Here is a 56,577-nt window from a genome sequence, read left to right as displayed (position 1 = left end):
ACCAGCCCACACCGGGGCCCGCCGGAGCCGTCCCGGCGGACTGGCAGCGCCACCTGCACTGAGGGGTCCTTGCCATATGCCCGCCCGGGTCGCGTGGTCTGGCACCGCACCTCGTGGCGTTGCCGAAAAGCCCTGGTAGCTCCGCTACGAGGACTCTGCGGCGCCTTGCGATGCACGGCACCGGACCACGCGACCTCATCGGACGCTCATATGGCAAGGACCCCTGAGGCGGGCCCGCACCGTGCCCGCTGCCCGCCGCCGCCCCGGGCCGTGGACTCACCGCCCCGGGGCGCCCCGCCGACTGCCCGTCAGCCCCGGCTCCCGGCAGCGCAGCGCCGGAGCCGGGACGCGGGCGTGCTCGCCACGGCCCGGTCATCGCCGCGCCCCGCTTCCGCTCACCCGTGAGGCGGTGGCTGCCGGACGGAGTCCGCGAGCCGGGCGGCGAACTGGGCGACGAGGTGGCGGAGAGCGTCCGGCCGCTCGACGACGAACGGCCGGTCGAACGAGGCGAGCAGGGCGGGCACCCAGTCGAGCCGTTCCGCACGCAGTTCGACGCGGGACCACGGCCCGGACGCCGTGTCCGTGCCGCTCACCGGCGGCAGCTCCGTCACGAGCGCGAGGCCGGCGGGAAGCCGTGCGTGGACCTGCTCGACCGTCCCCTGCACCCGTACGGTCACCTCGTGCCGGTAGGGGGCCGTGGCGAACCCCGACAGGAGGTGTTCCGCCGGATCACACCGGGCAGGCGGGACGAACGAGCCGGCAAGGAGCGTTGCGACGGCGATGCGGTCCAGTCGCAGCGTGCGGTCCCCACCGGCCGCGGGGTCCACACCCGTGACGTACCACCTGCCCCGGTGGGCGACGAGGCCGTGCGGGTGCAGGGTGCGTGCGCTGTGCCGCCCGCCGCCGGCGGTGTACTCGACCGAGACGGGCCGGTGGTGTCGCACCGCGTCAGCGACCGTCAGCAGGACCGCGGTGTCCGGGGCAGCCGACCCACCCGGTGGGGCGGTGAAGGCGAGGGAGTCGAGCACGGCGTCGAGCCTGCGGCGGAGCCGTTCGGGCAGGACCCGACGGATCTTGGCCGCTGCCGTCTCGCCCGCCGTGCCCGCGGACGTCGTGGCGCCCGTCCGCTGACCGGCCAGCAGACCCAGCAGCACGGCCAGCGCCTCGTCGTCGCTGAGCATGAGCGGCGGCATGCGGTACCCGGGGGAGAGCCGGTAACCGCCGTAGCGGCCGCGCACCGACTCCACGGGTATGTCCAGGTCGAGCAGGTGGTCGACGTACCGCCGCACCGTGCGCTCGTCGACGTGGAGCCGGCCGGCGAGTTCCGCCGCGGTCCGGACGCCGCCCGACTGCAGGAGTTCCAGCAGGGCGAGTACGCGAGCGAGAGGACGGGCCATGCCCACGAGTCTGCCGCACATACCGGGCGGGTTCTGTCCGGTTTCGGTCATAGCGTGCGGACACCAGCACCGATCGACCCCGGGAGAACTCGTGGACTTCGTCTCCATCCGCATCATCACCGACGACGTGGCCCGCCTCGTCGCCTTCTACGAACGCGCCACAGGACTGCCGGCGAGCTGGTCCACCGAGGACTTCGCCGAGCTCAGGACCCCCTCGGCCACGCTGGCGATAGCCGGCACGCGTACCGTGCCGCTGTTCTCCCCGGGCGCCGCCCACCCGGCCGACAACCGCAGCGTCATCCTCGAGTTCCTCGTCGACGACGTGGACAGCGTGTACCGCAACCTGTCCGGCTTCGTGGCCGACTTCGTCAACGAACCCACGACGATGCCCTGGGGCAACCGCTCGCTGCTGATGCGCGATCCCGACGGCACCCTGGTCAACTTCTTCACCCCCGTCACCCCGGCCGCGCGAGAGAAGTTCGCCCGCTGAGAAGGGCGGCCACCCGGCGGCCGCGGGGCGCCGGCAGCGGAGCCCGCGGGGCCGCCGGGACGGGCTCGAACAGGTGCCCCGCCGTCGGCGACGGTCCCCGGCGGCCATGCCCACCGCCCGGCACCAGCAGGCGACGCCCGGTCGGGGAAGGCTAGTTCCCGGGGACCACCCGGTACTGGTTGGTGTCGTTGTTGCCCGACTTCTTCATCACCTTGCCGCCGGTGGCGTTCACCGCCCACCACTTGGCACCGAAGGCCTGGGAGCCCTCGCCCTTCGCGTCGCCGGCCTTCGCGTCTCCCGAGAAGTAGTACAGCGGGTGCCCCTTGTAGGTCGCCTGCTTCTTCCCGTCCTGGCGGGTGGTGGTGTCCAGCAGGTTCGCCCTGGCGCCGCTTCCCGCGGAGGGCTTGCCGTTGACCAGGGCCGGCGGCCAGGTCTTGGCGCACTCCCCGGTGCACGTGGACTTCGTCGACTTGTCCGCGTCGAAGAGGTAGAGCGTCCGTCCCCTGTCGCCGACGAGAACCTTGCCCAGTCCGTCGACGTCCGAGGTCATGACCTTGGACGTCATGGCCGAAGCGCCGGCCGGCGCCCCTGCGACCTGCGCCTGTCCGGCGACCGAGGCCGACGCGTCCGCGCGGTGACCACCGCCCTCGCCCTGCGCACAGCCACCGACCCCGGCGACCACGAGCGCCGTCGCGAGGGCGGCACCGGAACGCACGATCTTCTCTCTCCGCATGAGGTCTCCTCCGTGGGGCGCCGGCCGTCGCAGCTCACCGGGAGCCAGGTGACCGTCGGCTCCAGCGGACCCCGGACGGGGGGCGTGGACCAGGTGGGCGAGGCAACCGGGTGACGCGAGGCCCGGGCCGGAGGCTGCCCGACCCGGGCCGGTGCTGAGGGCGCGGTCGGCTCGCGAGGAGGGGGCCGAGGAAGCCTTGCGCACTGCCGCTGACGGAGCTCCGGACGGGCGCCGGATCTCCGCTGGGGCCGGCCCGTGCGCGGAGTACCCGGAGGCCGGGCCGGGCGGCAGGCCGAGGGCTGGGGGAGGGCGTGCCGTCTGCGGTAGGTTCGGCGCGCAGGAGTTGAGGGCAGCCGTCGGGAGGGTGCTGTGGGCGTGCTCACGGGCAAGGTCGCCGTGGTCACCGGTGGGTCACGGGGAATCGGCCGGGCCGTCGTGGAACGGCTGGCCCGGGACGGCGCCGAGGTGGTGTTCTCCTATGCGCGCAACGCCGAGGCAGCGGAGGACGTCGAGCGGGTCGTCCGGAGCGCCGGCGGCAGCGCGCACGGCGTGCGACTCGACTTCGCCGAACCTGCCTCGGCCGAGCAGCTGACGGCGGACGCCGTCCGCCGCCTGGGCGGCCTGGACATCCTCGTCAACAACGCCGCGGCGAGTTTCACGCCCGTCCCCCTCGCCGAGACCGACGAGGCGCTGTTCGACCGCGTGATGACGGTCAACGCCAAAACCACCTTCCTGACCATGCGCTACGCGGCCCGGCACATGCGCGAGGACGGGCGCATCGTCAACATCTCCACCCTCAACACCGCGCACCCCGTGCCGGGCATCTCCCCTTACGTGGCCAGCAAGGGGGCCGTGGAGCAGCTGACCGCCGTGGCCGCGCAGGAGCTCGGGCCGCGCGGGATCACCGTGAACACGGTGTCGCCCGGCGCCACCGACACCGACCTGCTGCGCGAGGCCAACCCCGGTGGGGACTTCCAGCGCGTCACCCGGGTCACCCCTCTGGGCCGCCTCGGCCTGCCCACCGACATCGCCGACGTCGTCGCCTTCCTCGCCGGTCCGGACGGCCGCTGGCTCACCGGCCAGAACCTCCGAGCGACCGGCGGCCTCCTGTGAGGGACGGGTTCAGCCCGGCGTGCCGGTGCCGGTCACGGGGCGGTCCGCGGGGGAAGCGCAAGCTGCGGCGACTGCCAGAGTGTCCTCGAACATGCGGTAACGCGTGATGAGTCCGTCACGCGTCCCGATGTCGAAGGCGAAGTCGGTCTCTATCTCGCGGCCGGTGGCAAGGACCGTGGTGCGCAGGCTGCCGAGGACGACACACCGGTCACCGTCACCGAGCACGGTGGCGATGTCCAACGCCTCGGCGCGCGTCAGCGCTGCGAGTTGAGCGTAGAACTCGGCGACACCGGCACGACCGGTCCGGCGGCCGATCCACGGCACGACGGAAGTGTCGCCGGGGATGAACCAGTCCACGTCCTCGTCGAAGTGTTCTGCCAGCTCGTGTGGTGCGGCTCCGGCAAGGAGCTTTTCGAACAGCGCGGTAGCCGCCTCGCGGGCGGTGGTGGTCGACATGACCGGTCCAACCCGCGGGTACGGCCAGTTGTTCCCCACGCCCTCCTCACCACCGCCGGCGCAGCGGCCCTGGCCGTCCGACGGCGAACCTGACCGCCCGGCCGGTCCAGGGCCGTATCCGGCGGACGACCTCTGTGCAGCTTCGGTTTCTGAGGCCGAGGAGGGGTCCAGGGGGGACCGGACCGGAGCTGCACTCGGGGGCAGGCGCAAGGGGCGGAGGCGGTCCTACCGGTCCGCGGGCAAGGAAGGCTGCGGGAGGCGGCGGACGAAGTCCAGCAGCAGGGTGCAGAACGCAGCGGGCTGTTCCAGCGGCGCGAGGTGACCGGCGCCGGGGACAAGGACGGTCCGACCCGCGCCTAGGTCGTGGGCCAGGCCCTCGCCGCTCTCGTGGAAGTCGGGCATGTCGTGCTCGCCGACGCCGACCAGAGCGGGCACGCCCCTGAGTGTGCGCAGCGCCGCCGGGCCCGTGCCGAGGGGATCCGCCGCCTGCGGTGGTTCGCCGTGGGCGAGCTGTTCGGTCAACTGGCGACGGAGCATGCGGGCGGCGTGGGTGCGCACCTTCTCGGCCGCCCCGGCAGAGGTCCACGCCTCGACCCCGGCCTGCACCGCGGCGCCCAGGTCTCCGGCGGCCAGCGCCGTCCGTTCGGCCTGCCAGGCGGCGTCCAGATACGGGGAGGCGGGCTGGCCGTGGGGCCGGTACCCGATCAGTACCAGGCCCTCCACCCGCTCGGGGGCCGTGACGGCGGCCTGGAGCGCCACGAGTGCGCCCAGCGAGTTCCCGGCGAGCACGAAGCGGCCGGCTCCGAGGTGGTCGAGCGTGTCGAGCACGTCCGACCAGGGGGCCACCTCACGGCCGTCGGGCACATGCGCGTCGCCGTGGCCGGGCAGGTCCAGGGCGATGGCTCGCACACCCGCCTCGGCGAGCAGCGGGAGGTGGGCGTCCCACATGGACCGGTCGGTGGGCCGGGCGTGCAGCAGGACCAGGGGTCGTCCCCGGCCGGCCTCGGTGGAGGGAAGCAGCATGGTGTGATGTGCCTTCTTCGGTGAGCGGGAGGGAGAGAGCCGACCGGCCTGGCGGGCAGCGGCCGGCCCCGCCGGGCAGGTGGCGGTCGGGGCGGCGGTCATGATCGGACGTCTTCTTCCGCGGCGGGGCTGCCCTGGACGGTGGGAGCCGAGTCCTGCTCGGCCGGCGGGCGGAGCAGGACCAGGGCATCGGCGCTCGTGCTGCCGGGTTCCGCGCTGTAGACGGACAGGTGCTGGCCCGGGGCGCTGGTGACGGCCAGCGCCTCGAAGTGCAGCCGCACCTCACCCACGCGGGAGTGGCGGAAGCGCTTGTCCTCCTGCGTGCGGGGACGGACCTCGTAATGTGCCCACAGGCCGGCGAAGGCAGGGCTGCGCACGCTGAGTTCGCCGACGATCCGCTCGATCCGCTCGTCCTCGGGGAACTGTGAGGAGGACGCCCGCAGGTTGCCCACCGCGGTGTGCGCCGCCTTGTCCCAGTCGACGTAGAAGTCCCGTGCGAACGGGTCGAGGAAGATCATGCGCAGCAGGTTGTCGTACCGGGCGAACCCGCGGTACAGCTCCCGTGCCATCGCATTGGCCGCCAGCACGTCCTGCGCCGCGCCGACCACGAAGGCCGGCACCTCGCGCAGACCGTCCATCAGCCGCACCAGTTCCGGGGCGACGGTCGGCGCTGCGGCCGCCGTGGCGAAGACGGGCAGGCCGATCCGGAACAGGTGACCGGTCGCGGCGCCGTCCAGCCGCAGTGCGGCAGCGATCGCCCGGAGCACCTGCTCGGAGGGGTTCCGCTCCCGCCCCTGTTCCAGGCGGATGTAGTAGTCCGTGCTCACCCCGGCCAGCAGCGCCACCTCGTCCCGCCGCAGCCCCGGCACCCGCCGGTCCCCGCCGTCGAACAGTCCGACGTCCCGTGGTGTGATCACCGCGCGGCGCGCACGCAGGTAGTCACCGAGCTCGTTGTTGCTTCCCATGTCCGCCACGCTAGATCCCTCCACGCGGCGGGGCGTGGTGGTGGTGCACCCACCCAGGGCTGCGACCACCCGGTACCCCGGCCCGGAAGTCGCCCGCCGGGCGTCCGCAGACGCCCTCCGCCCGGCCGCTGCCCGGAGGTCGCAGAGCGGTGCCGGGCAGGCGATGAGTCAACTCGCCCTTCTCCTCTGCGTGTTGGAGAAGTTTCCCCGCGACCCGTTGTGGCGTACGCCTTCCCGGGGGAAACTGTCGGTTCCAGCAGTGAAACGCCGGTTGATCTACGAAATCCGAAGCAAAAACAGGCTTAGGGGGGCGAGAAGGGCGGTGAACCGCAGGAATGAGAGGCGAAAACCCGAAGCGGATTCCGCCCTCCCCCCAAGTGCCGGCCATGCCCTCTGCGACGGCTCGGGCCGCCATCTGACCCCCAGGCGCGGCACCCGGCGCGTCCCCGGGGCTCCGGCAGGACCGGCCGGCAGGGGCCGGTCGCACGTATGCCCGTCAGCCGGAAACCGTCCGCGAGTCCCTGAGGAGTCTCCGTGCCCCGTACGAGTCCCCTGCGCGCCCTGCGCAGACTGGCCGCCCTCCACCACGCCGCCGAACGACTGCGCCTACCGGTGGCCGAAGTGCGCGGTGTGCAGGCGGCCGGGCCAGGACGCCGTGCCCTGTTCAAGGGGGTTGCGGCGGGCGTCGCGACCGGCGTGGCGGGACTCGCCCTCGCCCCGCCCGCAACTGCGGACACCGGCCCGGAGACGGCATCCCGGACAGCCGCCTCGCGGGCCAAGGGTGCTCCGCGGATCGCCGTCGTCGGTGCCGGCATATCGGGCCTCACCGCAGCCCTCACGCTCCGGGACGCGGGCCTGGCCTGCACGGTCTACGAGGCCAACCCGGACCGCGTGGGCGGCCGGATGTGGACCCAGCGGGACCACTGGACGTACGGCCAGACCTCCGAGATCGGCGGTGAGCTGATCGACACCGACCACAAGAAGATCCTGCAGCTCTGCCGCCGTTTCCACCTGCCCGTCGAGGACTTCCTGGGCGGCGGCCCCGAAGGCGCCGAAGAAGTCCTCTGGTTCGACGGTGCCTACCGTTCCCGGGACCGGGCCGACGAGGAGTTCGCCGCCGTCCGCCAGGCGCTCCGCCGCGACCTGCGGAACGCGGAGGGGGTCAAGTGGAACAGCGCCACGCCGGCCGGCACGGCCCTGGACACCATGTCGGTCCACGAGTGGATCGCCTCGCGGGTGCCCGGCGGCCACTCCTCACTGCTCGGCCGCTGGCTCGACGTGGCCTACACCGTCGAGTACGGAGCGGACACCACCGACCAGTCCGCCCTCTCCCTCGTCCTGCTGCTCGGCTACCAGGAGGACCCCGACCACCTCAGCGTCTGGGGCTCCTCGGACGAGCGGTACCACATCGTCGGCGGCAACGACCGGCTCCCGCATGCCATCGCCGACTGGCTGCCCGAGGGGACGGTCCGCCACGGCTTCTCCCTGAACGCCGTACGCGCCAACGCCGACGGCACCCAGACCCTCAGCTTCACCGAGGCCGGCGCCGCCCGCACCGTCACCGCGGACCACACGATCCTCTGCGTCCCCCTCGGAGTCCTCCAACGACTGGACCTCTCCCAGGCCGCCTTCGACCCGCGCATGACCAGCCTGCTGCGCCACGCACGCATGGGGCACTGCACGAAACTCAACATGCAGTTCAGCGCCCGCCCGTGGCGTGGCCGCGGTCCCTGGCCGGGCACCAGCGCCGGTGAGTGCTTCACCGACTCCCCGGTCCAGCAGACCTGGGACACCACCAAGGTGCAGCCAGGTACGGGCGGCATCCTCATCCAGTACGGCGGCGGCACCCGGGCCGGGTCCCTCACGCCGGCCGGCGCGTTCGCCACCGAGTCCGACCCGTACGTCCGGGAGCTGGCGACCACGTACCTGCGCGACATCGACGCCTTCTTCCCCGGCACCTCCGAGGTGTGGAGCGGGCGGGCCCAACTGTCCGCCTGGCACCGCAATCCCTACTCCCACGGTGCCTACTCCTACTGGCCGGTCGGCTACCTGCACCGTTTCGCGGGGTACGAGGGTACGCCGCAGGGCAACATCCACCTCGGCGGCGAGCACTGCTCCTACGACTTCCAGGGCTTCATGGAGGGCGGCGCCACCGAAGGGGCGCGTGCGGCCCGGGAGGTGGTCGAGAAGCTGGCGGTCTAGAGACCTCCTCACCGGCAGTCCGCCGGCCGGCGCCGCGGAAGGACGGGGGCCGCCGGGGCCGGGCGGGTGCGTCGCGCGGCCAGGGCCGCGCGCAGCCTCGGCAGCAGGCCGAGACGGCCGCGCAGGATGCGGTCGGTCCGGCGGTGGGCGCGCAGCGCGCGGAGGGTCTCCACGTCGTGGCGGCCGGGGGCCGGCGGCGGGGCCTCCTGGCGTTGGGCGGCGCGCATCAGGTCCAGGGCGTACTGCTGGTGAAGGGTCATGCCGTCCACCGTGCGCGGTCGCCGGGGGCGGCGTCGCGCCGATTGACGGCCGGCGTCAATCGGGCGCGGCGGCGGCACCGGCGACCTGCATAGTGGGGGCATGAGCGTGCACATCGACATCACCGGGCTGCCACCGGAGCGGATCCGCTTCGAGCTGTCCCCGCTGGCCGAGATGGGGGCCGCCCTGCACGTGCTCTCCGAGCCCGGGCACCATCCCGGTCAGCACGGCTGGGCCACTGCCACCCGGGCCGCGCTCAAGCCGGACCTGGCCGACCGGCTGCTGGAGGTCGACTTCCTGTGGACCTCCACGTTCTCCGACCTGTTCATGCCCGGCGCCGGTCTGGCGGGGGGCGCGGAGCCGCCCGGCGCGACGCTGGCGGAGGAGCTGGACCTCCTGGACCGGCTGGACGATGCCATGTTCACCGCCGTCGCCCTGGAGTTCACCTGTAGTTCCGACTACGACACCAGCGTCGGGTCGCCCCTCACGGACCGCCGCATGCGGGAGCGGTCCCTGGAACTGGCCGCGGCGCGCGGCCCGCGCCAGCTGGACTTCACCCGGCGGCTGCTGAACGACCCGCCGGCAGTACGGGCCTGGGTGCGGCGCCTGCTGGAGGACTGCGACGAGGTGTTCTTCGGCGACGTGTGGCAGCGGATGCGGGTACAGCTCGCTGCGGACGCACGGCACAAGGCCGAGCTGCTGCAGCACAGGGGGCTCGCGGCAGCGCTCGCGGACGTCTCCGAGGCGGTCGCGCTCTCCTCCGACGGGACCTCGATCGTGGTCGACAAGCTCGCCCACGGCACCGCCGACGCCCTGGACGCGGCGCACGGGGTGGGGCTGTCCCTGATGCCGTCGGCGTTCAACTGGCCGCATGTGCTGGTGCTGCACCGGCCGCGGTGGCGGCCGGTGATCCAGTACCCGGCCACCGGACCGGGACCGCACGAGCGGCCCTCCCTGGAGCTGGTGGCGCAGCGTCTGGAGGCGCTGGCACATCCGGTACGCATGCGCCTGTGCCGGGCCGTCGCCCGGACGGCGTTCACCACCGGCGAGCTGGCGGGCATGCACGACCTCACCGCGCCGGAGGTCTCCCGGCACCTGGCGGTCCTCAAGCGGGCGCAGCTGCTGACCACCCGCCGCCGTGGCCGGTACGTGCTGTACCAGCTCGACCCCCTCGTGGTCGCCCGGCTGGGCAGCGACTTCCTGGAGGGCATCCTGCGCTGAGCCGCCTCCCGGCCCAGCGGTCCTGGGGAAGACGCGTCCGCTGCGCGGCGGGTACCGAGGCAGCGACCACCCGGCGGCGTTGCTGCCCGGGGGAGGAGACCTGGTGCCGGAGGCCCCTGCCGGTCCCGGCTCACACCGCCCGCTGTGCCGCCACCCTGAACCGCAGCCCCGCCCGCACAAGACGGTCCCGCAGGGCCGGCCCCATGGCGACGGCCGGGGTGAGCTGGCCTGCCCGGGCGGGGAGTTCGTCGAAGGCGAGGCTGAGGGCGGACTCGGCGAGGATCTTGGCCGTCTCGTCGTAGCCGGGATCGCCACCGCAGACCTCGGTGCAGACGCGACGGCCCCCGCCCTCACCGACGAACCGGACGCTGAACCAGCTGCGGGCCCGGCGCTCGGCGGACGGACCCTCGCCCGGGGCGAGGCGCCCCGACATCCAGCGGCGGACGGCGGGGAGCTGGGCGGCAGCCGCCACTCCGGCCACGCCGAGGACCGAGCCGAGGGCGACCGGCAGCCGGCGGACCGCGGCGTAGTGGCGGTAGCGGAAGTCGGGGCCGTAGGAGTCGAGGGCAGCGGCGGAGCGTGCCACCACCTGCGGGTCGAGAGTGGGCAGCGGCAGAGCCCAGGCGCCGACCTCGGGGGCGAACCTCGCGCCGGTCGGGGTGGAGATGCGGCGGCCCGACGGCCTGGGTTCGACGGCGCGGCGCTCGCGCGCGGCCCGGACCATCTGAGGCCCGCGGGAGAGCGCGGTGAGGGTGGAGGCGAGGGTGCCGCCGGAGAAGGCGGCGTTGGTGCGTACGAACCCGTCGATGCGCAGTGGTGAGCCTTCCGGCAGCTGCTCGACGGTGAACTGGACGCCGAGGTCGTGCGGCACGGAGTCGAACCCGCAGGCGTGCACCAGTCGGGCCCCGGTCTCCAGGGCCCGGGCGTGGTGCCGGACGTAGGCGGTGTCGACGAACTCCGGCTCACCCGCGAGGTCGAGGTAGTCGGTCCCGGCCTCGGCGCAGGCGGCGACCAGGCCGAGGCCGTGGTGGACGTAGGGGCCGACCGTCGTGGCCAGGACCCGGGTGGAGCGTGCCAGTTCGCGCAGGGAGGCGGGGTCGTGCACGTCGGCGTGGAGCAGGGGCACCCCGGCGGCGGACGGGACGGTCCGGGCGAGCCGGGCGCGCAGCTCACGCAGGCCCGCCGGGTTGCGCCCGGCCAGCGCCCAGCGGCAGCCCTCGGGGGCATGCCGGGCCAGGTAGCCGGCGGTCAGGGCGCCGGCGAAACCCGTGGCGCCGACGAGGACGACGTCGTGTGCGCGGTCCATGGTCTCGCACTCTCCTCAAGTCGTGGTTACCCAACGGTAAGGACTGGGTGGCGGCGCGCCAAGCCAGGCGTGCGCGGCCCCCGCAGCCGAGCTGCGGTGCTCGGACCCGGCCGGCCGCGGGCGGAGCCGTGCCGATCACGGACAGCGCCGCGCACTCGCGTTCCCACCGGTGGATGGTGCGGGCACGCCCGCACGGGGACGTCCGGGCCGCCGCTCACGGTGGTGGAGTACGGCGGGGTGGCGGCGGTCGAGCGTCGGCCGCACCGTGGGGAGCACCAGGAGTGCGCGTCCCTGTGTTGCGGAGGTCGTGTGAAGGCTGACCCGTGCGTGGCCCAAGCCCTTGTGCGTGACGCTCATGCGCTTAGGGTCTGCGGAACCCCTCGTTCACAAGTTGTACAACGGAGTGCCATGCCCCTCTCGAAAAGAGTGATCGCACCCATCGTCGCGGGCGGCCTCATCCTCGGGTTCACCGCCGCATCGGAGCAGACAGTGGTAGGGAAGCCGGGCTCAGCCGCGGATACCGCACCGTCCGCCGCCGGGGCGGCGAACGGGACGACGGCCGCCGACCTGCCCTCCACTTCTTGTAGTGGCCCTGGTGGTGCGTCCGGCGACCAGGGGTGGACCGCCACGAGCACCCGCATCGCCCCCTCCGGCAGCTACCACCCCTACGTGGCCAACGGCTACCTCGGAGCCCGCGTCCCGCCGAACGGCAGCGGCTACACCGCCACCGGCGAGAAGACCGGCTGGCCGCTGTTCACCCCGCGCTACGACGGCTCGTTCGTCTCCGGTCTCTACGCGCACAACCGGCACACGACCGAGGACCGCCAGGTCGCCGCCGCCATACCCGGCTGGAGCGGCCTGGAGGTGGCCACCGGCGGCGCGCACCCGCAGACCTTCTCCTCCGCCACCGCCGCCGGCCAGGTGTCCCACTACCGGCAGACCCTCCACCTGCGCTGCGGCCTGGTCCGCACCTCGCTGACCTGGACGGCCGCCGACGGCAGGCGCACGGACCTCACCTACGACGTGATCGCCGACCGCACCCACCCGCACGCGGCCGCCGTCCACCTGCGGCTCACCCCGCACTGGAGCGGCCGGGCGACCGTCACCGACGTCATCGACGGTCGCGGCGCCCGCCGCATCGAGCAGACCGGGGGCGGCGCCCGCCCCGAGGCGGCACCCGGAACCGGGCCGGCCATGGACGTCACCTTCCGCGCCGACGGCACCGGGACGACCGGCGCCGTGTCCTCCACCCTCCAGCCCACCTCCCAGCTGACGGCTTTGCCTTCACTACGTGAACAACGCGGAGAGCCTGCACGCAAACTGACGAACCGCCAGGCGCTGTCCTTCCCCGTACACGGCGGGGGCTCCTACGAACTGACCAAGTACGTCGGGGTGGACACCTCCCTGACCTCCCACGACCCGCGCGCCGCCGCGTCCGCCGCCGCCCGCGGCGCCGCCGCCGTCGGCTGGCAGCGGATGCTGAACCGGCACGCCGCCGCCTGGAACGCCCTGTGGCGCTCCGACATCGAGGTGGCCGGACACCGCGACCTGCAGGCATGGGTGCGCTCGGCCCAGTACGGCCTGCTGGCCAACACCCGGCGCGGCGCCGCCAACAGCATCTCGCCGGTCGGCCTGACCAGTGACAACTACGCCGGTGAGGTCTTCTGGGACGCCGAGACGTGGATGTACCCGGCGCTGCTGGCGGCCCACCCCGACCTGGCGCGCACCGTCGTGGACTACCGCTACCGGACCCGCCGCGCCGCCCACGCCAACGCCCGTCGGCTCGGTTACGACGGTCTGTTCTACCCGTGGACCAGCGGCAGTGACGGCGACCTGAACAGCGAGTGCCACTCCTGGGACCCGCCGCACTGCCGCACCCAGAACCACCTCATGGGCGACATATCGCTGGCCGCCTGGCAGTACTACCTCGCCACCGGCGACACCACCTGGCTGCGTGACCGCGGCTGGCCCGTCATGAAGGGCATCGCGCAGTTCTGGGCCTCCCGCGTCACGCGCGACGACGACGGCCACTACTCGATCCGCGACGTCGCCGGTCCGGACGAGTACAGCAACGGCGTCGACGACGGCGTCTTCACCAACGCCGGAGCCGCCACCGCCCTGCGCGACGCCGTGCGCGCCGCCCACGTCCTCCACCGCCCGGTCCCCGCCCGGTGGACGACCGTCGCGGACCGGTTGCGCATCCCCTACGACGCGAAGAGCCACGTCTACCAGCAGTACGACGGCTACCAGGGCTCCACCATCAAGCAGGCCGACACCGTACTGCTGATGTACCCCCTGAACTGGCCCATGACCGAGCAGGCCGAGAAGGCGACGCTGGACTACTACGCGGCACACACCGACCCCGACGGACCCGCCATGACCGACTCGGTGCACGCCGTCGACGCCGCTGCCCTCGGCGAACCGGGCTGTGCCACCTACACCTACCTGCGGCGCGCCATCGAACCCTTCGTCCGCGGCCCGTTCCACGAGTTCTCCGAGGCGCGTGGTGACAAGGCAGGAGCCGACGACCCGCTCGCCGGCTCCCCGGCCCAGGACTTCCTCACCGGCAAGGGCGGCTTCCTGCAGATCTTCACAGGCGGCCTGACCGGTCTGCGCATGCAGCCGGACGGGGTCCACCTGGACCCGATGCTGCCGCCGCAGCTCGCCGACGGCGTGACCCTGCACGACCTGCGCTGGCACGGACGGACCTACGACATCGCGCTCGGCGCACACCACACCACCGTCCGGCTGACCTCGGGCGCCCCGATGCGGATCAGCACCCCCCACGGTGCCCGCACGGTGAGCCGAGGACACCCGGCCACCCTGGAGACCCGCCGCCCCGACCTCGCACCCACCACCGACGCGGCGCGCTGCCGGACCACGACGGCGACCTCCCAGGAACCGGGCAGCTACGCGACCGCCGCCGTCGACGGCAACACGGCGACCGCCTGGGTACCGAGCCCCGCCCCCCACCGCGACTCCACCGCGGCCCTCACCGTCGACCTGGGCCGGGCGCAGCGCGTCCGCAGCGTCACCCCCCACTGGAGCGGGCCGGCACCGGCCTCCCACACCACGCAGGTCTCCGCCGACGGACACCACTGGCGCACCGTCACCGGAAAGGGCGGAGGCGGTCCGCACTCCGTGCGCTACGTCCGGGTACGGCTGCACGAACCCGGCCCGGCCAGGGGCAGCGGCAAGAAGGCGAAGGACGGCGGGAAGCCCACCGGTATCGCTGAACTGACGGTGCGCGGCACCTGACGCACCCGGGCGACCCACTGCCGCACCGGCCGGAGTCCTCCTCGGCGGAGGCTCCGGCCGGCGGCGCGTGTCCGGCAGGTGTCAGGGGGCTCCCGCGGGCTACGTCCTGGACGCGCCGGCGTGGGACGGCGGTGACCGCACGCCCGCCTTGACGAGGACGCGGCCGAGCCGACCGATGGGGGAACTGACCTCTGGGCGGCCCGGAGCGGTCATGGAGCGGGGACGGGGCCCCCGGGCCGGAACCGCTCCACTCCCACGATGTGCCGCACCTTCACCGGACGCACGATCACCGCGACCCGCTGCTCCTCGGGCATCAGCCACTCGAAGCGCTCGCTGCCCAGGTACTTGCGGGCCAGCCGGTCCATCCGCTCATGCGCCTCCGCCCCCTCGACGAAGCGGGCCGCCACGCCGCTGATCTGCACGCGGTCGAAGGGATCGGCGGTGTCGGCGTGCGACAGGTAGACGCGGGGGTCACGGCGCAGGTTCTCCTCCTTCACCCGGCCCACCGAGGTGTTGAACGTCAGCTCCCCCTCTCCCTCCAGGTCCACCCACATCGGACTGACCTGCGGCGCCCCGTCGGGAAAGACGGTGCCGACGTACCAGATGTTGGGGGCTTGGAGCCGCGCACGGACGGCCTGGTCGAAGGTCGCAGTCATCCCGGGAGGCTATCAACCATGATCAGGCTGCTGACCGGCCGTCCCGGACGGCCTCGGGACCGGGCACGTTCCGAGAGCAACGGTCCGGCGCCACCCGCAGTCCCGGTGTCAGCCCTGGTCAGGGCCCCGGCACCCGGCCGGACCGACCGCGACCCCCGTGGGAGCAGCCACCCGGCCGCGGAAGCGGGCCGGCCGCAGAGCCCTGCGCCGAGTGACCGTCCGCGCGCAGGGCCGGCGGGAGCCACCGGTTCTGCGCCCGTAAGGGGTCCTTGCATATGAGCGTCCGATGAGGTCGCGTGGTCTGGTGCCGTGCATCGCAAGGCGCCGGGGAGTCCTCGTAGCGGAGCTACCAGGGCTTTTCGGCAACGCCGCGAGGTGCGGTGCCGGACCACGCGGCCCGGGCGGGCATATTGCAAGGACCCCTAAGCGGGTGGCGGTACGGCCGGCGGCCTGTTCCCCGGAATCAGCCGGTGGTGCCGACGGCCTGGCCGTAGCGGAAGCGGCCGGTGGGGTCCCAGTCGTGCTTGACGGTCAGCAGGCGCTGGTAGTTGCCGTCGTAGTAGGCGTGCTGCCAGTCACGCAGTTCGGGGTCGGGGAAGTTGACGTAGGCGGTGTCGGTGGCGAGGTCCCGGCGCAGGGTGTGGTGCATGGCGCGCAGCCGGGCCAGGAGGCGGTCGACCGTCTCGGACGGGGTGTCGGGTGCCCAGCGGCTGCCGATGTCGATGACGAAGGTGGCGTCGCGGTGCGGGTAGGCCGTCTCGTGGGGGCCAGGGCCGTTGGCGGTGCCGCCCATGGCGAACAGGGTGACGTACCCGGCGGCCTCGGTCGCCGGCCAGGTGCGGATCCACTCGGTGACGGCCTGGACGGTGTGCGGCTGCAGCACACGGGTGGGCACCAGCGACTTGGAGGCACTGGCCGCCGGGGCGCCGGGATCGTCCATGAGGTGGTCCTGGGCGTCCCAGAAGTGCCGTTCCTCGACGAAGGCCGTGGCGGGACGCAGGGCCAGCAGCGGTGCGAGCTCGCGGCGCAGGCCGTCCTCGTCGCCCAGGCGCTGGCCCAGCAGCCACATGCCGCCGGCCCGCCCCTGGCTTGCGGTGGTGAAGCTGATGCGCACGTCGAAGTCGTTGCGCTCGTCGTCGGCCAGGATGTGCTGGACCGCCGCCATGACCTCCGTGCTGCGCTCCAGAGGAAAGGTCAGGTCGAACACGGTGGCCCGCTGCCGGGAGACGTCGACGGCGTGGAAGACGAAGCCGGTGTTGATGCCGAAGTTGCCGCCGGCCCCGCCCCGGCAGGCCCAGAACAGGTCCGCGTTCTCCTGCTCGCTGGCGCGCACCACGGACCCGTCAGCCACCACCAACCGGGTTTCGGTGAGGTTGTCGCAGGTCAGGCCCCACTTTCGGTCGTTGAAGCCGATCCCGCCGCCCAGACACAGGCCGGCCACCCCCACCCCCGGGCAGCGTCCGCCGGGGAAGTACAGGTTCGCCGCCCGGGTGGCGTATACGTCGGAGTTGGTGGCGCCGCCGCCCACCACCAGCCGGCTGCCGCGCGGAGCGACGCGGTTCATGCGGCGCAGACTGATCAGCAGGCCCGTGGTGGTGGAGTAGCCGGCGTAGTTGTGACCACCCGAACGCGGCGCGAACGGCAGCCGGTGGCTGGTGGCCCAGCGCAGTGCGGCCTGCACGTCCGCCTCGGTCGCACAGACCGCGATCCCGGCCGGCTGCACGGAGGCGTAGCGGCGGTTGTCGGGCAGGCCCAGCTGTACATAAGCGGCGTCCCCCGGGCGGTGGAGTCGCCCCCCGGGACTCAGCGACCGCGCCAGGTCCCGCCACGCCGACTCCGGCAGCCCGCGATCCGGCCCGGTCCGCGGTCCCGACGCGGCGGCGACGCCGGCCGACAGCGACGACACTCCGGCCGCAGCCGCTACCCGGGCTCCCCGCGACAGGACGCTGCGACGACTGACGTTCATACGACTCTCCCACGACAAGGCGGTCGGACGGCTGCCGCACGCCGGGCGCGGACCCCGACGCAGCAGGGCACCGTGTCGGCGGCGTCTCCTCTCGCCGCTCATCGTGCAGACCTCCCGCAAGGACGACCGCCGCCACGCTGGGCAACGGTCAGGTCGCACTCGTTCGCTCCGTGGACGGACCGGTCGAGCGCCACCTCCGGGGCCGGAGCCCGCTGCCGGTGTCGGGTCGGAGCCCGGACGGCGGTGGGCTCGGTAAGCCGCCGCCGAACTCGGTGAGGACGACGCCCGCGACCCGGCGGCCGGCGAAGCCGGACCACACCCCGGCCGGGGCCGGCACCGGGACGGCCGTCCTGGTCGATGCCGGCCGTGCCGGTGCTCCCGATCCGCGGCGCGCACTGGGGGAGGGGAGCGTCGGGCCGCCGGCAGGGGCTTGACCCGCCTCGTCCGGCAAGGCGGCCCCCGGCGTCAGGCCCGCGCTCCGCGCTCACGCGATGCCGCCGCCTGTGCGGCCTGTGCGCGCACCCACGCCGGATCCGGATTGACGTGGGGCCGTCCTGCCACCACGACGGTCGGCACGGTCTCGTTGCCGTCGTTGACCGCTCTCACGGCAGCGGCTGCCGCCGGGTCGCGCCAGATGTCGACCCAGTGCACCTGGCGCGCCTCGCGGCCCAGGCGCATCCGCAGTCGCAGGCAGTACTTGCAGCCCGCCCGCCAGTACACGATCGGCCGGCCGTCGAGCGCACTGCGGCGCTGTGCCTCCACCGCACCGGTCGACCGCGGGAACACCCACGGCGTGTGCAGCCACGCGAGCAGGAGGAACAACAGCAGCAACGGTACGGCGACTTGCAAAGCCCCCCGCGCGAAGAGCGGACCGGCACCGAGCAGCCCGCAGACCACGAGAACCACCGGCAGACTCCCACCACGTGTCATGGTGCCGCAGGCTATAGGGGGCGCCCGTGCCCCGGACAGACCGGGGTCCCGCCCGGCTTCCGCACCCCGGCCCGTGGTGCCGCTGCCGGCCGGCCCCGGCCCGAGGAGGGTGGCCCGGCCTGCGGCGGGTGCCCCGGCCGGTCGGCGCGCACCGGCCGCGACTCACTCGGCGAGGGCGGCGGCGAGTTCGCGTGGCCGGGCGGCGAAGGGACTGTGGCTGCCGGGAAGGGTGCGCACGGTGAACGGGTGGGCGGGGAAGGCCTGGTCGGCTTCCGCAACCATCAGGTCCTGCACGGCCGGTGGCAGCGCCCGGTCCTCGGCACAGCGCAGGAAGGTCCTGGGGACACGCCCCCACCGCGCTCCGGTCAGGGCGACCGGCGTCGTCGGGATCGCGAGCGGCAGGTCGGGGCTCAGAGCCGAGCGCCAGCGGTCGAACCGGTCCAGGGGCGTGTCGTGGTAGTGGGTCTGCCGCAGTTCCTCGACGTAGGCGGGATCAGCCGAGAGCGGGTTGATGCGCACCGCGCCGAGCGCTCCGGGATCGCCGAGGGCGAGGTGCCGCCCCAGCGCGGAGGCGTTCTCGGGCGCGCCGAGGTAGTCGGAGAACCGGGGCCGGCCGCCGGGCACGAACGCGGACAGGTAGACGACCCGGTCGACGAGCTCGGGCGCCCGCTCCACGGCCAGGGACGCGGGGCCACCACCCGCGCTGTGTGCGACGAGCACGACGGTGCGGTGGTGGCGCACCCGACGCAGCGTGGTCAGGATGCTCTGGACGCAGTCGTCAAACGTCAAGGTGGCGAGCTGCGACTTCTCGGTCAACAGGCCGGGCTGGCCGGGCTGGAGGTATCCGGTGGGCAGCGGCGCGTCAAAACCGTGCCCCGGCAGGTCGACGGCCACGCTCATGGCGCCGAGTCCGGCCAGCGCGCGCTGAGTCGGGGCCCACTGCCCCGAGCTGTGCCAGGCGCCGTGCACGAGGACGAAAACGGTGCTGTCCGCGGAGAGGTCTGTCATGCCTCCATCCCAGAGGACAGCGACAACAGCATCCAGTCGAAGATATGCCAAACTGCCTGGCGATACCCCTGAGATATCGCCAGGAGGCGACCGGCCATGGAAGCGCGGCACCTGCGGTATGCGGTTGCTCTCGCCGAACACGAGCACTTCGGCCGGGCGGCCGGTGCGTTGGGGATCGCGCAGCCTCCCCTCTCCAAGCAGATCGCGGACCTCGAACGCGAGGTGGGCACCCGGCTTTTCGACCGGACGCGTCAAGGGGTCTTCCCCACGGCCGCGGGTGAGGCCTTCCTCGCCCGGGCGCGCCGGGCGCTCGCCGAGATCACCGCGGCCACGGTCGACGCGGGCCGGGCCGCCCGGGGACAGACCGGCCGACTACGGCTGGGCTTCATCGCCTCGGCGCTGCTGGACCCGCTGCCGGCCGTCCTGGCCCGGTACGGCCGTGAACGGCCCGACGTACGGCTGGAACTGCACGAGATGGCGACCAGTCGCAGTACCGCCGCTCTGGTCTCCGGGGAACTCGACGCGACCATCACCCTCGGTCCGCCACGAGGTGCAGGCGCCGAGCACTTGGTGTCCGTCCCCATCGGACACGACCACCTGATCGCCGTCGTGAGCGCCGTGCACCCCTACGCGGGCCGGCCCGCGGTGAGTGTGGACCAGTTGCGACGGCAGCCGCTCATCGTGGCGTCGGGCGAGGACGAACCGGCGATCGCGGCCGGACTGCGCACCCTGTTCGGCAGGGACTCCGCCGCTCTCGACGGTGCGGCCATCGCCAGGGACGTCCACACCATCATCGGCCTCGCCGCCTGTGGTGTGGGCGTCGGCCTGGGACCCTCCCGGATGCTGGCCGCCCCGCGCCCGGGCACCCGGTTCTGCGAGGTGACCCCGCGCACGCCCCTGCCCGACCTGGTGCTGTCCTTCACCGCCCGGGAAGACCGCTCCCCGGTGCTGGACGCCTTCCTCGAGACCGTCCGCAAGAACTGCCCGGACGTGGGTGCCGCACTCGACCACCGGCTCCGTCCGCACTGAGGCACGCTCCGGACGGACGCCGTCCGTGGCATTTCCATGAGGGGCCTGCCCACGCTCGTGCGGGTGCGGGAGGACGGGGCCGGTCAGCCGCCGTAGGGGTTCCCCTGCGGAGCACCGCCGTACGGGGCCTGCGGCTGCTGCGGTGCGTACGGTCCCGGCTGTCCCGGCTGCTGCGGTGCGTACGGTCCGGGCTGTCCCGGCTGCTGCTGGGCCGGGTAGCCGTAGCCGGGCTGGGGCTGCTGCTGAGCCGGGTAGCCGTAGCCGGCCTGGGGCTGCGGCTGCTGCGGGGCGTACTGCCCCGGCGCCGGTTGACCCTGCGGCTGCTGCTGGGCCGGATATCCGTAGCCGGGCTGCGGCTGCGCCGGGTAGCCCTGCGGTGGCAGCGCCTGCTGGCCGCCTCCCTGGAGCGGAGCGCCTGTCAGGATCGACACCAGCTGCTCCATCTCGTCCCGCCATACGCGTTGGACGTTCAGGCGGGTGGGCTTCTGCTTGTCGGGCAGCATCAGGTGGAAGACGCTCCACACCGGGTTGGGCCGCACGTCGCTGACCATCGCCGCGGCCTGGGCGCGGGGGAAGGCGTAGGCGATCTCGTGAGGCCGCTGCGTGACCAGGTTCATCCGGTGCAGCACCAGCGCCTGCTCGGTGACCGTCACGAAGTAGTACTTGACCGCCAGTTGGCCGATGAGCCCGAAGACGCCCCGGGTCAGCCACGGAGTGGGACCCGTGACCGCGGCGACCGTGGCGAGCGCACGGTCGCCGGGCGCGGCCTGCGCCACCGCCTGGGAGACCTGTTCCTTCATGGTCGCCTTCAGAATTGCCACTGGCCGATCCCCTCGTCGTGTCCTCGGCTGGACGTGCCGTCGGTGGTGCGTCAGCGTACCGGTCCGGTCCGGCCGACCAGGTCCCGGCATCGTTCCGTGCCTGCGGTGCACCTGTTGAGTACCTCTGCACACCTCTGAGCACGTCCTGCGTGGGTTGTCCCCTGCTCCGATCGGTACCGGAAGCAGGCGATGCGGCCGGGCGGCGTGCGGCGGCCTCGGCGCACACCGTCGGTTCCTGCCACCACCACAGGTGCACAGGCCGGGCAGCACCTGCGGCCCGTCGCAGCGCGCGGCGCCGCTCAGCCCCGACTCTCGGGCCGACGCGCCGAGTGCCTCGTTCTCGGGCGCGGGTCTCAGGCCGGCCGGCCGGTCGTGCGCTCCGGGTGACCAGTCGCCGCGTTCTGCGCCACACCGGTGCGCCGAAAGGCCCGCGTCCCCCGGCCCACGTGTGAGGGCGGGCACGGGGCCCGCGTCACACCGGAAGCCTGGTAGTAGGCCGCACCGGCATGCCCGAGCACCAGCGGCGGATCCGTTCCGGCACTGCTCCTACGCGCCTTCGTAGGTCACAGGTTGGCGCCGGTGGGGAGCCGGTTCCCAGGGTGGTGGACGTACCGGGGAGCCGAGCGCCGGACCGGGCGGGAGTCCTTCCGCCCGAGCCTGACACCGGCCCCGCGACGCGCCGCCCGCGTCGAGCGCACATCCGGAGTTTCAGGGTTCGGGAGCGTGTGCCGCCGACAGCCTGTCGGCCTCCCCACGATGTCCCCCGTATTGGAGAGGTACGCCATGACTGCCACCACCACCGCCACCCGTTTCCGCAAGTACACCGTCGCCGGTATCGCCACCGCGGGTGCCGCCGCTGCCGCCGCGACTCTGGCCCCGACTCCGGCGCATGCTGCTCCGGTGCATGAGGCCAAGCCCGCGGCTGTCTCCGTCGCCCACGGCAAGAAGGCGGATGCGAAGGACGCGCAGGCCAAGGAGGCGGCGAAGGTCGCCAAGCTGGTCGAGCAGGGCAAGAAGAAGCACGGCGACAACCTGGACGGCTGGATCCGCACCGCGCTGGACGTGATGCACTACGAGCACATCCCCGGCAGCTACCACGGGATCCACAAGAACATCATCCGTGAGTCCGGCGGCAACCCGACCGCGCAGAACAACTGGGACGTCAACGCGCAGAAGGGCGTGCCGTCCAAGGGCCTGCTCCAGGTCATCCAGCCCACCTTCGACACCTACCACGTCAAGGGCACGAAGGACTCGCTGACCGACCCGGTCGCCAACATCGTCGCGGCCACCAACTACGCGGCCGACCGGTACGGCTCGATGGACAACGTCAACTCCGCCTACTGACCGGCGCGGATGACCCACAGCCCACCCCGGGCTCTGGGGACAGCCGCTCCCGGTCGGGGGCGGCGGAGCTCAGGGGGAACCGGTGAGGCCGGGCAGGAACACCTGCCCGGCCTCACCGGTGTGCGTCCACCGTCCCGGTCGGCCGGCGAAGGGGCAACGACTGGCGCTTTCCGTGACATCTCCCGGAAACCGTGTGCGGACCGTTGTCAGCGCGTCAGTCGGCTCTTACCCTCGTGCAGTCCGATGCATGAACACCTTTCACGTACGTGATCGGAGCTGTTCCATGGCCGGGAGAGTCCGTAACCGCTCCAGTGCCCTCGTGGCAACACTCGTCGCTCTCGTCCTCACCGGTACCACCACTGCCTCTACGGCCGCGTCGGCCAACGGGTACAACCACCGGCGACAGGCACCCGTGGCGGCCCCCGCGACGGTGGTGATCGACGGAGCCCGGATGCGCGAGAACCGTATCCGCCTCGACCGTGGCGACCGGGCGCTGCGTGCGCAGGTCCGCTCGCTGACGCGGCAGGCCGACTCCTGGCTCACCGAAGGGCCGTGGACGGTCACCGACAAACCGCAGCCCGCGCCCGGCGGCGATCCGCACGACTACCTGAGCCAGGCGCCCTACTGGTGGCCCTCGCAGCCGAAGACCGCCGACAACCCCTGGGGCTGCCCCTACGTGCAGCGCGACGGCGAGCGCAACCCCGAGGTGGACACCGGCACCGACCGGCCCGACCTCGGCCGTGTCTTCAACTCCAGCACCACCCTGGCGCTCGCCTGGTACTACACGGGCAAGGCGAAGTACGCCGAGCACGCGGCCGACATCCTGCGGACCTGGTTCCTGGACCCGGCGACGCGCATGAATCCCAACCTGAACCACGGCCAGTTCATCCCGTGCAAGTACGACGGCAGATCCATCGGCATCATCGACTTCTCGCAGCAGTACAGCTCGGTGCTGGACGCTGTGGCCATCCTCGACACCGGCGCCCCTGGCTGGGGCAGGAGCGATCACGACACGATGCTCTCGTGGAACAAGGACTTCCTGGACTGGCTCGTCGACTCGGACTTCGGCAAGGAGGAGGCCGCGGCCGACAACAACCACGGCACGTTCATGGACCTGCAGATCGCCTCGCTGGCCCTCGCCACCGGCGACCGCGCTCTCGCCCGCCGCACCGTGCTCGGGGTACGCGCCGGCCGCATCGACGCGCAGATAGCGGGGGACGGCAGCCAGCCGCAGGAACTGGCCCGCACACGCAGTTTCCACTACTCGACGTTCGACCTCGTCGCCTACACACGCCTGGCCGCCGTGGGCCGCCACGTCGGTGTGGACCTCTGGCGCTACCGGGGCCCGGACGGCCAGAGCCTCTTCAAGGCCGTCGACTTCCTGCTCCCCGCGGCCACCGGCGCGGAACCCTGGCCCTACCCGGAACTCGAGTTCACCCGGTACGCGGCGAGCGACATCGTGCATGCGGCCGCGGACGCAGGCGACCGCGCGGCCGAGACCGCCCTGTCGAAGCTGCAGACCCCGCCCGACGGTGACCTCTGGCAGCTGCGCCCCGCGGCGGAGCAACTCGACTCCATAGCGGGCTGACCACGGGGCCAGAGACGCCCTCGGTCACCGGCCACGCTGGTCGCCGGCGTCGCGCCGGCATCAGCGGCCAGGCGTCACGCAGCCCTCCGTCGCCGGCTGCACCTGCGTCCGGGGCCCGCGCTGTCGGGGCCCCGGCCTTGTCAGCGGCGGGTCAGTGCTCGCGGCTCCGGCCGGCCTTCATCGTGGCGTGGAACATGTCGGTCGGGTCGTACTCCTCCTTGATGGCGGTGAGCCGCGCGTAGTGGTCGCGATAGCTGTCCCTGACGTGGTCCTGGCCTTCGCCGGTGCCCATGAAGTTGACGTATCCACCACCCATCGAACTCGGCCGGAGTGCGTTCCAGTAGTCCACGCACCACCGTTTGAGTGTTGCGGCGTTGGCCGGGTCGGGATCGATCCCGGCCACCACGCAGGACCACTTGGCGTCCCGGTAGGCCCATGCCGTGGCGTCGTGCTCCAGGCGGTGTGCCGCGCCGTCCACCGGATACAGGTGCATCGTCGACAGAGGCGTCGGGATCTCCGCTCCGAACCTCCGGTGGACGTCGATGGCCTCGTCGGTGATGCGGTCGAAGAAGGCGCCGCGCCAGTACCACTGTTGTCCGGGCGCCAGCAGCTCGTCGAACATGCCCTGCAGAACGGGGTACGGCATCGGCGTGGTGAAGTGGAAGGCCGGCGTGGCGACCTCGCGCACCGCGCTGACGGCGTCGTCGAGGTCGCTGAGGTCTCCGGTCCAGCACCAGACGACCCCGCACATCGCCTGGCCGTGGATCTCCTCGGGGAACGGCGGCGCCGGCGGGACGTTGAGGACCGCGAAGAACCCGTTCAGCTTCTCGCTCGCCGAGGGCATGAACTCGCGGTACCACCTGAGGACATCGGGTGTCTGCTCGACGGGCCACAGGGTCATGGCCACCCCCACCGTCTCCACCGGGTGCAGACGGAAGGTGAAGGAGGTGACGGCCCCGAAGTTCCCGCCGCCGCCTCGCAGGGCCCAGAACAGGTCGGGGTTCTCGCGTTCGTTCGCGGTGACGAAACTGCCGTCCGCGAGCACCACGTCCGCCTCCAGCAGGTTGTCGGAGGTCAGACCGTACCTACGGGTCAGGTGCCCGTGGCCGCCGCCCAGGGTGAGGCCCCCGACACCGGTCGTTGACTGGATGCCGGCCGGGGTGGCCAGGCCGTAGGCATGAGTCGCGTGGTCGAGGTCGCCGAGCAGGCTGCCACCGCCCACCATGGCGGTCCGGCTCGCGGGGTCCACATGGACGAAGCGCATGGGCGCCATGTCGATGACCACGGCGTCGTCCGCCACGCTCAGGCCGGCGCCGCTGTGTCCGCCGCCGCGCACCGTGCTCCGCAAGCCGTGCTCGCGGACGAAGTCGACGGCCTCCATCACGTCCCCGGCATCCGAGCAGCGCAGGATCGCGGCGGGCCGCCGGTCGATCATCGCGTTGTACAGTGCCCGTTCCCGTGCGTAGTCCTCATCGCCCGGCCCGGTGACAGGGCCACGCAACTCCGTTCTCATCTCTTCGAGCGTCGTGCCGTCCATGACGTCCTCCATCGAGGGCGGGCCAGGCGGCCCCCGCTCCGGCGACCCGCTGCGAGCGTTGTCCGCCGATGCCCCATGCGTCCTCGAAGGCGGCGTACACCCCGGGACGCCGCAGCAACCGACCCTTCCATGCTCCCGCGGGCCCGGAAGGCTCGCAAACAGCCTGGAACCCACGGCTCGAAGGTGACCGACGGCCGGTCGGGCGGTGAGGGGCAGCCGTCCGACGGTCGGGTGCGGTTCGCCGACCACCGCCGAGGAGGCTGCGTCGACCGGGCACGACGGTGCCTTCCCCGCGCCATCGTGCCGTGCCCACCTGCCGCCTGCCCGTGCCTGGGCCTCCACACGAGCCGGAGGCATGTGCCGAAGTGCACTCGTGTGAGTGATGATCCATCTTCAGTTGACGGCTACCGTCACTCACACCACAGACACTTGCAAAGGGGAGGGGACATGGCGGAGAACTGGACACGGTTAGGGCTGTGCCGGCAGATGGACAACCCTGACGTGCTCTTCGTGCAGAGCAGCGAGCAGCATCGCGTCAAGACGATCTGCGCCGGGTGTCCGGTGCGCACCGAGTGTCTCGCCCACGCACTGGACGAGCGCATCGAGTGGGGCGTGTGGGGCGGCATGACCGAGCGGGAACGGCGGGCCCTGCTGCGTCGACGTCCCACCGTGACGTCCTGGAAGCGCCTGCTGGAGACGGCCCGCGCCGCGCAGTCGACCTCGCCGGTCCGAGCCGCGGGCTGAGCCGCTCGGCAGCGGTGCGCGGGCGGTCGACGGCAGCCGGGGAGCGCCAGGGCTCGCCACTCACCCCGCATCGTGGAGGAGACCGGCTCGGCACCGCTTCCGGTTCTGCGACACCGCCGAGATCGACGGCCCTGAAGGCCGTGCCCGAAGGCGGGGCTCGGGCACGGAGGTGCTCCCCGGGCGGTGAGGCGGGAAGACCGGTGTGGCTCTCAGCCGCTTCGGGCGCGCTCAGTGGCTGCGGATACGCCCTCGGTGGCCGCCCAGGCGGCCAGCAGCTGCAGTGCGTCGTGGGCCGGGGTGCGGGGGGCGGCTGAGTAGGCGGTCAGGGTCAGGCCCGGCTGTGCGGGAAACTGCATGGCGTCGAAGTCGAGAGTGACCTCGCCGACCGCCGGGTGGCGGAAGGACTTGCGGCCGGTGTGGTGCAGGCGCACGTTGTGCCTGGCCCACGCGGTGCGGAACTCCTCGCTACGGGTGACGAGCTCACCGATCAGCCCGGTCAGGTCACTGTCGCCGGGGCTCCGTCCGGCCTCGGTGCGCAGCAGGGCCACCGTGGTGTTCACGGACTCGTCCCAGTCGGGGAAGAAGTCGCGGCCGCGCGGGTCCAGGAACTAGAAGCGGGCGATGTTGACCGGGCACCGGGCCTCGCCGGCGAACACGGGCGCGTACAGAGCGCCGCCGAGGCGGTTGACGGCGAGGATGTCGAGGCGGCCGTTGCGAAGGAAGGCCGGGGAGCCGGTCATGGAGTCCAGCACGCGCAGGACGCTGTCCGGGAGCGGGCCGCGGACGCGTTTGGGGCGGCGGGCGGGACGCCTGGCGACCGCACGGGCCAGGTCGTACAGGTGCGCGCGCTCGGCATCGTCCAGTCGCAGCGCGTTCGCGAGGGAGTCGAGGACCTCCTCGGAGGCTCCGGCCAGGTTCCCGCGTTCCAGTCGGACGTAGTAGTCGACGCTGACCCCGGCCAGCAGTGCGACCTCCTCGCGACGCAGCCCGGGCACGCGCCGGTTGCCGCCGTACGCGGGCAGCCCGGCCTGTTGCGGGGTGATCTTCGCGCGGCGGGAGGCCAGGAACTCGCGGATGTCGCTCTCGGTACTCACGCGTTCCAGGCTAGGCCGGTCGGCCGGGGATGAGAGGGGCCCTGCCAGTACCTGTAACGACCGTACCTTCCCCCCGCGCCTGACCTGCGGTCTCCTGGACAACGGTGGGACTGCGCCCCTGCCGGACACCTCGCGCGGCGCGTGAGCCGGACTGCCGATCGAGGAGAACCTGCAGATACTGGCCCCACCGGAACGCACCCGTCCCACTGCAAGGAGTCACGACATGGTGAAGCAGTCCGCGCCTCAGGAGCTGGCCCGGATCGCACCCAAACTCGTCGAGGTCACCAACGAGGTGCTCTTCGCCGACGTGTGGGAGCGGGCCGAGCTGTCCCCACGGGACCGCAGCCTGGTCACGGTCAGCGTGCTCGCCGCGCTGTACCGCAGCGAGCAGCTCGACTACCACCTGGGCGTGGCGCTGGAGAACGGGCTCACCGTGGAAGAGCTGTCCGAAGCCATCACGCACCTGGCCTTCTACGCCGGCTGGCCCAACGCCATGTCGGCGATCACCCAGCTGCAGAAGATCGCCGACGAGCGCACGGCCTGACGGCTCAGCCGCCCCGCCCTCCCCCTCGTCCACCCCTCCACCGGATCAAGGAAAGCAGTCGTGGAACACGTCACCGAGACCCCTACCGTCAGGACCCCGGCCGAGCGCTTCACCGGCGACGTCTACCTCAACCTCATCGAGGCCCCCACCGAGCCCGCCCACCTGGCTGTGGGCCTGGTGCGCTTCACCCCCGGCGCCCGGACCAACTGGCACTCACACGCCAAGGGCCAGGTCCTGTACGTCACCGACGGCGTGGGCCTGGTCGGTACGCGAGACGGCGGTGTCGTGCGCATCACCGCCGGTGAGACCGTCAAGTGCCCGCCCGGGGAGGAGCACTGGCACGGCGCCACCGACACCACCCTCATGGCGCACCTCGCCGTGGTCGTCGGCGACGCGAAGGGCGACGGCACCACCTGGCTCGAGCCCGTCACCGACGAGCAGTACACCGGAGCTCTGGCCGCAGTCGGCCGCTGACGGCCTCGGGCGTCCGGGACGTCCTGTCCGCGGGCGGCGGCCCGCCCGCGGACAGGAACCGGGGGACTGCCGCCCCGCCTGCCTGTCAGGGCCGGAGACCGCACGCCGGTGCGGCGGGCAGGGCGGGGATCAGGAGTTCCGCCGCGGGGCTCGGCGTGACATTTGTACCCCCCAGGAGGTGATCCGGGGCCCTACAGGAGGGCTTCCGGCCTCCGTAGGCTCTGCCCCATGAGGAAATCACGCGAAATCGGACGAGACGACTCCTGGGAAGGTGCGGTCGTCGACCTGTCCCGCGGCCTGCTCGACGGCTCGAACATGTACCACTTCGCCGAGGTCCGGGTCGGCGAGGGCGAGCCCTTCAAGGTGCGGATCAGCCGCCGGCTCTGGAAAACGCTCGCGGTCGGTGATCGGCTCGTCAAGGAGCCGGGCTCCGACCCCGCAAAGGGGTAGTGCCCACGGTGGCCGCGGTCCGGGGCCGGGGCCCGCGCCGCCTCCCTGACGGGATAGGGCACTCTCACCCGCCGTCAGGTACCGGCCCAACGCGAGCCGTCGGGACCGGCCCGCTCTGCCGGTGCCGGGCTCACGGGGTCGTCAGCCCTCTTCCCGGAGCTCCGTAACGTGCCAGGTAGTGCCACACCTTCTTGACAGCCTGGGCGTCGTAGCGGTCGGCGCGCGCAACGTCCCCGATGATGCGGGGATCGAGGAGGCCGTCGACGGCGATCCGGGCACCCAGGTCGACGTACTCCTGGCCGCGGTAGCCGGGGTGGCGGCGCAGGTCCTCGACCGTGAGCCGGAAGCCGGTGTGCCACTCCACCGGACAGCCCAGACCCGAGGCCGCAGCCTCCACAGCCGTGCCGCGATAGCAGGGGTCCAGGACCAGCGCCTCCGCATGACAGGTCGGCCGCACCTGCCCGTGGACCTGCGCCTCGATGTAGTCGTCCAGGTCGTCCTGCCGATCGGCGAGGGCAAGCTCGACGAGCCCCGAACGCGCCTCGACACCGAAACGGGAAGGCTGAAGGACGCTGTCCGGGTAGCAGAACGTGGTCCGAGCCAGCGTCTCGGCAGCCAACCGGAAGTGGGCGGAGCCGAACCGAGGCGCTCCACCGGCCGGCTTGCGACGAAAGTTCAACGCCCCGTACACGGGACGCTCATGAGCGGGCGCCTCGTCGTACGCACCACCGAACATGCGGCTCTCCCAGCACCAGCGGTCGCCACCGGGGTACGCCGTCAGGCCGCCGTTGCTGGTCCCCGTGACGAACTGCGAGCGGTAGACGCCGTCCTCGGCCATCGCCTCCAGGATCGGCCTGCCGTGCAACAGCCGGTCCGGGTGGAAGTTGAGGGTCACCCGCAGCGTGCGGTCCACCGGCGGGCCCGTCGCCAGTTGCGCGACATGCTGCAGGGCCCGTTCCTGCCATGTCTCGGAGGCTGCGGAGCTCATCCGCACAGTGTTCCTCGAACTGGCCGACCCGTGCACGCGGATTGTCCACCGGCAGCCGGCGGGCCGTACGGGGGGCGGTTGTGACCGTCCGCGCTGACGGGAACTCACCGCCCCGAGGCCTCCATCCGCTGGTGGTGGCCGTCTGAGCGTTGCCCACGGCGGCCGGGCAAGGGGAGGGACGGCTCGGCCTCGGGTCCGCCGAAGCCGACGCAGTCGCCGGTGGCGATCGCTCACCGCCTGGTCACACCGCCTGGTCACTTCTGGATCGGCGGGCAGTAACCGGTCTCCTCGCCGATGGTGTTGATCTCGGCGTTCGACCGCGAATCGTCGGCGTAGTTGATCTGGTTCGTGCAGCTGACCCCGGCCTTCTTGGGAGTGCCGGAGGGCTTGTCCCCCTTCTCCGGCGCCGGGCAGTGGCCGGTCTGCGCACCGATGGAGTTGATGGCGGCGTTCGACCGTGGGTCACCGGTGTAGTCGATCTGGTCCGTGCAGCTCACGCCCTCCTTCTTGCCGGTGGCCGACGCCGAACCCGTGGCGGAGCCCTGGGAGGAGGTGCCGGACGGGGCCTGTGCGGTAGCGGGCGGGCTGCCGACGGAGGGCGAGGCGCTGTCGGCGCCGGCGCCGTCACAGCCCGTCAGCGCCAAGCCGGCAGCGACAGCGGTAAGGGCGAGCACCGATATCTTCCGAGCGCGCATGGTCTTCTCCTCAACGGTTGTTGCCCCTGGTGAGCAAGATCTTTGAGTGAAGACATCACGGCCCGCAGTGCTGCTGCAAGGTGAGCGGGGGACGCGGACACGCCTGTGACGAAACAGCTGACTGGTCGTGAACATGCACGTCGAACACCGACGGTGGGCCCGGGGAAGGGCCCACCGTCGGCCCCGCCCGTCACGTCGTCCGGCACGCCGTGACGGACACCCTCCGAAGGAGAGCCTGACGCCCGTCAGGGCGTACACGGACGCCGGCGACTCCCGCAGAGGTCCCGTCCTCCCGGCTTCGTCCCGCATGCGGCGTGCCGAGTGCGGCAGGGCGGGGCAGTGGCGAGGTCACCGTGCCGGCAGGTGGAGACGCAGACGTCTCCCGCACTACGCCTGAGGCCGGAGCGTCTGATGACCGCTGTCGAGGTCGAAGTCGCCGATGTACCACTTCCCGTTGACCTTGGCGGTCTTCACCTTGGCCGAGAAGTCCTTCGGGTTCACGCCGTGCGAGCGGGACAGCATGATCGCCCGCAGGGGCTTTCCGTCCACGATGATCTTGGCTGCCGGGACGACCGCCTCGTCGCCCTTGGGCGTGGGTGCCTCGACCTTCACCGCCGGTTTGCCGGAGGCGTTCTGCGGCGTGAAGGCCTTGCTGAGGGACTTCAGGCCGACGGCCATCTTCTTCGTCGTCGACGCATCGCACGTCTGGGGGGTGGCGGGCTTCGCCTTCGCCGGGGAGGAGTCGCCGTCCGTCGTCGCGGCGAGCCGGCACGCCTTCTCCGCGTCCTGCTCGATGACCGCGGTGACCCAGGTGCCGACCGTGGAGGACACGGTGGCCTGACTGCCCGCCGGTGCGCCGGTGCTGCTGCCCGAGGACGCCTCGGCCCTGTCCGACGCGCCGGCCGAGGGCGAGGAACTGCTGCTGTGCGAGGCGGCGGAGGACTGCGAACCACCCGAGCACGCCGACAGGAGCGGCGCCACCGCCAGCAACGTGGCCGCGGTCGTCCATCCCACGGCCCTCTTGCCGGACTCTGGTCGTGCCATGACTTACTGCTCCCTACGTGGTGCGGTCCTCGTCAGCTCGCTGCCCGTCAACCGGCCGGCGCAGGCCGGGGGCGAACGACTGCGCGAAACGCTACAACCTCGGCCGTAACGCATGCACACCCGGACCGCACCGGCGACCTCGTCGACCGCGCAGCGCTCAAGCGGTTCCGGCCCGCTGCCGGTGCTGACGGCTCCGGGCCGGGCAGCAGCATCCTCCGCCCTGTCCGGCCGGGTGCCGGCGTCCGGGCCGTGGCGTTCCCTGGCAGGCCGTCACCGACGGCCTTCGACCCGGCCCCCGGCCCCGCGACGCCGCTCCTCCGCCGCCCCGGGGGCCGCGGCTTGGTGAGGTTGGGGACGGCAGCTTCTGGCCGCCGCTCCAAAAGCCGGTCGGCAGTCGACGGCGGCCGCCTGAACACTCACGGGTGTCGACGTCACCGCAGGGACACCCCGCGTCCACGAGAACTTCGTCAAGCCTCCCCGGCGTGCGAGCGAAAAGTGAGAGGCTCCACGGGGCGGGTGCCCCCTTCCGGCGAAAGCCCTCCACACCGGGTAGCCCTCACAGGGCAGGACTCCAGGTAACCCGTTTCCGGCCGTACAGACCGCAGCGAGGAGTTCGTCCGGCCGGGGGAGCCGCACCACCACAGTCGCCGTCGCAGGAGGAACACGTGGCTCAACTGGTAAGAGTGCAGAACTTCAACGTCTCGAGTGACGGAATCGGCGCCGGTGAGGACCAGACCCTTGAGAGGCCGTTCGGCCATGTCGAGCCCGAGAAGCTGTTCGCCTGGGCGGGCGCCACGGCAAGCTGGCCCATGCGCACCGACGCGGGGGGAAGCCGGGGCCTGGACGACTACCTCACGCGGGACTACGCCCGCAACATCGGTGCTGAGATCATGGGCCGCAACAAGTTCGGGCCCCAGCGCGGGCCCTGGCAGGACCACGAGTGGCGCGGCTGGTGGGGTGAGGAGCCGCCGTTCCACACCCCGGTGTTCGTCATGACGCACCACCAGCGTCCGTCGTTCACGCTCTCGGACACCACGTTCCACTTCGTCGACGGCGACCCGGGCACGGTCCTCGAGCAGGCGCGGGAAGCGGCGCAGGGCAAGGACGTCCGACTCGGCGGCGGAGTCACCACCATCCGGGAGTTCCTCGACGCAGACCTCGTCGACACCATGCACGTGGCGGTCTCACCGATGAGGCTCGGGTCCGGACTACGACTCTGGGAGTCACCTGACGAGCTGCTTGACCGCTTCCACCTTGATGTCGTGCCCAGTCCGAGTGGCGTGACGCATCACCTGTTCTGGCGGAAGTGACCGGACCTCAGGGCCTGCGCCGGCCCCGGACGGCTGCTGTTCTGCCGTCCGGGCCGCCCGGAGCAGGCGGTGGGGCCCCGCCCCGGGCGGTCAGCCGACCGTGCGGGGCCCGCCGATCCGGACACGCGTGCGCGCAGCCCGTCCGCCAGGTCGTGGGGGCGGCCGGCGGGCCGGGCGCGACGCTCCCGCTCCGGCCGGCGGTGGTGCCGGTGGGCCGCAGGCCGGCTGCGCAAGGTCGCTAGCTGATCTGTTCGGCCAGGGCGAGGACGATGCCTGAGGGACCGCGGAGGTAGCACAGCCGGTAGATGTTCTCGTACTGCGCCACCTCGCCGAGGAGTTCGGCGCCGTGGGGACGCAGACGGGCGAGGGTGTCGTCGATGTCGTCGACGGCGAACATGACACGGTGCAGGCCCAGCGTGTTGGGCGGTGCCTTGAGCGGCCCGGAGCCGATCGCCGCGGGGGAGTGGTACTGCGCCAGCTCCAGCTTGCCGTGGCCGTCCGGCATCCGCATCATCGCGATCTCGCTGCGGATGCCGTCGAGTCCGACGGTGCGGTCCGCCCAGAGCCCCTCGATTTGCGCTGTGCCTTCGCGCTCCATGCCGAGTTCGGTGAAGAAGGCGACGGCGGCGTCCAGGTCTTCTACGACGATGCCGACGTTGTCCATCCGCAGAAGCGTCATGATCTTCTCCCTCGCTGTCGCGCGACCCCCTGTGGCCGCCCATGCACCCAGGACGGAGCCGGCGCCCCGCGCTCGACACCCGGGAGCGTGTCGGTTCCGGAAACCGCCGCCGACCCGCACAGCCCTGGGCCCCGGGGCCACCGAGAGCGCACCGGCCCGACGCCCGCACACAGCCATAGCAGTGGCCGACGCGTTGGCCGCGCGAGACACCCCGGAACGCCCGAAACCGCCGCTCCTTCCGGGCGACGAGGACCCCCTGCGGCTGCGGGTACGAACCGTCCTGCCGGTACGAGTGAGAAGTCCGTGTGACGTGCTCGCGGCCCAGCCGCCCGCGCACGGTCGTCCGGCGCGCCGAGGGCCCGGCGTTGTGCGGGACCTCACCGTGAGCGGGGGAGGGGCTACCTGCCGGCGTCCTCCCGGTACGGGGACGGGCCCCACCGGTGACGAGGAACAGGCTCACCTCCGGCGGCTGACGCGGGCCATGATGCGGGGCGTCAGCAACGTCTCCGGACGGCGGTTGAGCGACAGCACTGCGAAGAAGGCCTCGGAGACCACCGGATCGGTGTTCGCCGCGGCCAGTACCCGGGCCAGGTAGCGCTGCTGCATCCGGTCGAGCCGATTGGGTGCGGGGCCGTCGGTGCTCGGATACCGCGAGTCCTCTCCGGTGGCGATGGCCCAGGCCGCCCTGAGGCACTTCGCCACGGCCTTCTGCAGCTCAGCCGCCCGAGCCGCCGCCCCCTCCGGTTCCTGCGAGGAGATCCTTCTCGCGATCGTCTGCGCCTGCAGTGCCGCGACTGTCATCCCGTGCCCGTAGACCGGGTTGAAGCGGCACAGCGCATCACCCACCACGAGGAGACCACTCGGCCACCGCTCCGCACGCTCGAAATGCGTCCATTCGTTCGCGGTCGCCCGGAAAGCCACTGGGTCGGACAGAGGCTCGGTGCCGGTGAGGGCCTGCGCCAGCTCAGGAGAGCGCAAGGAGGCGGCGAAGGCGAGCCAGGCGTCCGCTTCGACCGGTGGTTGCTGGTCGCCCTGTCCGATGAGCGTGACCAGCCAGCGTTCGCCGTCGACCGGTACGAGCACCCCGCCGCGCGGCACGTCCGGGTTGCCCTGCACGTACACCGCCTTCCAACGATGCGCCCCGGCCGGTGGCCGCCGGTAGTAGCGGGAGGCGTAGCCGAGGTGCGCGTCGATCCGTTCCGTGACCGGCGCGCGGTAGCCAAGTTCGGACAGCCACTGCCCGGAACGGGAACCGCGGCCCGCGGCAACGACCACCAACCCGGCCCGTGCCGTGGACTCCTGACCGCCCTTGCCCCGCTCGCGCAGCCGAACGCCACCCACCCGTCCTGCGCTCCGCCCCGCCACAAGCCCGGTCACCTCGTGCCGGTCCGTCAACGTGATCGTGGGCCGGGCCAGGATCCTGCCCCGCAGCGTCGCCTCCAGCCGCTCGCGCGAGATCGACAGGTAGTGCGATCCCCGCACGCCGCTGAACCAGTCGGCAGCGGAGAGCCAGCGCATGTGCGCGGGGGCTTCGATGACGGTGCCGCCGGCTGCTTCGAGGTCGGCGACGACACCTGGCAGGAGGTGCTCCAGCGCCGTCAGGCCGCGTGACCACAGGACGTGCACATGCCTGGACTGGGGCACGCCTGCACGGAACGCGGGCGGTCCGTCCGGGCATGCGTCCCGCTCGACCACCGTCACACGGCTGAAGCGCTGCCCCAGCACGTGCGCGGTGAGCATGCCCGCCACCCCGGCCCCCACCACCACCGCATGACCCGTCTCCTCGGTCCTCAACGCGCCTCCCCGTTCACCGTCCGGGCGTGCAGGATGGCGCAGACGGCCGACGGCCACCAGGGCGCACGGGGCGGCGCACCGGGGGCCCGGGGCCGGGGCACCGCACCGAACACCTCCAGCGCGCGGCGCACTCCTGGCTGTCCACCGAACGGTGGACGCGAAGTTCAACCGGGTGCCTCTGTCCGGCGACCGGGCCGGTTGGCGAGGCTCTCGGTCATGAGAACGTTCACTGTGCGCATGGCGCGTTGGAGCGCTCGGCATCCCTGGCGGGCCGTCCTCGGCTGGCTCGTGTTCGTGGTGCTGTGCCTCGGGACCGGCAGCGCTGTCGGCACACACAGCGCCACGACGGCCGACTACCGGGTCGGCGAGGCCGGCAGGGCGGAAGCGATGGCCGCCGAGGGACACCTGCAACCCAGACCCACCGAACAGGTGCTGATCTCCGCCCGGTCGGGCCCGCTCGACCGCCCCACAGCCGAAGCAGCCGCTGAGGACCTGGCCGCCCGGATGGCGCGCCTGCCCGAGGTCGCGGGTGTGGCCGATCCGCTCCTGTCGAAGGACCGCAGGACGCTCATGGTCGAGGTGGCGCTGAACGGCGAGGAGCGGGAGGCGAAGGACAAGGTCGACGCGCTGCTCGCACAGACCGAGGCCGTGGGGAAGGCCCGTCCGGCACTGCTGCTGCGGGAGACCGGAAGTCCCTCCATCAGCAAGGGGGTCGACCAGCAGCGCGGCGAGGACCTGGCTCTCTCGGAGGAGATCACGCTCCCGGTCACCCTGGTCACCCTGCTGCTCGTGTTCGGCTCCGTGACCATGGCCGCCGTGCCGCTGCTGCTCGCCCTCTCCTCGATCGCGGCGGCCGTCGGACTCTCGATGGTGGCCTCACACCTCTCGCCCGACGCAGGGGTCGGCACGAACGTCATCCTGATGATCGGTCTCGCCGTGGGCGTCGACTACACGCTCTTCTACCTCAAACGGGAGCGCGAGGAGCGTGCCCGCTCGAACGGCCGGCTCGGGCCCGAAGCCCTCGTGGAACTGGCCGCGGCCACCTCGGGCCGGGCGGTCGTGGTCTCCGGAATCGCCGTCGCGGTCTCCACTGCGACCCTGTACCTCGCCTCCGACGTCATCTTCTCCTCGCTGGCCACCGGCACCATCATCGTCGTCCTGGTCGCGGTTGCCAGCTCCCTGACCGCCCTGCCCGCACTGCTCGTCAAGCTGGGGCATCGGAACGAACGTGCGGCGCAACGCCGTGCCGCCCGCGGGAAGCCGCCCCGCCGGACGCACCGTGATAGCGGCGGTCGCCTGTGGGCCGCGCTCCTGCGGCCGGCGAGCAGGCACCCCCTGGCCACGCTGTGCGTCTCGCTCCTCGGCCTCCTCGCCCTCGTCATCCCGCTCAGCGGCCTGAAGATCACGGAGATGAGCCGGGACACACACTCCCGCGACATCCCCGCCATGCGGGTCTACGACCGGCTCAACGAGGCCTTCCCGGAGCGCAGGGTCACCCATCAGGTCGTCGTACGCGCGGACGCCGCACGCTCCGGGCAGGTGGTGGCTGCCCTGCACGAGTTGGCCCGGCGCACCGGGGCCGACCCGCTCTTCTCCGGCGCCTCCCGCGTCCGGACGTCCGCCGACCACCGCATCGGTGTGCTGGAGCTGAAGGTGCCGTACCTCGGCAACTCCCCTCAGGCCTTCCAGTCCCTCGACCGCCTGCGCGAGCACTACCTGCCCGCAACCGTCGGACGCGTCGCAGGGGCGCAGGCCGCAGTGAGCGGGGACGTGGCCCGGTACGCCGACTACCCCGAGCACCAGAACCGTGAACTGCCCGTCGTGCTCGGGGCGCTGCTGCTCGTGACCTTCGCCATGACCACCTACGCGTTCCGCTCCGTTGCGCTCGGAGTGATCGGCGTCGTGCTGAACCTCCTGTCCGCCGCTGCCGCGCTGGGACTCCTCGTCCTGGTCTTCCAGGGCAGCTGGGCCGAGAAGCTCCTGGACTTCCACTCCACGGGGTCGATCGGGTCGCGCGTCCCGCTGTTCCTCTTCGTGATCCTCTTCGGACTCTCGATGGACTACCAGGTGTTCGTCGTGAGCCGGATCAGGGAGGCAGTGCTCGCGGGCGCATCCACCGCAGAGGCCGTGCTCAGCGGAGTCCGCAGGTCGGCGAGCGTGGTGACGAGCGCCGCAGTGGTGATGACGACCGTGTTCGTCAGCTTCGTCTTCCTCCACATCATCGAGATGAAGCAGATCGGGTTCGTCCTCGCGGCGGCCGTGCTGCTCGACGCCTTCGTCGTCCGGATCCTGGTCCTGCCGTCGGCGATGCTGCTGCTGGGTGAGGGGAGCTGGTGGCCCGGCGGAAGAGGACGGCGCCCCGCCGGGGTATCCGGCCGTACCCGCGACGAGCGACCCGTGGTCGACGTACGTTGATCGGCATGGCTGTTCTCGACGACACCTCCGCCGACGCCTTCTGGGCCACCTCGCTCCGCCGGTGGAACGCGGTGTGCTGGGTGCTGTTCGGTGCCATGGCCGTCGGGCTGGTGACAGCGGCGTCGCCGGAGGCGAGCAAGTACCAGGCGCTGGCGCTGCTCAGCTGCGTGGTGCTCTGCTACGCCGTACTGGAGCGCTTTCCCGGGAACGCCCTCGTACGTCCGCACCTCTACCTCTCGGTGCTCGTACTGGCCCTGGGCGGGCTGGCGTGGGTGGGCAGCAGTTACGCGGCGCTGTTCATGGTGACGCTGCCGCACTACTGGATGTTCGGACGCACCCCCCGGGCCTCGATGGGGTTCCTCGCGCTGGCCACCGTCGCCACCCTGGCCGGGAGCCTGGTGCGCCTGGGCTGGTCGGCGGAGTTCTACGGCGAGACGCTGGTGTCCACGCTGATCGTGGTCGCGGTGGGGGTGCTGATCGGCCTGTGGGCGCACTCGGTCGTCGCGCAGAGCAGTGAACGGGCCCGGTTGATAGCGGAACTGGAGCGGACGCAGACAGAACTCTCCGCTGCACACCAGCGACAGGGCGCGGCGGACGAGCGGGAACGCATGGCCCGCGACATCCACGACACCCTCGCCCAGGGCTTCGTGTCGATCATCGTGCTCGCGGAGGCGGCAAGAGCGGGCCTCCCCACCGACCCGGCACGCAGCGCACAGCAGCTGCGGTCGATCGAGTTCACCGCGCGGGAGAACCTCGCCGAGGCGCGTGAGCTGGTCGCCTCCGCACACCCGGGGCCGGGCGCCACGGCGGCCGGTTCGGTGACCCGGACGCTGCGCCGTACGCTGGACCGCTTCAAGGAGGACACCGGGCTCACCGTGGAGGCCGACCTCGCCGACCTCGCGTGCGACCAGCGGACGCGCATCGCCCTGCTGCGCTGCACGCAGGAGTCGCTGGCCAACGTGCGCAAGCACGCGCACGCGTCCACGGTCGGGGTGGTCCTCGTACGCCGGTCGCACGGGGTGGAGCTGGAGATCACCGACGACGGGACCGGCTTCGTGGTGGAGCAGTCCACCGGATTCGGACTCGACGGCATGCGCAAACGGCTGGCGGAGCTGGGCGGCCGGCTCACCGTCACGAGTTCGGTGGGGGACGGGACACGGGTACTGGCAGTGGTCCCCACGGCGGACGGGGTGGCGGCATGAGCGGAAGGAACGTACGCCTCATCGTGGTGGACGACCACGCGGTGGTACGGGCAGGAGTGGTCGCGCTGCTCGCCTCCGAGGCCGGCGTCGAGATCGTCGGTGAGGCGGACGACGGCCGCGCGGCACTCGAACTCGTCCGGCGGCACGACCCCGACGTGGCCCTCCTCGACCTGCGGATGCCCGGCCTGGACGGCGTGGCGACGACGAGCGAGATCGTCGCCCGGTACCCGCGTACCAGGGTGCTGATCCTGACGACGTACGACACCGACGCGGAAATCGAACGGGGGGTGGAGGCCGGCGCCATCGGCTACCTGCTCAAGGACACCACACGCCGACAGCTCGTCGACGCCGTGCACGCTGCGGCACGCGGCGAGACGGTCCTCGCGCCGCGAGTCGCCGAGAAGCTGGTGGCTCGGATGCGGCGCCCCGTGCAGGACCCGCTGACCGACCGTGAGGTCGACGTCCTCAACGCGGTGGCCGACGGCCTCACCAATGCCGAGATCGGCAGACGTCTCGTCATAGCCGAGGCCACGGTCAAGACACACCTCCTGCGGCTGTTCGCCAAGCTCGATGTGAACGACCGTACGCGGGCGGTGGTGGTGGCCATGGACAGAGGGATCCTGCCACGCCCTTGAGGTGCCCGGGGTGCCTGAGGCGGCTGGGTGGCTGCTGCCGGGCGGGAGTCGGGGCCGGGGTGGTGCGAGGACCGAAGGCGTGAAGAAAACGTGACGTGCTCCGCACAACCAGGTGATCGCCTCGCGGGTCTTCTCCTCGAACCGCGCGGACCACGCGCACCTGGACAGTGGGGAGACCGTGACCACGCCGCACAGCGGTCGGGAGCCGGCATCACCGACCACGCCGACCGAGCCGACCCGCGCCACGGGGCCGGATGCCGCCTCGGAAGCCACCGGACCACTTCCGCCCGAGCCGCCGCCCGCCCGGCCGGCACCTCTCACAGGGGCTCCCGACCTCGCGTCGCCGACGGGGGAGCCGAAGGCGGACGATGTCGGCTCTGACCTGACGGGCACCGCACCCGCCTCGGCTCAGCAGGCTCTTCAGCCGACCTCGGGGCGCCGGCGCGCTCTCGTCCCGGTGGCGGCCGCGGCCGCGCTCGGGGTCCTGGCCGGCGTCTGCACCGGGTACGTCGTGCAGGCCCAGCGACCACCCACCCCCCTCCCGGCACTCGGCCAGAAGTCCCTGGAGCAGGCGTCGGGGCCGGCCCCCAATCACCGGTCCTCCGCTGGGGACCGGCAGGCGAGGACGGAAGGCGACCTGCGGCAGCTGCTGGTGCGCAAGCCGAACGGCGCCACCCCTCTGCCGTGGTTGCCGGACACCGCGCAGTGGCTCTCCCTGGAGGACTACGCCTCGCAGTTCGACGACGCCGGCAGTGCTCTGACCGAGCAGACCGACGCGGAGTTCCGGCGCGCCGCCCAGATCGGCTGGCACCAGACCGGACTCGGCGATGTCCAGATCGCTCTGGTCCAGTACCGCCAGGAACGGACCACGGCCGCCGCCGAGTTCGTGGACCAGGCGAGCCGTGAGACCACCGACAGCCGGCCCACCGGGCAGGCGGCCGTGCCGGGGGCACACGACGGCGGGGCCTACGTCTTCGGCCCCGGCGACTCCCCCTCCAGCAGCGGGTACGCCGTGGCCTGGCGTGGCGACGTCCTGCTCCAGATCTGGGTGGACGGCGATGACAAGAAGATCCCCGTCAAGGCGCTGGCAGACCTGGCGGGACGACAGTGGGAGCGACTGTGACCAGCCCCGCCGAGAGCAATCCGGTACCCGAGGCCGCGGAGGCGGCCGCCACGGCGCCGCGCGGCCGTCTCCGCGGCAGGACCGTCGGCACGGCCGTCCTGACGCTCGCCGTCGTCGCCGGCCTCACCTGCACCGGTGTGACGGTGGCGCACGCCGGTCACACGGCGAAGGGTCCCCGGTGGGTGCTGCCCCGGCCGGCCGGGGCCACCGCACCCGCCCCCGGCCCGACCGGGCGCGGGGACCGCAGTGTCGCCGCTCTGGAGCGCATGCTCCTGCCCTACGACGCCGGACGCCTGGACCGGGGCCCCGACATCAAGGGCTACGGGTCCGACCTTGCCCTCACCGGCGAACAGGCGACGAAGGCCATGCGGAGACAGGCCGCCGACCTCCCGAGAGGCCTGCGCGAACTGGTGGAGAAGCACGCGGAGGACTACGGGTGGAAGGGCCTCGTCGCCCGCAGCTACCTGGCCGGTGCCACCGACGACCGGTTCACCCTCGCACTGACGCTGCAACGCGGGACCTCCGCCGCCGCGATCACGAGGTCGACGACCGGCGTGCTCGACCACGTCCCTGTGCTGCGCCACGCCCGGGTCCCCGGCCATCCCGCCGCCCACTGCTACCTGATGCCGCTGACCGACGGCGAGGACGCGGGAGGGCTCGACGGCATGCTCTGCCTGGCGTACGAGAGAGAGGTCATGGTCAGGGGCGTGTTCGTCGGTGGCCGGCCGCTGGACGCCGACACCGCCACGAGCGTCCTCGCCGAGCAACTGGACCACCTCACCGCGGAAGGGCGGACGATATGAGCGAGGCCCGCACCCCGGTGGCCCGCGAGCCCCGCGACCACGCCGTCGCACCGGCACCGGTACCCATGGGGCCGGACGTAGAGCAGGCGGTCCCCGAGGGCGCCTCTGCCGTGGGGACACCGGGTGTCCCCACGGCGGGTCCGAAACACTGGGGCCCCGTGCTGCGCTGGGGCGTGGCGGCGCTCGTCTTCGCCCTCTTCGCGGGCGGTGGCGCACTGGCGGTGACGCGGCCGGCGCGAACCGACCTGCCCGGGCTCGCCACCGCCCCGGACGGGCGTCTGGACTTTCCCGGACTGAGCCGCCCCGCGCTGCCGGCCGGCCGCCCCGGGCCCTTCGCAGCGACCAACGTGGCCCGGATCCACTACGCCGACCTGCGATCCCTGGTTCTGCCTGCCCCGGCCCACGCCGGCCTCGATCCCGACCTCAAGGGCACCGACGGCTGGCTGCCGCTGTCCACGTACCTCAAGGAGATGGTCCCCGGCGAGCGGGAGCAGGCCGAGTCCGACATCGTCCAGGCGAGCGTGCGGCACCTCGCCGCTCGTGGCTGGACGACGCCGGCGGGAACCCGCACGCGGATCTACCTCCTGCAGCTGCGGACCGCTCCCGCGGCGGAGAACCTGCTGCTGCGGCTGGCGCCGGGCGACCGCCCCCAGTACACGGTCCGCGGTGCGGCAAACGCGGTGTCCGACGTCCGGGGCTTCGCGCGGGTGACACTGGTCCCCGAGGTGTCCCGCACGGTCTACGACGAGGCACACCCCCGGGGCGCCGCACGCGTCCGCCAGGCCTACGTCCAGGCGGGGGATGTGCTGGCGGTCGTGTTGCAGTCGGCCCCGGAGGGCGACCACGGGGCGGAGGTCGCCTTCCAGCAGACGGTGGTCCTCCAGAGCCAACTCCTGGGCTGAGTCCCCCTACCGACCGGCGGGACCGCGGCAGGGCGGGGCGGGTATGCGCGGCTGCACCCGCGGAGAACGGTGCTCGGTGTGGCGGCTTTCGGTGGGGGCGCACTCCCGGCAGTGCGCGCCCCACAGGGCCCCTGCGCGAGTTCCTCGCGCCCTGACGTGCCAGGCCGTACGAGAGCAGTATGGGAATTCACCGACCCGCAGTGCTGCGGGACCGCCGGCTCTCCTGCGCGCCCGTACTGCCGGCAGAGGTTCTGAGGCGCGACCGCAGCACGAACCAGACCGGAAGCAGGCCCTCACGTGCTGAGACACATATCGGCTCCCGTACACCTCAGATCCCGGTTGTCGGCCTTGCTGGTGGCAACCCTTCTTCTGGCGGGATGCGTCGGGTACGCCACGCCGGCCGCCGCCACGACGGCTGGGCTGCTCGACGCGACCTGCACTCCTCCCAGCAGCGCGGTCTCCACCTACAACCCGCCGCTGACCAGCGCCCAGCAGGTCTCCGCAGCGACGATCTCGTACCAACTCGGCCCGTGTGTCTCCGTGTCGCAACCCGGACTGACCTCGGGAACCGCCGACGTCAGCAACCCCCCGCGTCAGCGCAGCTGTCTCGACCTGCTGTCCTCCGGCAGTACGACGATCGTGGTGACCTGGAACACGGGGCAGAAGAGCACCCTGTCGCTGCACTTCAGTACTACTGTCGCCGGCGCTGTGTTGGAGGTGCTCCAGACCGGCACCGTCACCTCGGGCCTGTTCCAGGGCGACACGGTGGTGCTCGACCAGACCGGTCCGGCGGCCAACGTCCTCCTGTGCACGGCCGGCCTGGGGTCCGTCCCCAGTATCGACAGCCTGGTGACCTTGGAGATCACCTCCGTCTGACCCCGCCGAGCGGACCTCTGCCCCCCTCACGCCGACTGCTCCCCTCCTTGCGAGGAGCACACCTCAGCCGGCCTTCACACCTCGCGGCATGACGAGTGGCGAGGCGTGCAGGCCGGCGCTCCGTGGGAGCCGTGCCCACCCCCAGGCCTTGGGCGTGACACAAGGCGAGGTGGGCGGGGAAGCTGCCGGCGAGGAGGCCCTCGGGCAGGGTTTCGACCCTCGACGCGTTTCCCGCCGGGTCCGCAGCTGCGACCGCTTTCCGGGGCGACGAGGGCCACCCCCATCCACTCCAGGAGGGGTGGGGCAGGTCGGCTGCGTCCGGAGACCGGGGAGGTGATCAGCCGGCTACGCCGCGGTCCACCGAGCGGCGCACAGCGCGTGCCTGACGGGCGCCGGTGGCTGCCACCGTTCCGGTTCGTCCGGACCGCCCAGGGGCCGCTTCACGCCGGACACTCGAGTGTCACCGCCGAACGGAAGCAGTCGTTCCGGTTAGCGTGGCGATGGCCGGCAGGGTCCCTGTGCCGTGTGCGTCCGTTCCGGCGGGTGAGGAGGTGCCTGATGGTTGATCCTGCGGACGTGCGTGCGCGCGTGCTGGGGGACCTGGTAGCGGCCAGCCACCTGATGACGTTGGAGCAGATTCCCGCGGCAGTGGTGACGCACGCGGCGAGGGCCGGCTGGTCGGACGTGGCGATCTACCTGGCCGACCTCCAGCAGGAACGGCTGCACCTGCTCACCGGGGGTGACGAGGAGGACCCAGGGACCGACGCCCGGACGCCGGTGGAGTTGCAGGTCGAGGGAACGGTGGCGGGACGGGCCTTCCAGCTGGGTGAGATCTTCCCGGCGTCGGCAGATTCCACGGGCCAGTGGTGGGCCCCGCTCCTGGACGGAACGGAGCGCATCGGCGTGCTCAGGGTCGGGCTGCCGCACACGGAAGCGGAGCCGGACGAGGACGTGGAGAAACTGGCGGGCCTGATCGCTCTTCTCCTGGTCAGCAAGCGCGCCACGAGTGACGCCTACGCCCGGTTGATCCGCCGGCGCCGGATGAAGGTGGCCTCCGAGATGGAGTGGCGCCTGATGCCGCCGCGGACCTTCGCCACCGACCGGCTCCTCATCAGCGCGGTGATGGAACCCGCCTACGAGGTCAGCGGGGACGCCTTCGACTACTCCCTGTCCGGCCAGACGGTCAACCTGGCCGTCTTCGACGCGATGGGCCACGACACGGCCGCCGGACTGACCGCCAACCTCGCCATGGCCACCTGCCGCAACCACCGCTCCCAGGGAGCCGACCTCCTCCAGACGGCGGACGGCATCGAGAAGGCACTGACGGAGCAGTTCCGCTCCACCCGCTACGTCACCGGAATCCTGGCCCGCCTCCACCTGACCACCGGTGCCTTCACCTGGACCAACTTCGGCCACCACCCCCCGGTGATCATCCGGGCGCCCCGCACGGTGGTGCAGCTGGCCTGCCCGCCCGCGCCCCCCATGGGCACCGCCCTGGACCTGCCCGCCACCGTCTGCCGCGACCAGCTCGAACCCGGCGACCGGCTCCTGATCTACACCGACGGCATCACCGAAGCCCGCAACGACGCCGGGCAGGAGTTCGGCCTGCAACGGCTGACGGACTTCCTCATCCGCCACCACACCGACGACCTGCCCGTACCGGAGACGCTGCGCCGGCTGATCCGCCACCACCTGGACTACCACCACGGTCGGCTCAACGACGACGCCACCGTGCTGCTGCTCGAATGGCACGGACCGGCCCCCTACCAGCCGGAGACGATCGAACCCCGGGTCGGTCTGCCGGCTCGGCCTCCGTCGACGCACTGAAGGGCACCGGAGTGCCCACCACGCAGCCGCGCGGAACACCTGGCGCACCCGGTGAGGCGCCGGCCGGTCGTCCGGCCACCGCTCGACGTGCACGGACGCGGGCCTGCGCCGGGAAAAAGGGGGTATCCGCGGGACCGGCACGTTGTCAGTCAGCAGTGGGAGGTCACAGTGTCGTCCACGGACGTCGTCGCACTCATCCTGGAGGACCACCGCCGCATGGAGGATCTCTTCCGTACCATGCGGAACGCGCAGGCCGACCGGTCCGCCGCCCTCGGGGAGTTCGCGCAGTTGCTCATCGCCCACTCCTCGGCCGAGGAGGACGAGGTCTACCCGGCGCTACGGCGCTACAAGAACGTGGACGGCGACGACGTCGACCACAGCGTGCACGAGCACCGGGAGGCGAACGAGGCGCTGCTCGCCCTGCTCGAGGTCGAGGACACCGGCTCCGAGGAGTGGGACGAGAGGCTGGAGGACCTCGTCACCGCGGTCAACCACCACGCGGACGAAGAAGAGCGGACCCTGCTCAACGACGCGCGGGAGAACGTCACCGCCGACCGTCGTTCCCAGCTCGGCCAGGCCTTCCGCACCGCGCGTGCGAAGTACCTGGGCGACGACTGCGGTGACCTCGGCAAGGTGCGGGAACTGGTCGGAGCCGCCGGCAAGTGAGCCGCGCGATCGGCACGCCGGCGTTCACCACGTCCTCCGCCGTCGACACCCGTGCTGCCCGGTGTGTTGCTTCAGCGACGTGCGCCGGCCGCTTCCGGGCGTCGACGGGCCGCGCGTTCGGTCCCGGCCTGCCGCCGATCCGGCGTGGCGAGGCGGCCACAGAAGAGCCGTGCACCCGCCCCGGTGGGGGGGCGGGTGCACGGTCATGGGGCGTACTGCGGCGTCCGGACGCTCTCCCGCACCGCAGGCGGCCCGTCCGGCGAGGCTCAGACCTCGGTGACCTGCCGCTCCGGGACCACCCCGGCCGGCACCGGCGCCGTCTCGCCGCGCTCCTCCGGCGTCTTGAGGTACAGCGTCAGGAACGAGGAGAACACGTACAGCGCGGCGAAGACGATAACCACGCCACCCGGACCGATCGGGCCGAGCAACACGCTGACCAACGCGGGACCGACGAAGGCCGCGCCCCCCGCGCCGAGGTTGAGCAGGGCCATGGCGCCGCCCTTGTTGTCGGGCGCGAGGGCGGGGATGAGGGCCGAGATGGGAACGAACCCGGCCAGCGCGACGCCGTAGAGCATGCCGACCGCGATGGCGACCCAGTAGTGGCTGCCGACGGCCTGGGGCACGAAGTACAGCATCAGCGTGGTCACGGCGCAGCCGAGCCCACCGAACGTGGCGATGGTGCGGCGCCACCCGATGGCGTCACCGATCGCGCCGAAGAGCAGGTTGCACAGCACGTTGGTGCCGTAGATGACGGCGAGCAGCGTCAGCCAGCGGCCCTCACCGAACCCGAGCTGCTTGCCGAAGAAGGTGGGCAGGAAGACCAGGAACCCGAACTCGGGCGCGGTGTTGATCACGCGGACCACACAGCCGACGGCGACCCGGGGATGGGTCCAGGCGATCGAGAGGCTCGACAGCAGGGACTGGACGGGACGTACCCCCGGGGCGGCGAGCCGCTGGAAGCCGGTGCGTTCACGCACGCCCCACAGGCAGATCACACCGCCGAGGGAGATCACGCACAGCGCCACCCAGAGGGTGCCGAACTCGCCGAAGAGGGGGTTGGTGATCCCGGCGACGACCGAGCCGAGGGTGGGCAGCCCGCCGGTGAAGGCGACGTAGAACCATCCGACGGCCTTGCCCATCGTGGCCTGCGGGGCGGTGGCCGTGATCCACACGAGGAAGCCGAAGGCGAAGAACGGGTAGCCGAAGCCGCGCAGTCCGTAGAAGACCAGCATCAACGGGTAGTTGTGCGGGCCGAGGGCGAAGACGAGGAACAGCACGTCGAAGACGACCCAGAAGGCAAGCCCCATGATCATCACCCGGCGCGGTCCCCACAGCTCGGAGAGGGCTCCGGACAGCCATGAGGCGAGCATGACGGTGACGCCGTAGACGGTGATGACGTACGAGGCGTGGATCTCGTTGCCGGCGCCGTGGTCGGCCATGTACGGGGCGATGAAGCCCGATTCGACGCCGTCGCCGACCATGAAGAGCAGTACGCCGATGTACCCGAGCAGCAGTGGCTTGGGGATTCCCAGACGGTCGACGAGCGTGCGGTGCTGTGGGGGAGTGCCGGTGGCCGGAGCGGCCGGCGGAGGTACGGGAGACATGTCGCGGCTCCTTCGGTGCGAGAGCGTCCCTGGGCCCTGCGCATCATTGTTCACGCGAACTTCTCACGCAAGGTGTTACGTACGAGAAGTCTCAGCTCCTTGCCTCTGTGTACAGGGGGTACTTACCGCGTCCCTTTTCGCCATTGATTTGCGGATTTTGCGGCCTATCGGGGTAGCGGTCTGCGTAACAGTGAGGGGTGACAGCGAGGTGGCTTGGGTGTTAAATCAAACAGTGTTGACGCGATGAGGCGCTCAGGAGTGTGAAGTAATGACCACAGCAGCCCACGGCCTGGGCCACCGGTCCGAGACCTTCCGCGAGGACTGGCTCGACGGAATGGCCAATGCCTATGCCAGGACGGTCCGCAGGGTCCCGGGAGCCTCGGGACTCCTCGGCCGTCACGCCCCCCGTCCGGGCAAGGTGTCGGTGGTGATCGGCGGTGGCTCGGGGCACTACCCCGCGTTCGCCGGTCTCGTCGGCACCGGCCTCGCGGACGCCGCGGCGATCGGGGACGTCTTCGCAAGTCCCAGCGCCGAACAGGTCTACCGCACGGCCCGCGCCGCCGACGCGGGAGCCGGAGTCCTGCTGACCTACGGCAACTACGCCGGTGACGTCATGCACTTCGGGCTCGCCGCACGCCGGCTCGCCGCCGACGGGACCGAGACCCGTACCGTGCTCGTCACCGACGACGTCGCCAGTGGCCCGCCCCCCGTGGAGGGCGCACCCGTGGACCCGTCACGCGACCGCCGCGGCGTGGCAGGGGACTTCTTCGTCTTCAAGGTCGCCGGCGCCTCCGCCGAACGCGGTGACGACCTCGCCACGGTGGCGCGGCTGGCAGCCCACGCCAACGCGCACACCCGCACCTTCGGAGTGGCCTTCGCGGGCTGCACCCTCCCGGGCGCCGAGGAGCCCCTGTTCACCGTCGCGCCGGGCACCTGCGAACTCGGCATGGGCATCCACGGGGAACCCGGCCTGCGTACCGGCGGCACTCTCGACCCGGAGGGCCTCGCGGAGGCCCTCGTCGAACAGCTGCTCCCGGACCTGCCGCAGCGCGGCGACGGCCGGGTGGCGGTCCTGCTCAACGGCCTCGGCGCCACCAAGGGCGAGGAACTGTTCGCCGTCTACCGTTTCGTGTGCCGCCGGCTCACCGCCGCGGGACTGCGACCGTTCCTGCCGGAGGTCGGCGAGTTCGTCACCTCCTTCGACATGGCCGGCGTCTCACTGTCCCTCATGGTGCTCGACGACGAACTCGCCGAGCTGTACGCCGCCCCCTGCGACACCCCCGCCTTCCGCAGGCTCCCCGGCGCCGGCGAGGAGAGGTACGCGCTGGCCGAGGCGGAGCAGGGCACCGCACCGGTGCCCGCACCCACCACGGCCCCCGGACCGGACGACGGCGTGGTGACCACCGCACTCCAGGCGTCACTCGACCTCGTCGCCGAACGGGAGGCCGAGCTCGGCCGGCTGGACGCGGTGGCCGGGGACGGTGACCACGGGCGGGGCATCGTGCGCGGCCTGCGGGCCGCGGTGGCCCGGGCACGCGAGGTCGAGTCCGACGCCGACGCCAGTGCCGGATCCACCCTGATGGCCGCGGGCCTGGCTCTCGCCGACGCCTCCGGAGGCGCCTCGGGCGCCCTGTACGGAGCGCTCCTGACGGAGACCGGAGCCTGCCTCACGGGCCTGGAGACGGTGCGACCCGCGGACCTGGCACGGGCGGCACGGTCGGCGCAGGAGACCATCTCCGCCCTGGGCGGCGCCCAGGTGGGGGACAAGACCATGCTGGACGCGCTCGCCCCCTTCGCCGAGGAACTGGCCGCCGCCGACGCGCGCGGCGAGGACCTGGCCGCCGCGTGGGACGCCGCGGCCGCCGCAGCCACCGAGGCAGCGGCCCGCACCGCCGACCTGGTTCCGGTCCGGGGCCGCGCCGCCCGCATGGGCTCCCTCAGCCAGGGCCACCCCGACGCCGGCGCCACCTCCCTGGCCCTGATCCTCAGCGCCGCCGCGACCACCCTGAACCGAGAGCCCGCCACACCATGACCGCCGCCCTTACCGCCGCCAGGCCGCTCGTCGGCGTCTCCCTGAAGCTCTACATGGGAGTGGCCCGCTCGGCGGCCTGGCTGCGCGAGGTCGCGGCGCTCGCGTCCGACCGGGAGGAGCAGCTGAGCCGTCTCGACCTGTTCGTCCTGCCCTCGTTCACCTCCCTGAGCGACGCCGGCCGCCTGCTGCGCGGTACCCGGGTCGGCTTCGGCGGGCAGGACGTCCACTGGGCGGACGAGGGCCCCTGGACCGGTGAGGTCTCCGCACCCCAGCTCGCGGAGACCGGCGCCGCCTACGCCGAGATCGGCCACGCCGAGCGGCGACGCCACTTCGGCGAGAGCGAGGAGGTGACTCGGGCCAAGACCGCCGCCGCCACCCGCGCCGGACTCATCCCCGTCATCTGCGCCGGGGACGACGCCGAACACGACGCGGGGGCCGCCGTGGAGCAGACCCTGCGCCAGGCGCGCGCCGCCCTGGACGGGGCCGCCCCGGGCAGCGAGGTCGTCCTGGCCTACGAACCGGTCTGGGCCATCGGCGCGGAACGCTCAGCCCCTCCCGACCGGGTGCGCGAGGTGACCGCCGCCGTCCGGGACTGCCTCGACGGCTACCCCGTCCACGGCCGGATCCTCTACGGCGGGACGGCCGGCCCCGGCACCTTCACCGAACTGCGCGCACACGGCGCCCCCGTGGACGGACTGTTCCTCGGACGGCGCGCCCACGACCCCACCGGGCTCGGCAAGGTCCTCGACGAGATGGATCCCCCGCCCGGCACCTGCGAACCGGAGGAAGAACGATGACAGCCGCAACCCCCGCCCCGACGGCGGGCACCATCGCGATCGGCGCCGACGAGGTCGGCCTGCCCATGAAGGACGCCCTCGCGGCCCACCTCCGGGCACAGGGCTGGGAGGTCGTGGACTACTCGGCCGCCGCCGACGAGGACTACCCGGACGTGGCCTCCCGGGTCGCCCAGCACGTCGCGGCCGGCACCTTCGCCCGCGCCGTGCTCGTCTGCGGCACCGGCATCGGCATGGCCATCACCGCGAACAAGATCCCCGGGGTGCGGGCCGCGCAGATCCCCGACACCTACAGCGCCGAGCGCGCCCGCAAGTCCAACGACGCACAGATCGCCTGCTTCGGCGAGCGGACCATGGGCCTGGAGAGCGCCAAGCAGTGCCTGGAGCACTGGCTGGGCTCGGAGTTCGCCGGCGGCGGGTCCGCCCCGAAGGTCGAGAAGATCAAGCAGGTGGAGTCCCGCTTCCTCGGCGCCGCCTGAACCCGGCAGCGCCTCAGCCACGCCCCCGCCTCGCGAGAACCGGACAAGAAAGTCAGGAGCAATCCCATGCGTGCCGTAGTCATCGAGTCCCCCAAGCAGCTCCACGTGACCACCCTCCCCGACCCCACGCCGGGCCCCGGTGACGTCGTCGTGCGCGTCGCCGGAGTCGGCCTGTGCGGCACCGACGTGCACATGCTGGCGGGCGAGTTCGGCCCCACCGTCTACCCCGTCGTCCCCGGTCACGAGTTCTCCGGTGAGATCGTCGCGGTCGGCTCCGAGGTGCAGGGATACGCGGAGGGCGACCGCGTTGCCGCCGACCCCGCCGTGTACTGCGGCTCCTGCCACTTCTGCGCGATAGGCCGCGGCAACCTCTGCGAGAAGTGGGGCACCATCGGCATCACCATGGACGGTGCCTGCGCCGAGTACGTGAAGGTCCCGGCCGCCAACCTCTACCGGCTCCCGCAGGGCGTGGACCTGGGACACGCCCCGCTCATCGAGCCGCTGTCCACCATCGTGCACGGCCTGGACGTGGTGGCACCGTCCGTGGGCGACCACTTCCTCATCTACGGCGCGGGCACCATGGGCCTGCTCTACCTCCAGACGGCGCGCCGCAACGGAGCCGCCTCGGTCTCCGTCGTCGACCTCAACGCCGACCGCCTCGCGGTCGCCGAGCAGCTCGGCGCCGACCACGTGGCCACCAGCGCCGACGAACTGGACCGGGTGACGACCGGCTGGGAGGTCGTGGTCGACTGCACCGGCGCGGTGCCGGCGATCGAGGACGCCTTCACCCGGGTGCGCAGGGGCGGCACCTTCCAGCAGTTCGGCTGCGCCCCCGACCAGGAGCAGGCCAGGTTCTCCCCGTTCCGCATCTACAACGACGAGATCCGCATCGTGGGCAGCATGGCGATCCTGCACTCCTACGGCCGGGCCCTCGACCTGCTGGCCAAGGGCTGGATCGACTCCGACACCATGATCACGCACCGGTTCGGCCTGGACGAGTACCAGAAGGCGCTCGACACCTTCTCGCAGGGCACCGGCCGGAAGATCCAGATCGTGCCGAGTCTGGCCCCCGGCGCCTGACACCCCGCGGCCCACCCGAGGCCGCCCGGCCGTCGCGCCGGGCAGCCTCGGGGAAGCCGTGCACACCCCATGCCGCCGGCCGGGGACCAGCCGGCGGTGCACCACCGAAGCAACGGGCCGCCGAGCCCGGCAGGACCTGCAAAGGACGTCCTAGACTCGGTTGACCGGCAGGGCAGCCCCGGTGTGACGGAAGGTTTGGAGCATTGACCGAGAACGGTGGCAAGGCGAGCCCCAGAGCGCGGCGGCGGAGCATCGCCGACCGGGTCCTGAAGGAGGGCCAGGTCACCATCGAGGAGTTGGTGGCCGAGTACGGCGTGAGCCAGATGACCGTCCACCGCGACCTCGACGAACTGGAACGTCAGGGCTGGCTGCGAAAGGTCCGTGGCGGCGCCACCGCCGCCCCCAGCGCGCTCTTCGAGTCCAACGCACGCTGGCGCAGCGGAGCGATGCCCCGCGAGAAGCGCGAGATCTGCGCGGCGGCCCTCGCCACGGCCGAGCCCGGGCAGGCGGTCGTCGTGGACGACTCCAGCACCGCGGTGCCGTTCGCCCGCGGGCTGGCCGAACGCGGCACCTTCACCGTCATCACCAACTCCCTGCAGGTCATCAACGAGCTCGCCGACGAGCCGGAGATCCAGGTGATCGGCCTGGGCGGGGTCTACCACTCGTCGTTCAACGCCTTCGTCGGCATGTTCACCGCCGACATGGCACGCTCCCTGCGCGCCGACGTGGCGTACATCTCCGCCTCCGCCGTGGACAACGGCCACTGCTACCACCAGTCGCAGGAGGAGGTCCTGGTCAAGCGCGCCCTGCTGGGGGCCGCCCGGAAGCGGGTGCTGCTGGTCGACCACTCGAAGTTCGGCCGGCAGGCGCTGTACCAGCTCGCCCCCCTCACCGAGTTCGACCTGGTCATCTCCGACGAAGGCCTCCCCGAACCCCAGCGTGAGGAACTGCGCGCACTGGGGGTGCGCCTGGAACTGGCGCCCCGGGAGTAGTCGAGGCAGAGCCGGGCGGGGTACGCAGCCCGAAAGCGCCTCGGAGGTGGGCGCTGTCGGCCGAGTACCGGGTGCCCCCACCGCACCGCCACTCTCCGAGGGAGCGGCGGGAGCACCACCTGCTCACCAGCGCGGGCCACGAGCACCGGCCGGAAGAAGCCGGTCTCCTGCGGCATCCGCCACACCGGTCGACGGACCCGGAGCCGGCGGTGGGGGCGGCCGGCCGGCCCTGGCCGAGTGCCCGGTGGGTGGCCCGGCACGGTCCGGTGTCGTGGACGGTGGCGATGCTGCTGCGGTTCAGGCGGGAGTCCCGGGCTCCGGGGGGGGACCGCTCGGCGGCCTTCGGGCGCGAGGTGCAACGACGTCCGGATCGGCGGTGGTCGGTGCCGCCCTTCCGAGGTTCCGGACTTCCGGCCTCCGGGGTCTGCGGACAGCCTCACGGCGCGGTCTCCATCACCTCGCGAGCGCGCCGGGCGAACTTCTCCCGGCTCACCTCCACGGCGTCCACCGCGCGTTCGAGACCGGTGCGGTACCCGCCGTCCGGCACCTCCTCCCGGAGCACGAGCTCGAGGTACGTCCGCAGGGACCGTACGTCCGACCACACGTTCACAGCCTCCACGGCGACGGCCTCCGGTCCCATGAGGTCGAGCCGTGCCTGTGCCTGGTAGAGGGTGTGCACCGCGGTACCGAGTTCCTCGACGGCCTCGTGCAACACCTCGGCCGGGGGCGGGACGTCCCGGACGGCTGCCGGTACGCCGTCCTGGTGGGCGATGCGGTGCAGCACGGCGTCGACCGGCTCCGCGGCCTCCATGAAGGCGAGGTACACCTCGCGGCGTTCGCTCCTCAGCTCCCGACCGTGAGCGGCCGTCCCCTGGTCGCGAGCCAGACGCCGAGCCGCCGCGGACGTCAGCCACGAGGTGCACAGAGTGCCGAGCACGCCCACTCCGGCCCCCGCGAGGGCCGCCCATCCCTGGTCCATGCGTCCATCCTTCTGCGACGGGCCGCCGCGCGAGGCCCTTTCCCCGGATCCGGCGGCTTCTCGGGATGTCCGGTCCGGAGGGTCACGGTTCGCGGAGCCGGAGGACGGCCAAGGCCACGCCGAGTGGCGGCGGGCACGCCAAGGGCTGTCCCGTGGTCCCCGGCGGGCTCCCGGCGCCCGGCACGGCGCCTCGCCGCGTAGTCGAATCGCCCGAACACCACCGAGTATGCGGGCGGCTCTCCGCCGCGCGCTGCACCGCACCGGACGCCGCTCGCTGATCCTCCGGGGATCACGGGACAGCCCTTGGGGGTCCTTGCCATATGAGCGTCCGATGAGGTCGCGTGGTCCGGTGCCGTGCATCGCAAGGCGCCGGAGAGTCCTCGTAGCGGAGCTACCAGGGCTTTTCGGCAACGCCGCGAGGTGCGGTGCCAGACCACGCGGCCCGGGCGGGCATATGGCAAGGACCCCTTAGACTCGGGGGAGTCGTCCGCACTCCACCCGAGGGCGACAGGTGTCCCGGCTTGGAGGGCGAGCAGGTGACCGCTACCTCAGCACACCCGTCGGGCGACCCGGCAGAGCGGTTCGCCTCCGACTTACGGGCCCTTCGCAACTCGGCAGGCGGCCCGACCTACCGTCAGATGGCTGCACGTACGGGCCAGTCGTCCAGTGCGTTGTCCGCGGCCGCCCAGGGCGGAGAGCTGCCCCCTCTGGAAGTCGCTCTGGCCTACGCCGAAGCATGCGGCGGAGACCGCGCCGAATGGGAGGGACGGTGGCGAGCGGCGGCCGAACTCGTCGAGCCACCGGACAAGCCACCGGACACGCCACCGGACATAACGCCGACACCGCATCGGCGATGGCTGGTCGCTGCCGTTGCCGGCGCTGCCGCGCTCGTGCTGGTGGTCGGCGGAGCCCTTCTCGCGAGTCGGCCGGCGGACAAGGCGCCGCCTCCGGGCGCTGCCGAGGCCGCCCGCTTCTTCGCCGCCGCCGACGTCTTCAACCAGCGGCATCCGCATTCTCACCTGGCGCGCGACTCCGCGGAGCTGGTGGACGACCTGCTCGCCCCGGGCCGGGCGCAGTTGTCCACCGGCACGGCCGGCTTTCCGGTGTACCGGGCCACCTCGAAGACCCCGACCTACGAGATCACCCCGCGTTCACACACCGGCAGTTGGGGGCCCGACCCGTTCGAAGGAATCGGTTTCCCCTGGGACGCGTCGTGGAAGGTGCCGAAGCGCGAATGGACGGTGGTGCTCGCACCGAACGGTCGGGCGATGGAATGCTGGCGGATCAAGATGTCAGCCAACAAGCCGAGTTGTGAGTGGGGAGCCGTGACCGACACCCGCCGCGCATCGCTCACCAGGAAGGGCCAGGCCACCGGCAGTGGCTTTTCCCGTCTCGCCGGAATGATCACCCGCGCGGACTGGAAGGCCGGCCGTATCGAGCACGCCCTGAGCTTCGGCGCCCCCGACAACAACAGCCAGTACGTCTTCCCGGCGGTGAGAAGTGACGGGCGGGATACAGGCCGTTGGCGCGAGGGCCAGTTCATCTGGCTGGACCCCGCGTACGACATCGACGCCGACACCACGCTCAAGCCGTACGAGCGGATGGTCGCGAAGGCACTGCAGAACTACGGTGCTTTCGACGTCAAGAACGCCGAGAGTTTCAGCTTCATGTCCGAGTACGGATCGAAGCCGCCAGGCGACACCACTGACACCTACGCACCCCTCACCGACATCAAGTTCGCGAAGTACCTGCGGGTCGGAACGGTCTCGCCTGCTTCGTAGGCGAGCGCCACCGGGACAGATGCCACGGCCGGCGCTGATCGGTGAAGAGCCCTCGGAGCGGACCTGACCACTTCGGCGCGGCTGCACGGCACCGCCATCGCCTCGGTCACCACGGACTCGCCCGCCTGATCCGGGCCCGACCTGGCCTCGCTACACCGAGACGGCTCCGCTGCGCGCAGGGATTGCGGCAGCCGGCAAGGCTGAACCCGGTCCGGGTCGCGTACGCGGGGTGTTGCCTGGGCATGCTCCGCCCCTGCATGCGCAGCGCCCTCCGCACGGCCGGTACAACCGACTGGGCTGCGGCGGCCATCAGATGCCGGCGCTGGTTCGCACCTGGCGCACCTCCGCGTGTCCACCCGGTCGCCGTCCGGCGGTTCGCGCACTGCGACGCCGACGGCCACGGCACCATGACGATCTACTACTACGGAGTCCGGGAGACAGGTGAGGCACGGCGTCCTCCGCTGATCGCCGCCCATCCGGCTCTTCTCCTGGGCGCGCACAGCAGAGCACCGGACGCCGGGCCCGTACCTGAGGTTTCGGACACGGTCCTTGAACGGCGGCTCCTCGGCTCCCTCCGGGGAGTCACCCTCACGCTGGGCGGAGTCGCAGATCCCTGCCGCTCATGCACCGGTCTGCCGGCTGTCACTGTTCGGCGGCCATGGAGTCCAGGGTCTCCCGCATCATCTGATCGATGACTCCGGGCCGTCCGGCCAGGGAATCGAAGAGGTCTGCGAGGAGCCACAGCACGAAGCCGTGTACCAGAGCCTCCTGCGGCGGAATCTCTCCGAACCGGTCGCGCCACGCCACGGTGTCCATGCCCATCGCAGCGGCCATGAGAACGCCGGTGGCCATCGGCACCTGAGCCGGGTCGGCGGTCTTGAAGGCGGGGAGCTTACGGATCACAGCAGGAATCAGATCGCTGAGCGGATCGAGCCGGTCCTGGCCGCCGGGCTGCTCGGCGATCAGGTAACCGGTCAGGACACCCACCAGGAAAACGGTGCCCCGGGACACCTCCTCGCGCCCGTAGGTCTCCACAGCACCCTCGATGCGCTGCCGCGCCTCCTGGCGCTCTTCCGCGGAAGTCCGTTGTTCCAGGACCCGGTACGAGTCCCACGCCGCACGGATCGCCTCATCCGCGACTACACCGTCACTGGTCATAGGACGACCCTAAGGGCCAAGGCCGTGAAGTTAAGGCCTGTTCGTTGGTGTCAAGATCTTGATGTCGAGGGTGGCTATGTAGGTATGTCGGTCGACTTTGAGGCTTTTGTAT

The 56,577-nt window shown here is 72.1% G+C and carries 50 protein-coding genes and 1 pseudogene (1 of these 51 only partly in view); 29 read left to right on the top strand and 22 right to left on the bottom strand.

The window, feature by feature from the left end; translation table 11 throughout:
* Positions 1 to 62 carry the end of a UBP-type zinc finger domain-containing protein gene (locus ACFV3R_RS22960; protein ID WP_385586125.1) on the top strand. 298 nt of this gene lie to the left of the window's left edge, so only the last 62 of its 360 coding nucleotides appear in the window; its start codon lies beyond the left edge, outside the window; the stop codon is at positions 60 to 62.
* A 333-nt stretch (positions 63 to 395) separates the two neighbouring features.
* On the opposite strand, the gene ACFV3R_RS22955 is transcribed toward ACFV3R_RS22960, so the two are convergent.
* On the bottom strand, positions 396 to 1,397 hold the full coding sequence (locus tag ACFV3R_RS22955; protein ID WP_385586123.1) for a helix-turn-helix transcriptional regulator: 1,002 nt from the start codon (positions 1,395 to 1,397) through the stop codon (positions 396 to 398).
* Positions 1,398 to 1,488: 91 nt separating this feature from the next.
* Here ACFV3R_RS22955 and ACFV3R_RS22950 point away from each other — a divergent pair, with 91 nt between their 5' ends.
* Complete coding sequence (locus ACFV3R_RS22950; RefSeq protein ID WP_385586120.1) at positions 1,489 to 1,887, top strand: VOC family protein; 399 nt, start codon at positions 1,489 to 1,491, stop codon at positions 1,885 to 1,887.
* A 151-nt stretch (positions 1,888 to 2,038) separates the two neighbouring features.
* Here ACFV3R_RS22950 and ACFV3R_RS22945 read toward each other — a convergent pair whose 3' ends face one another.
* Positions 2,039 to 2,620 (bottom strand): hypothetical protein, encoded by a 582-nt coding sequence (locus tag ACFV3R_RS22945; RefSeq protein WP_385586117.1) that lies wholly within the window; start codon positions 2,618 to 2,620, stop codon positions 2,039 to 2,041.
* Between the two features lie 369 nt (positions 2,621 to 2,989).
* On the opposite strand from ACFV3R_RS22945, the gene ACFV3R_RS22940 reads away from it, so the two are divergent.
* The gene (locus ACFV3R_RS22940; protein ID WP_385586114.1) at positions 2,990 to 3,733 is read left to right on the top strand and encodes an SDR family NAD(P)-dependent oxidoreductase; all 744 of its coding nucleotides are present in this window, start codon (positions 2,990 to 2,992) and stop codon (positions 3,731 to 3,733) included.
* A gap of 9 nt (positions 3,734 to 3,742) precedes the next feature.
* Here the strand turns inward: ACFV3R_RS22940 and ACFV3R_RS22935 are convergent, their stop codons facing one another.
* The 3 genes from ACFV3R_RS22935 to ACFV3R_RS22925 form a co-directional block, all read right to left on the bottom strand.
* Positions 3,743 to 4,189, bottom strand: coding sequence for a nuclear transport factor 2 family protein (locus ACFV3R_RS22935; protein ID WP_385586110.1), 447 nt, complete (start codon positions 4,187 to 4,189; stop codon positions 3,743 to 3,745).
* Between the two features lie 225 nt (positions 4,190 to 4,414).
* Complete coding sequence (locus ACFV3R_RS22930) at positions 4,415 to 5,212, bottom strand: alpha/beta fold hydrolase (RefSeq protein ID WP_385586106.1); 798 nt, start codon at positions 5,210 to 5,212, stop codon at positions 4,415 to 4,417.
* 98 nt (positions 5,213 to 5,310) lie between these two features.
* A complete protein-coding gene (locus ACFV3R_RS22925; RefSeq protein ID WP_385586103.1) occupies positions 5,311 to 6,177 on the bottom strand; it encodes a helix-turn-helix domain-containing protein in 867 nt (288 codons plus the stop codon).
* Between the two features lie 534 nt (positions 6,178 to 6,711).
* Between ACFV3R_RS22925 and ACFV3R_RS22920 the strand changes: the two genes are divergently transcribed.
* Positions 6,712 to 8,379, top strand: a complete 1,668-nt coding sequence (locus ACFV3R_RS22920) for an FAD-dependent oxidoreductase (RefSeq protein WP_385586100.1) — start codon at positions 6,712 to 6,714, stop codon at positions 8,377 to 8,379.
* Positions 8,380 to 8,387: 8 nt separating this feature from the next.
* Here ACFV3R_RS22920 and ACFV3R_RS22915 read toward each other — a convergent pair whose 3' ends face one another.
* Positions 8,388 to 8,639: a hypothetical protein gene (locus ACFV3R_RS22915; RefSeq protein WP_385586097.1), complete on the bottom strand. Its 252-nt coding sequence runs from the start codon at positions 8,637 to 8,639 to the stop codon at positions 8,388 to 8,390.
* Positions 8,640 to 8,745: 106 nt separating this feature from the next.
* On the opposite strand from ACFV3R_RS22915, the gene ACFV3R_RS22910 reads away from it, so the two are divergent.
* Positions 8,746 to 9,858 carry a DUF5937 family protein gene (locus ACFV3R_RS22910; RefSeq protein WP_385586260.1) on the top strand — a complete coding sequence of 371 codons (1,113 nt, stop codon included), beginning with the start codon at positions 8,746 to 8,748 and terminating at the stop codon, positions 9,856 to 9,858.
* 130 nt (positions 9,859 to 9,988) lie between these two features.
* Here the strand turns inward: ACFV3R_RS22910 and ACFV3R_RS22905 are convergent, their stop codons facing one another.
* Positions 9,989 to 11,164, bottom strand: coding sequence for a saccharopine dehydrogenase family protein (locus ACFV3R_RS22905; RefSeq protein ID WP_385586094.1), 1,176 nt, complete (start codon positions 11,162 to 11,164; stop codon positions 9,989 to 9,991).
* 408 nt (positions 11,165 to 11,572) lie between these two features.
* Between ACFV3R_RS22905 and ACFV3R_RS22900 the strand changes: the two genes are divergently transcribed.
* Entirely contained in the window at positions 11,573 to 14,422 is a 2,850-nt protein-coding gene (locus ACFV3R_RS22900) for a discoidin domain-containing protein (protein ID WP_385586091.1), read from the top strand.
* 209 nt (positions 14,423 to 14,631) lie between these two features.
* Here ACFV3R_RS22900 and ACFV3R_RS22895 read toward each other — a convergent pair whose 3' ends face one another.
* The 4 genes from ACFV3R_RS22895 to ACFV3R_RS22880 form a co-directional block, all read right to left on the bottom strand.
* A complete protein-coding gene (locus ACFV3R_RS22895; RefSeq protein ID WP_385586089.1) occupies positions 14,632 to 15,078 on the bottom strand; it encodes a PPOX class F420-dependent oxidoreductase in 447 nt (148 codons plus the stop codon).
* 463 nt (positions 15,079 to 15,541) lie between these two features.
* Entirely contained in the window at positions 15,542 to 17,044 is a 1,503-nt protein-coding gene (locus ACFV3R_RS22890) for an FAD-binding oxidoreductase (protein WP_385586086.1), read from the bottom strand.
* 465 nt (positions 17,045 to 17,509) lie between these two features.
* The gene (locus ACFV3R_RS22885; protein WP_385586084.1) at positions 17,510 to 17,974 is read right to left on the bottom strand and encodes a glutaredoxin domain-containing protein; all 465 of its coding nucleotides are present in this window, start codon (positions 17,972 to 17,974) and stop codon (positions 17,510 to 17,512) included.
* A 162-nt stretch (positions 17,975 to 18,136) separates the two neighbouring features.
* On the bottom strand, positions 18,137 to 18,982 hold the full coding sequence (locus ACFV3R_RS22880) for an alpha/beta fold hydrolase (RefSeq protein ID WP_385586081.1): 846 nt from the start codon (positions 18,980 to 18,982) through the stop codon (positions 18,137 to 18,139).
* 96 nt (positions 18,983 to 19,078) lie between these two features.
* Between ACFV3R_RS22880 and ACFV3R_RS22875 the strand changes: the two genes are divergently transcribed.
* Positions 19,079 to 20,011, top strand: a complete 933-nt coding sequence (locus ACFV3R_RS22875; RefSeq protein ID WP_385586078.1) for a LysR family transcriptional regulator — start codon at positions 19,079 to 19,081, stop codon at positions 20,009 to 20,011.
* A gap of 83 nt (positions 20,012 to 20,094) precedes the next feature.
* Here the strand turns inward: ACFV3R_RS22875 and ACFV3R_RS22870 are convergent, their stop codons facing one another.
* Positions 20,095 to 20,832, bottom strand: coding sequence for a hypothetical protein (locus tag ACFV3R_RS22870; protein ID WP_385586075.1), 738 nt, complete (start codon positions 20,830 to 20,832; stop codon positions 20,095 to 20,097).
* Between the two features lie 783 nt (positions 20,833 to 21,615).
* On the opposite strand from ACFV3R_RS22870, the gene ACFV3R_RS22865 reads away from it, so the two are divergent.
* The gene (locus tag ACFV3R_RS22865) at positions 21,616 to 22,176 is read left to right on the top strand and encodes a transglycosylase SLT domain-containing protein (protein WP_385586072.1); all 561 of its coding nucleotides are present in this window, start codon (positions 21,616 to 21,618) and stop codon (positions 22,174 to 22,176) included.
* Positions 22,177 to 22,459: 283 nt separating this feature from the next.
* Positions 22,460 to 23,764 (top strand): alginate lyase family protein, encoded by a 1,305-nt coding sequence (locus ACFV3R_RS22860; RefSeq protein WP_385586070.1) that lies wholly within the window; start codon positions 22,460 to 22,462, stop codon positions 23,762 to 23,764.
* Positions 23,765 to 23,915: 151 nt separating this feature from the next.
* Here ACFV3R_RS22860 and ACFV3R_RS22855 read toward each other — a convergent pair whose 3' ends face one another.
* Positions 23,916 to 25,301: an FAD-binding oxidoreductase gene (locus ACFV3R_RS22855; RefSeq protein ID WP_385586067.1), complete on the bottom strand. Its 1,386-nt coding sequence runs from the start codon at positions 25,299 to 25,301 to the stop codon at positions 23,916 to 23,918.
* Between the two features lie 447 nt (positions 25,302 to 25,748).
* On the opposite strand from ACFV3R_RS22855, the gene ACFV3R_RS22850 reads away from it, so the two are divergent.
* Positions 25,749 to 26,045 (top strand): WhiB family transcriptional regulator, encoded by a 297-nt coding sequence (locus tag ACFV3R_RS22850; protein WP_385586064.1) that lies wholly within the window; start codon positions 25,749 to 25,751, stop codon positions 26,043 to 26,045.
* 209 nt (positions 26,046 to 26,254) lie between these two features.
* Here ACFV3R_RS22850 and ACFV3R_RS22845 read toward each other — a convergent pair.
* Positions 26,255 to 27,139: pseudogene (locus ACFV3R_RS22845) on the bottom strand (helix-turn-helix transcriptional regulator).
* Between the two features lie 223 nt (positions 27,140 to 27,362).
* On the opposite strand from ACFV3R_RS22845, the gene ACFV3R_RS22840 reads away from it, so the two are divergent.
* The 3 genes from ACFV3R_RS22840 (at position 27,363) to ACFV3R_RS22830 (ending at position 28,607) form a co-directional block, all read left to right on the top strand.
* Positions 27,363 to 27,683: a carboxymuconolactone decarboxylase family protein gene (locus ACFV3R_RS22840; protein WP_385586061.1), complete on the top strand. Its 321-nt coding sequence runs from the start codon at positions 27,363 to 27,365 to the stop codon at positions 27,681 to 27,683.
* A gap of 60 nt (positions 27,684 to 27,743) precedes the next feature.
* Complete coding sequence (locus ACFV3R_RS22835) at positions 27,744 to 28,157, top strand: cupin domain-containing protein (RefSeq protein ID WP_385586058.1); 414 nt, start codon at positions 27,744 to 27,746, stop codon at positions 28,155 to 28,157.
* A gap of 228 nt (positions 28,158 to 28,385) precedes the next feature.
* Positions 28,386 to 28,607, top strand: a complete 222-nt coding sequence (locus tag ACFV3R_RS22830; protein WP_385586055.1) for a hypothetical protein — start codon at positions 28,386 to 28,388, stop codon at positions 28,605 to 28,607.
* Positions 28,608 to 28,737: 130 nt separating this feature from the next.
* On the opposite strand, the gene ACFV3R_RS22825 is transcribed toward ACFV3R_RS22830, so the two are convergent.
* From ACFV3R_RS22825 to ACFV3R_RS22815, 3 genes are all read right to left on the bottom strand, one after another.
* Entirely contained in the window at positions 28,738 to 29,595 is an 858-nt protein-coding gene (locus tag ACFV3R_RS22825) for a DUF3626 domain-containing protein (protein ID WP_385586052.1), read from the bottom strand.
* A 254-nt stretch (positions 29,596 to 29,849) separates the two neighbouring features.
* A complete protein-coding gene (locus ACFV3R_RS22820; RefSeq protein WP_385586049.1) occupies positions 29,850 to 30,290 on the bottom strand; it encodes a hypothetical protein in 441 nt (146 codons plus the stop codon).
* Between the two features lie 387 nt (positions 30,291 to 30,677).
* Entirely contained in the window at positions 30,678 to 31,334 is a 657-nt protein-coding gene (locus ACFV3R_RS22815) for a hypothetical protein (RefSeq protein ID WP_385586046.1), read from the bottom strand.
* A gap of 665 nt (positions 31,335 to 31,999) precedes the next feature.
* Here ACFV3R_RS22815 and ACFV3R_RS22810 point away from each other — a divergent pair.
* The gene (locus tag ACFV3R_RS22810; RefSeq protein ID WP_385586043.1) at positions 32,000 to 32,644 is read left to right on the top strand and encodes a dihydrofolate reductase family protein; all 645 of its coding nucleotides are present in this window, start codon (positions 32,000 to 32,002) and stop codon (positions 32,642 to 32,644) included.
* A gap of 238 nt (positions 32,645 to 32,882) precedes the next feature.
* Here the strand turns inward: ACFV3R_RS22810 and ACFV3R_RS22805 are convergent, their stop codons facing one another.
* Positions 32,883 to 33,323, bottom strand: a complete 441-nt coding sequence (locus ACFV3R_RS22805; RefSeq protein WP_385586041.1) for a VOC family protein — start codon at positions 33,321 to 33,323, stop codon at positions 32,883 to 32,885.
* Between the two features lie 456 nt (positions 33,324 to 33,779).
* The gene (locus ACFV3R_RS22800) at positions 33,780 to 35,117 is read right to left on the bottom strand and encodes an FAD-dependent oxidoreductase (protein ID WP_385586038.1); all 1,338 of its coding nucleotides are present in this window, start codon (positions 35,115 to 35,117) and stop codon (positions 33,780 to 33,782) included.
* A 216-nt stretch (positions 35,118 to 35,333) separates the two neighbouring features.
* Between ACFV3R_RS22800 and ACFV3R_RS22795 the strand changes: the two genes are divergently transcribed.
* The 9 genes from ACFV3R_RS22795 (at position 35,334) to ACFV3R_RS22755 (ending at position 45,566) form a co-directional block, all read left to right on the top strand.
* Positions 35,334 to 37,532, top strand: a complete 2,199-nt coding sequence (locus ACFV3R_RS22795) for an MMPL family transporter (RefSeq protein ID WP_385586035.1) — start codon at positions 35,334 to 35,336, stop codon at positions 37,530 to 37,532.
* A 5-nt stretch (positions 37,533 to 37,537) separates the two neighbouring features.
* Entirely contained in the window at positions 37,538 to 38,734 is a 1,197-nt protein-coding gene (locus ACFV3R_RS22790; RefSeq protein ID WP_385586032.1) for a sensor histidine kinase, read from the top strand.
* Entirely contained in the window at positions 38,731 to 39,369 is a 639-nt protein-coding gene (locus tag ACFV3R_RS22785) for a response regulator (protein ID WP_385586029.1), read from the top strand. Before ACFV3R_RS22790 ends, ACFV3R_RS22785 begins: the two co-directional genes overlap by 4 nt.
* Before the next feature lie 457 nt (positions 39,370 to 39,826).
* Entirely contained in the window at positions 39,827 to 40,492 is a 666-nt protein-coding gene (locus tag ACFV3R_RS22780) for a hypothetical protein (RefSeq protein ID WP_385586026.1), read from the top strand.
* Positions 40,489 to 41,295: a hypothetical protein gene (locus ACFV3R_RS22775; RefSeq protein WP_385586023.1), complete on the top strand. Its 807-nt coding sequence runs from the start codon at positions 40,489 to 40,491 to the stop codon at positions 41,293 to 41,295. Before ACFV3R_RS22780 ends, ACFV3R_RS22775 begins: the two co-directional genes overlap by 4 nt.
* Entirely contained in the window at positions 41,292 to 42,197 is a 906-nt protein-coding gene (locus ACFV3R_RS22770) for a hypothetical protein (RefSeq protein WP_385586021.1), read from the top strand. Before ACFV3R_RS22775 ends, ACFV3R_RS22770 begins: the two co-directional genes overlap by 4 nt.
* Positions 42,198 to 42,551: 354 nt before the next feature.
* Complete coding sequence (locus ACFV3R_RS22765) at positions 42,552 to 43,073, top strand: hypothetical protein (protein WP_385586018.1); 522 nt, start codon at positions 42,552 to 42,554, stop codon at positions 43,071 to 43,073.
* Positions 43,074 to 43,631: 558 nt separating this feature from the next.
* Entirely contained in the window at positions 43,632 to 44,900 is a 1,269-nt protein-coding gene (locus tag ACFV3R_RS22760) for a PP2C family protein-serine/threonine phosphatase (RefSeq protein ID WP_385586015.1), read from the top strand.
* 168 nt (positions 44,901 to 45,068) lie between these two features.
* The gene (locus tag ACFV3R_RS22755; RefSeq protein ID WP_385586012.1) at positions 45,069 to 45,566 is read left to right on the top strand and encodes a hemerythrin domain-containing protein; all 498 of its coding nucleotides are present in this window, start codon (positions 45,069 to 45,071) and stop codon (positions 45,564 to 45,566) included.
* A gap of 266 nt (positions 45,567 to 45,832) precedes the next feature.
* Here the strand turns inward: ACFV3R_RS22755 and ACFV3R_RS22750 are convergent, their stop codons facing one another.
* Entirely contained in the window at positions 45,833 to 47,170 is a 1,338-nt protein-coding gene (locus ACFV3R_RS22750) for an MFS transporter (protein WP_385586009.1), read from the bottom strand.
* A gap of 268 nt (positions 47,171 to 47,438) precedes the next feature.
* On the opposite strand from ACFV3R_RS22750, the gene ACFV3R_RS22745 reads away from it, so the two are divergent.
* From ACFV3R_RS22745 to ACFV3R_RS22725, 5 genes are all read left to right on the top strand, one after another.
* The gene (locus tag ACFV3R_RS22745; RefSeq protein WP_385586007.1) at positions 47,439 to 49,202 is read left to right on the top strand and encodes a dihydroxyacetone kinase family protein; all 1,764 of its coding nucleotides are present in this window, start codon (positions 47,439 to 47,441) and stop codon (positions 49,200 to 49,202) included.
* On the top strand, positions 49,199 to 49,999 hold the full coding sequence (locus ACFV3R_RS22740; protein ID WP_385586004.1) for a triose-phosphate isomerase family protein: 801 nt from the start codon (positions 49,199 to 49,201) through the stop codon (positions 49,997 to 49,999). The genes ACFV3R_RS22745 and ACFV3R_RS22740 overlap by 4 nt, the downstream gene beginning before the upstream one ends.
* Positions 49,996 to 50,475 carry an RpiB/LacA/LacB family sugar-phosphate isomerase gene (locus tag ACFV3R_RS22735; protein WP_385586001.1) on the top strand — a complete coding sequence of 160 codons (480 nt, stop codon included), beginning with the start codon at positions 49,996 to 49,998 and terminating at the stop codon, positions 50,473 to 50,475. Before ACFV3R_RS22740 ends, ACFV3R_RS22735 begins: the two co-directional genes overlap by 4 nt.
* Positions 50,476 to 50,541: 66 nt before the next feature.
* Entirely contained in the window at positions 50,542 to 51,555 is a 1,014-nt protein-coding gene (locus ACFV3R_RS22730; RefSeq protein WP_385585998.1) for a zinc-dependent alcohol dehydrogenase family protein, read from the top strand.
* A gap of 203 nt (positions 51,556 to 51,758) precedes the next feature.
* Complete coding sequence (locus ACFV3R_RS22725) at positions 51,759 to 52,547, top strand: DeoR/GlpR family DNA-binding transcription regulator (RefSeq protein WP_385585996.1); 789 nt, start codon at positions 51,759 to 51,761, stop codon at positions 52,545 to 52,547.
* A gap of 436 nt (positions 52,548 to 52,983) precedes the next feature.
* Here the strand turns inward: ACFV3R_RS22725 and ACFV3R_RS22720 are convergent, their stop codons facing one another.
* Positions 52,984 to 53,526, bottom strand: a complete 543-nt coding sequence (locus ACFV3R_RS22720; RefSeq protein WP_385585993.1) for a hypothetical protein — start codon at positions 53,524 to 53,526, stop codon at positions 52,984 to 52,986.
* A gap of 536 nt (positions 53,527 to 54,062) precedes the next feature.
* On the opposite strand from ACFV3R_RS22720, the gene ACFV3R_RS22715 reads away from it, so the two are divergent.
* Complete coding sequence (locus ACFV3R_RS22715) at positions 54,063 to 55,307, top strand: helix-turn-helix domain-containing protein (RefSeq protein WP_385586257.1); 1,245 nt, start codon at positions 54,063 to 54,065, stop codon at positions 55,305 to 55,307.
* Positions 55,308 to 55,949: 642 nt separating this feature from the next.
* Here ACFV3R_RS22715 and ACFV3R_RS22710 read toward each other — a convergent pair.
* On the bottom strand, positions 55,950 to 56,465 hold the full coding sequence (locus ACFV3R_RS22710) for a hypothetical protein (RefSeq protein ID WP_385585990.1): 516 nt from the start codon (positions 56,463 to 56,465) through the stop codon (positions 55,950 to 55,952).
* Between the last annotated feature and the right edge of the window lie 112 nt (positions 56,466 to 56,577).

Origin of the sequence: Streptomyces sp. NPDC059740, assembly GCF_042733155.1 — a bacterium.
Classification (GTDB): domain Bacteria; phylum Actinomycetota; class Actinomycetes; order Streptomycetales; family Streptomycetaceae; genus Streptomyces.
This window is presented reverse-complemented; position numbering and strand designations above follow the sequence as displayed.

Bases quoted from the DNA above. Each gene is read 5' to 3' on its own strand.
- ACFV3R_RS22795 (WP_385586035.1), top strand. From the start codon at position 35,334: ATGAGAACGTTCACTGTGCGCATGGCGCGTTGGAGCGCTCGGCATCCC.
- ACFV3R_RS22855 (WP_385586067.1), bottom strand. From the start codon at position 25,301: ATGGACGGCACGACGCTCGAAGAGATGAGAACGGAGTTGCGTGGCCCT.
- ACFV3R_RS22745 (WP_385586007.1), top strand. From the start codon at position 47,439: ATGACCACAGCAGCCCACGGCCTGGGCCACCGGTCCGAGACCTTCCGC.
- ACFV3R_RS22770 (WP_385586021.1), top strand. From the start codon at position 41,292: ATGAGCGAGGCCCGCACCCCGGTGGCCCGCGAGCCCCGCGACCACGCC.
- ACFV3R_RS22895 (WP_385586089.1), bottom strand. From the start codon at position 15,078: ATGACTGCGACCTTCGACCAGGCCGTCCGTGCGCGGCTCCAAGCCCCC.
- ACFV3R_RS22840 (WP_385586061.1), top strand. From the start codon at position 27,363: ATGGTGAAGCAGTCCGCGCCTCAGGAGCTGGCCCGGATCGCACCCAAA.
- ACFV3R_RS22900 (WP_385586091.1), top strand. From the start codon at position 11,573: ATGCCCCTCTCGAAAAGAGTGATCGCACCCATCGTCGCGGGCGGCCTC.
- ACFV3R_RS22730 (WP_385585998.1), top strand. From the start codon at position 50,542: ATGCGTGCCGTAGTCATCGAGTCCCCCAAGCAGCTCCACGTGACCACC.
- ACFV3R_RS22890 (WP_385586086.1), bottom strand. From the start codon at position 17,044: ATGAACGTCAGTCGTCGCAGCGTCCTGTCGCGGGGAGCCCGGGTAGCG.
- ACFV3R_RS22945 (WP_385586117.1), bottom strand. From the start codon at position 2,620: ATGCGGAGAGAGAAGATCGTGCGTTCCGGTGCCGCCCTCGCGACGGCG.
- ACFV3R_RS22850 (WP_385586064.1), top strand. From the start codon at position 25,749: ATGGCGGAGAACTGGACACGGTTAGGGCTGTGCCGGCAGATGGACAAC.
- ACFV3R_RS22875 (WP_385586078.1), top strand. From the start codon at position 19,079: ATGGAAGCGCGGCACCTGCGGTATGCGGTTGCTCTCGCCGAACACGAG.
- ACFV3R_RS22930 (WP_385586106.1), bottom strand. From the start codon at position 5,212: ATGCTGCTTCCCTCCACCGAGGCCGGCCGGGGACGACCCCTGGTCCTG.
- ACFV3R_RS22955 (WP_385586123.1), bottom strand. From the start codon at position 1,397: ATGGCCCGTCCTCTCGCTCGCGTACTCGCCCTGCTGGAACTCCTGCAG.
- ACFV3R_RS22720 (WP_385585993.1), bottom strand. From the start codon at position 53,526: ATGGACCAGGGATGGGCGGCCCTCGCGGGGGCCGGAGTGGGCGTGCTC.
- ACFV3R_RS22865 (WP_385586072.1), top strand. From the start codon at position 21,616: ATGACTGCCACCACCACCGCCACCCGTTTCCGCAAGTACACCGTCGCC.
- ACFV3R_RS22915 (WP_385586097.1), bottom strand. From the start codon at position 8,639: ATGACCCTTCACCAGCAGTACGCCCTGGACCTGATGCGCGCCGCCCAA.
- ACFV3R_RS22790 (WP_385586032.1), top strand. From the start codon at position 37,538: ATGGCTGTTCTCGACGACACCTCCGCCGACGCCTTCTGGGCCACCTCG.
- ACFV3R_RS22785 (WP_385586029.1), top strand. From the start codon at position 38,731: ATGAGCGGAAGGAACGTACGCCTCATCGTGGTGGACGACCACGCGGTG.
- ACFV3R_RS22825 (WP_385586052.1), bottom strand. From the start codon at position 29,595: ATGAGCTCCGCAGCCTCCGAGACATGGCAGGAACGGGCCCTGCAGCAT.
- ACFV3R_RS22750 (WP_385586009.1), bottom strand. From the start codon at position 47,170: ATGTCTCCCGTACCTCCGCCGGCCGCTCCGGCCACCGGCACTCCCCCA.
- ACFV3R_RS22740 (WP_385586004.1), top strand. From the start codon at position 49,199: ATGACCGCCGCCCTTACCGCCGCCAGGCCGCTCGTCGGCGTCTCCCTG.
- ACFV3R_RS22925 (WP_385586103.1), bottom strand. From the start codon at position 6,177: ATGGGAAGCAACAACGAGCTCGGTGACTACCTGCGTGCGCGCCGCGCG.
- ACFV3R_RS22820 (WP_385586049.1), bottom strand. From the start codon at position 30,290: ATGCGCGCTCGGAAGATATCGGTGCTCGCCCTTACCGCTGTCGCTGCC.
- ACFV3R_RS22735 (WP_385586001.1), top strand. From the start codon at position 49,996: ATGACAGCCGCAACCCCCGCCCCGACGGCGGGCACCATCGCGATCGGC.
- ACFV3R_RS22710 (WP_385585990.1), bottom strand. From the start codon at position 56,465: ATGACCAGTGACGGTGTAGTCGCGGATGAGGCGATCCGTGCGGCGTGG.
- ACFV3R_RS22880 (WP_385586081.1), bottom strand. From the start codon at position 18,982: ATGACAGACCTCTCCGCGGACAGCACCGTTTTCGTCCTCGTGCACGGC.
- ACFV3R_RS22805 (WP_385586041.1), bottom strand. From the start codon at position 33,323: ATGACGCTTCTGCGGATGGACAACGTCGGCATCGTCGTAGAAGACCTG.
- ACFV3R_RS22935 (WP_385586110.1), bottom strand. From the start codon at position 4,189: ATGTCGACCACCACCGCCCGCGAGGCGGCTACCGCGCTGTTCGAAAAG.
- ACFV3R_RS22760 (WP_385586015.1), top strand. From the start codon at position 43,632: ATGGTTGATCCTGCGGACGTGCGTGCGCGCGTGCTGGGGGACCTGGTA.
- ACFV3R_RS22905 (WP_385586094.1), bottom strand. From the start codon at position 11,164: ATGGACCGCGCACACGACGTCGTCCTCGTCGGCGCCACGGGTTTCGCC.
- ACFV3R_RS22860 (WP_385586070.1), top strand. From the start codon at position 22,460: ATGGCCGGGAGAGTCCGTAACCGCTCCAGTGCCCTCGTGGCAACACTC.
- ACFV3R_RS22815 (WP_385586046.1), bottom strand. From the start codon at position 31,334: ATGGCACGACCAGAGTCCGGCAAGAGGGCCGTGGGATGGACGACCGCG.
- ACFV3R_RS22885 (WP_385586084.1), bottom strand. From the start codon at position 17,974: ATGACACGTGGTGGGAGTCTGCCGGTGGTTCTCGTGGTCTGCGGGCTG.
- ACFV3R_RS22830 (WP_385586055.1), top strand. From the start codon at position 28,386: ATGAGGAAATCACGCGAAATCGGACGAGACGACTCCTGGGAAGGTGCG.